This window comes from Derxia lacustris (assembly GCF_002105195.1).
Taxonomy (GTDB): Bacteria; Pseudomonadota; Gammaproteobacteria; order Burkholderiales; family Burkholderiaceae_E; genus Derxia; species Derxia lacustris.
This window is the reverse complement of record NZ_MUHU01000024.1, coordinates 1-56,546: the sequence shown is the minus strand read 5'-3', so window position 1 is coordinate 56,546 and position 56,546 is coordinate 1. Positions and strand designations below refer to the sequence as shown.

The 56,546-nt window shown below is 68.1% G+C and carries 51 protein-coding genes and 3 tRNA genes (1 of these 54 running past the window's edge); 6 read left to right on the top strand and 48 right to left on the bottom strand.

What is annotated here, in order from left to right; translation table 11 throughout:
• Together astB and B9P64_RS16055 are read right to left on the bottom strand one after the other, a co-directional pair.
• Window positions 1-359 carry the start of an N-succinylarginine dihydrolase gene (gene astB, locus B9P64_RS16060; RefSeq protein ID WP_085315064.1) on the bottom strand. It extends 976 nt beyond the left edge of the window, so only the first 359 of its 1,335 coding nucleotides appear in the window; the start codon lies at window positions 357-359; the stop codon falls past the left edge of the window.
• A 4-nt stretch (window positions 360-363) separates the two neighbouring features.
• The gene (locus B9P64_RS16055) at window positions 364-1,452 is read right to left on the bottom strand and encodes an arginine N-succinyltransferase (protein ID WP_085315103.1); all 1,089 of its coding nucleotides are present in this window, start codon (window positions 1,450-1,452) and stop codon (window positions 364-366) included.
• Between the two features lie 42 nt (window positions 1,453-1,494).
• On the opposite strand from B9P64_RS16055, the gene B9P64_RS16050 reads away from it, so the two are divergent.
• Entirely contained in the window at window positions 1,495-2,106 is a 612-nt protein-coding gene (locus B9P64_RS16050) for a hypothetical protein (protein ID WP_139826144.1), read from the top strand.
• Here B9P64_RS16050 and B9P64_RS16045 read toward each other — a convergent pair.
• The 4 genes from B9P64_RS16045 to rnr form a co-directional block, all read right to left on the bottom strand.
• Window positions 2,043-3,032, bottom strand: coding sequence for a DMT family transporter (locus B9P64_RS16045; protein ID WP_235839889.1), 990 nt, complete (start codon window positions 3,030-3,032; stop codon window positions 2,043-2,045). The genes B9P64_RS16050 and B9P64_RS16045 overlap by 64 nt on opposite strands.
• A gap of 3 nt (window positions 3,033-3,035) precedes the next feature.
• A complete protein-coding gene (locus tag B9P64_RS16040; RefSeq protein WP_085315062.1) occupies window positions 3,036-3,695 on the bottom strand; it encodes an energy transducer TonB family protein in 660 nt (219 codons plus the stop codon).
• A 44-nt stretch (window positions 3,696-3,739) separates the two neighbouring features.
• A complete protein-coding gene (gene rlmB / locus B9P64_RS16035) occupies window positions 3,740-4,492 on the bottom strand; it encodes a 23S rRNA (guanosine(2251)-2'-O)-methyltransferase RlmB (RefSeq protein WP_085315061.1) in 753 nt (250 codons plus the stop codon).
• 111 nt (window positions 4,493-4,603) lie between these two features.
• A complete protein-coding gene (rnr, locus tag B9P64_RS16030; RefSeq protein ID WP_085315060.1) occupies window positions 4,604-7,126 on the bottom strand; it encodes a ribonuclease R in 2,523 nt (840 codons plus the stop codon).
• A 96-nt stretch (window positions 7,127-7,222) separates the two neighbouring features.
• Between rnr and B9P64_RS16025 the strand changes: the two genes are divergently transcribed.
• Window positions 7,223-7,307, top strand: a tRNA-Leu gene (locus B9P64_RS16025).
• Between the two features lie 327 nt (window positions 7,308-7,634).
• Here the strand turns inward: B9P64_RS16025 and B9P64_RS16020 are convergent.
• From B9P64_RS16020 to ndk, 16 genes are all read right to left on the bottom strand, one after another.
• Window positions 7,635-8,171 (bottom strand): phosphoribosyltransferase, encoded by a 537-nt coding sequence (locus tag B9P64_RS16020; protein ID WP_085315059.1) that lies wholly within the window; start codon window positions 8,169-8,171, stop codon window positions 7,635-7,637.
• A gap of 14 nt (window positions 8,172-8,185) precedes the next feature.
• A complete protein-coding gene (locus B9P64_RS16015) occupies window positions 8,186-9,490 on the bottom strand; it encodes an adenylosuccinate synthase (RefSeq protein WP_085315058.1) in 1,305 nt (434 codons plus the stop codon).
• Between the two features lie 5 nt (window positions 9,491-9,495).
• The gene (locus B9P64_RS16010; protein ID WP_085315057.1) at window positions 9,496-10,659 is read right to left on the bottom strand and encodes an ATP phosphoribosyltransferase regulatory subunit; all 1,164 of its coding nucleotides are present in this window, start codon (window positions 10,657-10,659) and stop codon (window positions 9,496-9,498) included.
• 64 nt (window positions 10,660-10,723) lie between these two features.
• Window positions 10,724-11,611, bottom strand: a complete 888-nt coding sequence (gene hflC / locus B9P64_RS16005; protein ID WP_085315056.1) for a protease modulator HflC — start codon at window positions 11,609-11,611, stop codon at window positions 10,724-10,726.
• A gap of 25 nt (window positions 11,612-11,636) precedes the next feature.
• Window positions 11,637-12,866 (bottom strand): FtsH protease activity modulator HflK, encoded by a 1,230-nt coding sequence (gene hflK, locus B9P64_RS16000; protein ID WP_085315055.1) that lies wholly within the window; start codon window positions 12,864-12,866, stop codon window positions 11,637-11,639.
• A complete protein-coding gene (gene hflX, locus B9P64_RS15995) occupies window positions 12,863-13,993 on the bottom strand; it encodes a GTPase HflX (RefSeq protein ID WP_235839891.1) in 1,131 nt (376 codons plus the stop codon). The genes hflK and hflX overlap by 4 nt, the downstream gene beginning before the upstream one ends.
• Before the next feature lie 116 nt (window positions 13,994-14,109).
• Window positions 14,110-14,346, bottom strand: coding sequence for an RNA chaperone Hfq (hfq, locus tag B9P64_RS15990; protein ID WP_085315054.1), 237 nt, complete (start codon window positions 14,344-14,346; stop codon window positions 14,110-14,112).
• A 148-nt stretch (window positions 14,347-14,494) separates the two neighbouring features.
• Window positions 14,495-15,844, bottom strand: coding sequence for a ribosome biogenesis GTPase Der (gene der, locus B9P64_RS15985; RefSeq protein WP_085315053.1), 1,350 nt, complete (start codon window positions 15,842-15,844; stop codon window positions 14,495-14,497).
• A gap of 10 nt (window positions 15,845-15,854) precedes the next feature.
• Window positions 15,855-16,991 carry an outer membrane protein assembly factor BamB gene (gene bamB, locus B9P64_RS15980; RefSeq protein ID WP_176256719.1) on the bottom strand — a complete coding sequence of 379 codons (1,137 nt, stop codon included), beginning with the start codon at window positions 16,989-16,991 and terminating at the stop codon, window positions 15,855-15,857.
• 1 nt (window position 16,992) lies between these two features.
• Entirely contained in the window at window positions 16,993-17,634 is a 642-nt protein-coding gene (locus B9P64_RS15975) for a YfgM family protein (protein ID WP_085315051.1), read from the bottom strand.
• Window positions 17,635-17,701: 67 nt separating this feature from the next.
• Window positions 17,702-19,021 (bottom strand): histidine--tRNA ligase, encoded by a 1,320-nt coding sequence (hisS, locus tag B9P64_RS15970; protein ID WP_407919675.1) that lies wholly within the window; start codon window positions 19,019-19,021, stop codon window positions 17,702-17,704.
• A gap of 48 nt (window positions 19,022-19,069) precedes the next feature.
• Complete coding sequence (ispG, locus tag B9P64_RS15965) at window positions 19,070-20,356, bottom strand: flavodoxin-dependent (E)-4-hydroxy-3-methylbut-2-enyl-diphosphate synthase (RefSeq protein ID WP_085315050.1); 1,287 nt, start codon at window positions 20,354-20,356, stop codon at window positions 19,070-19,072.
• Window positions 20,353-21,573, bottom strand: coding sequence for a RodZ domain-containing protein (locus B9P64_RS24525; RefSeq protein WP_176256718.1), 1,221 nt, complete (start codon window positions 21,571-21,573; stop codon window positions 20,353-20,355). Before B9P64_RS24525 ends, ispG begins: the two co-directional genes overlap by 4 nt.
• The gene (gene pilW, locus B9P64_RS15945; protein WP_085315047.1) at window positions 21,566-22,369 is read right to left on the bottom strand and encodes a type IV pilus biogenesis/stability protein PilW; all 804 of its coding nucleotides are present in this window, start codon (window positions 22,367-22,369) and stop codon (window positions 21,566-21,568) included. Before pilW ends, B9P64_RS24525 begins: the two co-directional genes overlap by 8 nt.
• A 12-nt stretch (window positions 22,370-22,381) precedes the next feature.
• A complete protein-coding gene (gene rlmN / locus B9P64_RS15940; RefSeq protein ID WP_085315046.1) occupies window positions 22,382-23,533 on the bottom strand; it encodes a 23S rRNA (adenine(2503)-C(2))-methyltransferase RlmN in 1,152 nt (383 codons plus the stop codon).
• Window positions 23,534-23,556: 23 nt separating this feature from the next.
• The gene (ndk, locus tag B9P64_RS15935; protein ID WP_085315045.1) at window positions 23,557-23,982 is read right to left on the bottom strand and encodes a nucleoside-diphosphate kinase; all 426 of its coding nucleotides are present in this window, start codon (window positions 23,980-23,982) and stop codon (window positions 23,557-23,559) included.
• Between the two features lie 265 nt (window positions 23,983-24,247).
• Between ndk and B9P64_RS15930 the strand changes: the two genes are divergently transcribed.
• Window positions 24,248-24,964, top strand: a complete 717-nt coding sequence (locus B9P64_RS15930) for a Bax inhibitor-1/YccA family protein (protein WP_085315044.1) — start codon at window positions 24,248-24,250, stop codon at window positions 24,962-24,964.
• A 6-nt stretch (window positions 24,965-24,970) separates the two neighbouring features.
• On the opposite strand, the gene rlmD is transcribed toward B9P64_RS15930, so the two are convergent.
• The 16 genes from rlmD to B9P64_RS15850 all read right to left on the bottom strand — a co-directional run bounded on the left by rlmD (window position 24,971) and on the right by B9P64_RS15850 (window position 40,744).
• Window positions 24,971-26,455: a 23S rRNA (uracil(1939)-C(5))-methyltransferase RlmD gene (gene rlmD / locus B9P64_RS15925; protein WP_085315043.1), complete on the bottom strand. Its 1,485-nt coding sequence runs from the start codon at window positions 26,453-26,455 to the stop codon at window positions 24,971-24,973.
• Complete coding sequence (locus tag B9P64_RS15920) at window positions 26,446-27,237, bottom strand: 3'-5' exonuclease (protein ID WP_085315042.1); 792 nt, start codon at window positions 27,235-27,237, stop codon at window positions 26,446-26,448. Before B9P64_RS15920 ends, rlmD begins: the two co-directional genes overlap by 10 nt.
• 34 nt (window positions 27,238-27,271) lie before the next feature.
• Entirely contained in the window at window positions 27,272-28,222 is a 951-nt protein-coding gene (locus tag B9P64_RS15915) for a peptidoglycan DD-metalloendopeptidase family protein (protein WP_085315041.1), read from the bottom strand.
• Between the two features lie 4 nt (window positions 28,223-28,226).
• Window positions 28,227-29,183: a protein-L-isoaspartate(D-aspartate) O-methyltransferase gene (locus B9P64_RS15910; protein WP_085315040.1), complete on the bottom strand. Its 957-nt coding sequence runs from the start codon at window positions 29,181-29,183 to the stop codon at window positions 28,227-28,229.
• Complete coding sequence (surE, locus tag B9P64_RS15905; protein WP_176256717.1) at window positions 29,180-29,920, bottom strand: 5'/3'-nucleotidase SurE; 741 nt, start codon at window positions 29,918-29,920, stop codon at window positions 29,180-29,182. Before surE ends, B9P64_RS15910 begins: the two co-directional genes overlap by 4 nt.
• 190 nt (window positions 29,921-30,110) lie before the next feature.
• Window positions 30,111-30,187: transfer RNA gene (locus B9P64_RS15900), tRNA-Pro, on the bottom strand.
• 39 nt (window positions 30,188-30,226) lie between these two features.
• Window positions 30,227-30,625 carry a MerR family transcriptional regulator gene (locus tag B9P64_RS15895; RefSeq protein ID WP_235839888.1) on the bottom strand — a complete coding sequence of 133 codons (399 nt, stop codon included), beginning with the start codon at window positions 30,623-30,625 and terminating at the stop codon, window positions 30,227-30,229.
• A gap of 56 nt (window positions 30,626-30,681) precedes the next feature.
• Window positions 30,682-31,134 carry an integration host factor subunit alpha gene (locus tag B9P64_RS28110; RefSeq protein WP_235839887.1) on the bottom strand — a complete coding sequence of 151 codons (453 nt, stop codon included), beginning with the start codon at window positions 31,132-31,134 and terminating at the stop codon, window positions 30,682-30,684.
• 63 nt (window positions 31,135-31,197) lie between these two features.
• Entirely contained in the window at window positions 31,198-33,627 is a 2,430-nt protein-coding gene (gene pheT, locus B9P64_RS15885) for a phenylalanine--tRNA ligase subunit beta (protein ID WP_085315036.1), read from the bottom strand.
• Window positions 33,628-33,666: 39 nt separating this feature from the next.
• Entirely contained in the window at window positions 33,667-34,719 is a 1,053-nt protein-coding gene (pheS, locus tag B9P64_RS15880) for a phenylalanine--tRNA ligase subunit alpha (RefSeq protein WP_085315035.1), read from the bottom strand.
• A 145-nt stretch (window positions 34,720-34,864) separates the two neighbouring features.
• Window positions 34,865-35,221, bottom strand: a complete 357-nt coding sequence (rplT, locus tag B9P64_RS15875; protein ID WP_085315034.1) for a 50S ribosomal protein L20 — start codon at window positions 35,219-35,221, stop codon at window positions 34,865-34,867.
• A gap of 32 nt (window positions 35,222-35,253) precedes the next feature.
• Entirely contained in the window at window positions 35,254-35,451 is a 198-nt protein-coding gene (gene rpmI, locus B9P64_RS15870) for a 50S ribosomal protein L35 (RefSeq protein WP_085315033.1), read from the bottom strand.
• A gap of 137 nt (window positions 35,452-35,588) precedes the next feature.
• On the bottom strand, window positions 35,589-36,119 hold the full coding sequence (gene infC, locus B9P64_RS15865; RefSeq protein ID WP_085315032.1) for a translation initiation factor IF-3: 531 nt from the start codon (window positions 36,117-36,119) through the stop codon (window positions 35,589-35,591).
• A gap of 93 nt (window positions 36,120-36,212) precedes the next feature.
• Window positions 36,213-38,120, bottom strand: coding sequence for a threonine--tRNA ligase (gene thrS / locus B9P64_RS15860; protein ID WP_085315031.1), 1,908 nt, complete (start codon window positions 38,118-38,120; stop codon window positions 36,213-36,215).
• A 218-nt stretch (window positions 38,121-38,338) separates the two neighbouring features.
• A tRNA-Val gene (locus tag B9P64_RS15855) sits at window positions 38,339-38,415 on the bottom strand.
• A gap of 46 nt (window positions 38,416-38,461) precedes the next feature.
• Entirely contained in the window at window positions 38,462-40,744 is a 2,283-nt protein-coding gene (locus tag B9P64_RS15850) for a RelA/SpoT family protein (RefSeq protein WP_085315099.1), read from the bottom strand.
• A 255-nt stretch (window positions 40,745-40,999) separates the two neighbouring features.
• Here B9P64_RS15850 and B9P64_RS15845 point away from each other — a divergent pair, with 255 nt between their 5' ends.
• Window positions 41,000-41,833: a M90 family metallopeptidase gene (locus B9P64_RS15845; RefSeq protein ID WP_085315030.1), complete on the top strand. Its 834-nt coding sequence runs from the start codon at window positions 41,000-41,002 to the stop codon at window positions 41,831-41,833.
• 10 nt (window positions 41,834-41,843) lie between these two features.
• Here the strand turns inward: B9P64_RS15845 and B9P64_RS15840 are convergent, their stop codons facing one another.
• Both B9P64_RS15840 and B9P64_RS15835 read right to left on the bottom strand, forming a co-directional pair.
• On the bottom strand, window positions 41,844-42,197 hold the full coding sequence (locus B9P64_RS15840; protein ID WP_085315029.1) for a RidA family protein: 354 nt from the start codon (window positions 42,195-42,197) through the stop codon (window positions 41,844-41,846).
• Between the two features lie 43 nt (window positions 42,198-42,240).
• Window positions 42,241-43,125: an alpha/beta fold hydrolase gene (locus B9P64_RS15835; RefSeq protein ID WP_085315028.1), complete on the bottom strand. Its 885-nt coding sequence runs from the start codon at window positions 43,123-43,125 to the stop codon at window positions 42,241-42,243.
• 89 nt (window positions 43,126-43,214) lie between these two features.
• Between B9P64_RS15835 and B9P64_RS15830 the strand changes: the two genes are divergently transcribed.
• A complete protein-coding gene (locus B9P64_RS15830) occupies window positions 43,215-44,012 on the top strand; it encodes a 3-hydroxybutyrate dehydrogenase (protein WP_085315027.1) in 798 nt (265 codons plus the stop codon).
• Between the two features lie 18 nt (window positions 44,013-44,030).
• Here the strand turns inward: B9P64_RS15830 and B9P64_RS15825 are convergent, their stop codons facing one another.
• On the bottom strand, window positions 44,031-44,828 hold the full coding sequence (locus B9P64_RS15825; protein ID WP_085315026.1) for a phosphodiesterase: 798 nt from the start codon (window positions 44,826-44,828) through the stop codon (window positions 44,031-44,033).
• A gap of 22 nt (window positions 44,829-44,850) precedes the next feature.
• The gene (locus tag B9P64_RS15820) at window positions 44,851-45,768 is read right to left on the bottom strand and encodes a proteasome-type protease (protein ID WP_139826141.1); all 918 of its coding nucleotides are present in this window, start codon (window positions 45,766-45,768) and stop codon (window positions 44,851-44,853) included.
• A gap of 309 nt (window positions 45,769-46,077) precedes the next feature.
• Here B9P64_RS15820 and B9P64_RS15815 point away from each other — a divergent pair, with 309 nt between their 5' ends.
• A complete protein-coding gene (locus B9P64_RS15815; protein ID WP_085315025.1) occupies window positions 46,078-47,349 on the top strand; it encodes a Glu/Leu/Phe/Val family dehydrogenase in 1,272 nt (423 codons plus the stop codon).
• Window positions 47,350-47,385: 36 nt separating this feature from the next.
• Here the strand turns inward: B9P64_RS15815 and B9P64_RS15810 are convergent, their stop codons facing one another.
• From B9P64_RS15810 to B9P64_RS15785, 6 genes are all read right to left on the bottom strand, one after another.
• Window positions 47,386-48,198 (bottom strand): transglutaminase family protein, encoded by an 813-nt coding sequence (locus B9P64_RS15810; protein WP_085315024.1) that lies wholly within the window; start codon window positions 48,196-48,198, stop codon window positions 47,386-47,388.
• A 25-nt stretch (window positions 48,199-48,223) separates the two neighbouring features.
• Entirely contained in the window at window positions 48,224-49,213 is a 990-nt protein-coding gene (locus tag B9P64_RS15805) for an alpha-E domain-containing protein (protein ID WP_085315023.1), read from the bottom strand.
• 32 nt (window positions 49,214-49,245) lie between these two features.
• Entirely contained in the window at window positions 49,246-50,670 is a 1,425-nt protein-coding gene (locus B9P64_RS15800) for a circularly permuted type 2 ATP-grasp protein (protein ID WP_085315022.1), read from the bottom strand.
• Between the two features lie 99 nt (window positions 50,671-50,769).
• Complete coding sequence (locus B9P64_RS15795; RefSeq protein ID WP_085315098.1) at window positions 50,770-51,705, bottom strand: transglutaminase family protein; 936 nt, start codon at window positions 51,703-51,705, stop codon at window positions 50,770-50,772.
• Window positions 51,706-51,713: 8 nt separating this feature from the next.
• Window positions 51,714-54,266 carry a circularly permuted type 2 ATP-grasp protein gene (locus tag B9P64_RS15790; protein ID WP_085315021.1) on the bottom strand — a complete coding sequence of 851 codons (2,553 nt, stop codon included), beginning with the start codon at window positions 54,264-54,266 and terminating at the stop codon, window positions 51,714-51,716.
• A gap of 92 nt (window positions 54,267-54,358) precedes the next feature.
• A partial coding sequence (locus B9P64_RS15785) for a transglutaminase family protein (protein WP_176256854.1) occupies window positions 54,359-56,546 on the bottom strand: 2,188 nt, incomplete at its 5' end.

Here is a 56,546-nt window from a genome sequence, read left to right as displayed (position 1 = left end):
CAGTCGGCCGAGGGGCTGACGCTGGCGGCATTGGCGGTCCACATCGCGGCGGCCGACCAGGCGGCGGCCAGCAGCGCCGGTGCCTCGCGGCCGGCGCGGTCGAGCGTGGCGGCATCGCGGCCGGCAAAGCCCACGGCGGCGAGCAGGTTCCAGTCGGGCCGGGGCTGGGGCGGCAGCAGCGCCTGGGCATGGCCGCGATCGGCCAGCGCGCGCATCTTGGCCAGCCCTTGCAGCGCGGCCGCGCGCGGATTGGACACTGCGGCGCGATGCTCCTGTGACGCGAGGTTGCCGCGCGACAGGCCGGCGTGATGATGGGTCGGGCCGACGAGGCCGTCGAAGTTGAATTCGCGTGCGGTCATGGATTCACAGACGGTAGATGCGGACCGGATCGGCAGCGCCGACACACAGTAGCGCGAGCGCCTCGGCATCGAGCGGCTGTGGCGCGGCCGCATCGCCAGGCCAGGCAATGGCGCGAAAACCGGCCAGCGCGGTGTTGGCGACGAGCCAGTGCGCGACCGGTCCGGGCGCAGTCGCTGCGGCGCTTGCCGGCGCCGCACTCGCCGCACTCGCCGCACTCGCCGCCGCGCCGCGCGACCGGCTGCGCCGCTGCCCGACCGCGCCGGCCGCGATCCGCCGGCTGTGGCGCAGCACGCGCAGCTCGGCGATGCGCGCCTGCAGCACCGGGCCGGCGTCGAAGATGTCGACATAGCCCTGGTCGCGCAGCCCTTCGGCCTCCAGCAGGCGGCGCGCCGGCAGCGTGGCCGGATGCACGCGGCCGACCGCCTCGCGCGCGGCACGCGGCAGCAGGTCGAGATAGAGCGGGTACTTGGGCATCAGCTCAGCGATGAAGGATTTGCGGCCGCGTGCCGAAAGATCGTCGGCGCGCTCGAAATCCATGCCGAAGAAGCAGCGGCCCAGGCCTTCCCAGAACGGCACGCGGCCGTCCTCGTCCTGGTAGCCGCGCAGCTCGGCGCAGATTTCCTCGCCGAACAGGCTGCGGAACTCGGCGATGAAACCGAGCCGCGCCTTCGATAGCAAGCGCCCCGCCACGCCGCCGCGCCAGTCGCTGCGCAGCAACAGGCTGCACAGCTCGGCCGCGCCGGTGAGGTCGTTGACCAGAAAGAGCGTGGGCATGGCGTTCCAGATGCCCAGCTCGCGGCTCGAATGCACCAGGCTGCCGACGCGGTAGTTGTAGAAGGCCTCGTCGAGGCCGACCGCTGCGCGCACGGCCGACACGCCGCCAAGGCTGCCGTCGGCGCTGTCTTCGAGCACGAACAGGTAGTCGCGCTCGGCCTCGGGCAGCGTCTGCGCGAACGAGCCGGCGACGCGGTCGAGCCGCTCGGCCAGCAGCGCGCGGTCGGGCTTGAGCGTGGTCAGGCCGCTGCCGGCGCCGCGCGCCAGGTCGAGCAGGGCATCGAGATCGTCGGCAACGGCGGGGCGGAGAAAGCGCATGGGCGGCTCGGTGCGGGATTGGGCTGCCGATAAGCTGGCGGCATGAACGGAAATCTTCTTGCAAATCGCGTGCGCCCCGGCCTGCTGGCGCTGGCCCTGCTGGCGCCAGCCGCGCCGCTGCATGCCGAACTCGACCGGCTGATCGTGCCTTGCGGCGCCGCCGTCTGCGTCTGGGATCGGCCCCGGCTGACGCCGCCGCCCGGCTGGGCGGTGGACGAGGAATGGAGCCCGCGCCTGCAGCAGCTGGTGCTGGTGCCGGTCGGCAGCTCGCTGGCCGAGGCGCCGGCGCGCATCGTGGCGCGGGTGGTCGAGGCCGAGGTGGCGCCCGATCTGGAACGGCTGATCGGCCAGGAGCAGGACCGCGCGCTCGGCGGCTCGCTCACGCTGACGGCCACGCGCGGCGCCGATCTGCCGGCCGGCAGCGGGCCCGACTGGCCGACGCTGACCGTCGCCAGCGCAAACGCCGATGCCGGCCGGCAGACGCTGGCCTTTGGCCGCGACGGCGCGGCCTGGGTGGTGCTGCTGCTCGATGCGCGCGATGCCGCCGAACATGAGCGTGCGCTGCCGGCGCTGCGGGCGCTGCTCGCCGGCTATCGGCCGGTGGTGGGCGGCGTGCTGTCGGCGGCGGCCGGCGCGGCACGCCGCGCGAACTGAACGCCGAGCAGGATCGCCACGCCGCCGGCGATCTGCGCCGGCCCGAGCGCCTCGCCAAACAGCGCCCAGCCGGCCAGCGCCGCCACCAGCGGCTGCACCAGCAGCGCCACGCTGGCCAGGGCCACCGGCAGATGCGCCGCCGCCTGCGCGATCAGCGTCTGCCCGGCCACCTGGGTCACGACGGCCAGCGCCAGCAGCACGCCCCAGCCGGCGGCGCTCGCGGGCAGCAGGCGGGCGCCGGTCAGCTGGGCGAATGCCAGCGCCACCGGCAGCAGCAACGCCGCGCTCAGCGCGCTCGACCAGGCCATCAGCCGCAAGGCGTCGTGCCGGGCGCGCGCCTGCTTGATGGCCGCGAGATAGCCGGCATAGAAGACGGCGGTCGCCAGTCCGAGCGCATCGCCGAGCGCGGCATTGGGCAGCGGCGTGGCGCCAGCCGCGGCAGGCCGCGCCACCAGCGCGATCGCGCCGGCCAATGCCAGCGCGCCGCCCAGCACAAAGCGCGCGCCGGGTCGCACACCGGTCAGCCACCAGGCCGCCAGCGTCACGACGATGGGCGCGAAATTGGCCAGCAGCGTCGCATTGGCCACCGTGGTCAAGCCGATGGAGAAGTGCCACACGCCAAGGTCGGCGGCAAAGCAGGCCGCCGAAGCCCAGACCGCGCGGTCGCGCAGCGCGCCGGGGACGGCGCCGGGCCGGCGAGCGGTCAGGCGACCTGCGCCGCGCCCGGCGAGCAGCGCCAGCAGCGGCGCGGCCAGCGCCATGCGCCAGAACGCGCTGGCCACCGGCCCGGTCTCGGCCAGCCGCACGAAGATCGCCGCAAAGCCGATGCAGCTGCCGCCGGCCAGCAGGATGAGGAAGGGAATGAGGGGCGGACGCTGCCCGCCCCGGCCGGTGATGGCGGGCGCCACCACCGCGTCAGGCCGCACCGATCAGCGGCTGGCCGAGGCGCGCGGCGTGGCGGCCGCGCCAGAAGCGGCCACGGCCGTCTTGGGCTTGGCGGCGCGCGTGGCCTTGGCGGGAGCCGCCTCGGCATAGGCCGGCGTCGGCACCGCCGTGGTCAGCGTCTTGGAGATGAGCTGGAAACGGCCGTCGCTGCGATGCAGCCAGGACTCGGAAAAGATGGTGTAGCCGATGCCGAGCGTGGTGTTGGCGGGCGGCGCCGGCAGCGGCTGGGTCGACACCACGCTGGCCAGCGCGAACTGGTCGAGCTTGTCGTCGCCCGACGAACGCACGACCCAGGCGCGGTCGATCTTGCCGTCGCTGTGTACTTGCAGGCCGACCACGGTCACGCCCTTGAGCGCGGTATCGGCCGGACGCGGCGCGTCCTGCTTGAGCGCGGTGCGGGCGGCGCCGGCGATGTGCTCGGCCACCACGCGCTTGTAGGCGTCGACATCGGCCTTGGCCGGTTCGAGCACGATCGGCTCGGGCGCCGGCAGCGGCGCCGGCTGGCCCAGTTCGGTCGCCGAAATGGTTTCAGGCGCGGGCTGGGACGTGGGCGCCTCGTTCTTCGGCTGATTGGCACAGGCGGCCAGCAGCAGCAGCGGCGAGGCAAGCGTCAGCACGCGCGAAACACGATGGAAAACGGTCATGAATGGCTACTCCGTTGGAAGGCAGGACGATTTTATTCCCGCGTTCAGGCCGGTTTCCTGCGCTGACGCAGGGCTTCATACAGGCAGACGCCGCTCGCCACCGAGACGTTCAGGCTCTCGACCGCGCCGGCCATCGGGATGCTGACCAGCTCGTCGCAGGTGTCGCGCGTGAGCCGGCGCATGCCCTCGCCTTCGGCGCCGAGCACCAGGGCGATCGGGCCGCTCAGGTCGGCTTCAAAGATGGTCTTGGGCGCGTCGTCGGTGGTGCCGATGATGCGCAGGCCGGCGTCCTTCATCTCGCGCAGGCTGCGCGCGAGATTGGTCACGACCACGTAGGGCACCGATTCGGCCGCGCCGCTCGCCGCCTTGGCGACCACGCCGCTCAGGCCGGCCGCGCGGTCCTTGGGCGCGACCACGGCATGCGCGCCGGCACCGTCGGCCACGCGCAGGCAGGCGCCCAGGTTGTGCGGATCGGTGATCGAGTCGAGCACCAGCAGCAGCGCATCCTCGCCCTGCGGCAGCAGATCGAGCACGTCGTCGAGCGTGCGGGCGATCTCGATCTCGTCGACCACCGCCACCACGCCCTGATGGCGGTCGTTGCCGGCCACGCCGTTGATGCGCGCCGCATCGACCGGCGTGGGCTTGAGCCCGGCCTCGGTGGCGCGGGCAATGAAATCCTGCATGCGACGGTCGCGCCGGCTCTGCTCGACATAAAGCTGGCGGATGCTGGCCGGCGCGTGGCGCAGCCGCGCGGTGACGGCATGAAAGCCGTGCAGGACCTTGCTGGGTTTGGTCATGAATGCTCTGGAAAAAACGGGCCGCGCATGATGCCGCAGCGGCCGGAATGAAAACCGGCGCACGGCCGGTGAATGACGTTGTCGCGGCGCTCGGGCCGCCTCACGGAGCGATCAGCGCGGCTTGCGCGGACCCTTCTTGCTGGCGCCGCCGGCCGAACCGCCGCCGTTGCCGCGCGCCTTGCGCAGCTCGCCGCGCCGCTGCTTGGCCTGGGCGCCGGCCTTGGACGCCGCCACCTTCTCGGGCGTGCGCTTGGGCGCGCTGCGCTTGGCCGGCGCGGGCTTGGCATCGCCGGGCTCGCCCGATTGCAGGCGCCCTTCGGCCGCCACGACGCGCGCCGCCGCCTTCGACAGCTCTTCATGCGTGGTCGCCTTCACCAGCCGGAAGTCGATCTTTCGCGCTTCGAGGTCGACGCGGCTGACCTGCACATGGATCGCGTCGCCAAGCCGGTAGCGCTGGCCGGTGCGCTCGCCGCGCAGCTCATGGAAGGCCTCGTTGAACTGGAAGTACTCGGCGCCCAGTTCGCTCACATGGCACATGCCCTCGACATAGAGGTTGTCGAGCGTGATGAACACGCCGAACGGCGCAATGCCCGAGATGCGGCCCGAGTACTGCTCGCCCACGCGCTCGCGCATGTAGAAGCACTTGAGCCAGGCCTGCACATCGCGGCTGGCGTCGTCGGCGCGGCGCTCGTTGGCCGAGCACATGGCGCCGAGCTGGCCCCAGCGCTCATGCACCTCGGCCTGGGCCTGCTTGCCGCGCGCGCTGCGGCTGCGCAGATCGGCCTTGACGTGCTCGCCCTCGCCGGCCGGCGTGGCGGCATCCGGCACGTACTGCCGGCCTTCGAGAATCGCCTTGATCGTGCGATGCACCAGCAGATCGGGATAGCGCCGGATCGGGCTGGTGAAGTGCGCATAGGCCGCATACGCCAAGCCGAAGTGGCCCACGTTGTCCGGCGAGTAGATCGCCTGCTGCATCGAGCGCAGCAGCACCGTTTGCAGCAGCGGCGCATCGGAGCGCTGCTTGATGAGCTCCATCAGCGCGGCGTAATCGCCCGGCGTGGGCTCGTCGCCGCCGCCCAGGTGCATGCCGATGGTCTTGAGCAGCGTGCGCAGATTGGCCAGCTTCTCGGGCGTCGGCCCTTCGTGAATGCGGAACAGCGACGGATGCTTGCTGCGCAGGATGAAGTCGGCCGCGCTCACATTGGCCGCGAGCATGCATTCCTCGATCAGCCGGTGCGCATCGTTGCGGGTGCGCGGAATGATCTGCTCGATCTTGCCCACGGCATTGCAGACGATGTAGGTCTCGGTCGTCTCGAACTCGATCGCGCCGCGCTTCTGGCGCCCGGCCAGCAGCGTCTTGAACAGGTCGTAGGCGTCCTGCAAGTGCGGCACCAGCGCCGCCCGCCTGGTCGGCAGCTGCGACGCGAACTCGGGGTTGGACAGGATGTTCCAGACCTCGGTGTAGGTGAAGCGCGCCTGGCTGTGCATGACCGCCGGGTAGAACTGGTAGGCCACGATGTCGCCAGCGGTGTCGATCACCATGTCGGCCACCAGGCACAGACGGTCCACGTCGGGGTTCAGCGAACACAGGCCGTTGCTCAGCTTCTCCGGCAGCATCGGGATCACGCGGCGCGGGAAGTAGACCGAGGTACTGCGTTCCACCGCGTCGGCGTCGAGCGCATCGCCGGGCGTCACGTAGTGGCTCACGTCGGCGATCGCCACCAGCAGCCGGAACAGGTCCTTCTTGGTCCGGCCGCGCCCGGTGCTGAAGCGCTCGACATAGATCGCGTCGTCGAAGTCGCGCGCGTCCTCGCCGTCGATGGTCACGAGCGGCACATCGCGCAGATCGACGCGCGCCTTCAGATCCTTGGCGCGCACCTCGTCGGGCAGCTTGGCGGCCAGCGCCTTGGCCTCGTCCGAGAACACATGCGGCACATCGAACTTGCGCACCGCGATCTCGATCTCCATGCCCGGATCGTCGATCTCGCCCAGCACCTCGATCACGCGGCCGATCGGCTGCGAATAGCGCGACGGCTGCTCGATGATCTGCGCCACCACCACCTGGCCCGGCTGGGCGGCACGCTGCTCGCCCGGCGGAATCAGGATGTCGTGCTTGATGCGCTGATCCTCGGGCACCACCACGAACACGCCGCGCTCGCTGATGAAGCGGCCGACGAGCTTGTCGGTACGCCGCTCGGTTACCTCGACGATGCTGCCTTCCGAGCGGCCATTGCGGCCCATGCCCGAAATGCGCACCAGCACGCGGTCGCCGTGCAGCACCTTCAGCATCTCCTTCGGCGGCAGGTAGATGTCCGGCGCGCCGTCATCCGGATGCAGAAAGCCGAAGCCGTCGCGATGGCCGATCACGCGACCGGCGATGAAATCGAGCTTGGTGGCGAGCAGCAGCACGCCCTTGCGGTTCGGCAGCAGCTGGCCATCGCGCTCCATCGCACCGATGCGGCGCGAGAAGCCTTCCATTTCGCGCTCGGTCACGCCGAGCTGCGCGGCCAGCTGAATGGGGGTGAGCAATTCCGGCGAGGAGGCACGCAGAACACGAAGAATGTCTTCGCGGCTCGGGATGGGATACGGATGGGAGTCGGACTCTTGCGACACGTTGGACACTGGGCTTTGCATTTTTCGTTTGAATACTCTATAGTCGCAGTCTTTCGCAGTTCACGAAACAAGCAGTCAGCAGCAACGACAGCGACGTGATTTGCGGGAAATCCACCTGCCCAGGTGGCGGAATTGGTAGACGCACTAGTTTCAGGTACTAGCGGGTAACTCCGTGGAGGTTCGAGTCCTCTCCTGGGCACCAAACTCTCGGTGACGCTTTTGCAGCGTTCATCGGTTGCCACAAAGCCGGATGCAGCAAGCTTTAACGCTGCATCCGGCTGGCATAAATCCCCGAAATTCAAAGACGACTTCGACAATCGAACTGGATTGGTCGGAGTTTTTTCGTTTGTGCGCCGGCTCTTGACCGCGCAGCCGATTACATCGACTTTCTTGATCGCCTCGAGCTCATCTTGGGTTGACGCTGGATTGCAACACTTCAGCGCCAACCCTCTCCGACCATCCCACCGCTCGGCCATCGATCCGCCTGGATCAACTGTCGCAAGGCTGGCACATCGGCTGGGACATGCGGTCAAGACTGTGCGCCGTCCTCGCTGCGCCGCTGGGCTGCACGCCTCAGCAAGGTGTCGATGCGCATGTGGTCGTACAGCTCGAAGGGCTGATGAATCCACGGGTTGTCGGTGAGGAACTTGACCGCGTAGTCGGGCTTGTAGACCGAGTGCGCCTTGTGCCAGAGCACGGCGGTACGCACTTCCTCGATCTGCGGGTACTTGGCGCGCAAGTGGTCGATGACCTGGATGATCGTCTTGCCCGAATCGGCCAGATCGTCGATGAGCAGCACACGCCGGCCCAGTTCGGGCACGACCGACGTGAAATGCGGCGCAATCAGCAGCGTGCTCTGCTTGGTGCCCGAATCCTCGCGATAGGAACTGGTCGTGAGGATGGCGTAAGGCTTGTCGAACAGCCGCGAGAACACGTCGCCGATCCGCGTGCCGCCACGCGCGAGGCAAACGATCTGGTCGTACTCCCAGGCCGACTCGTGCACCAGCACCGCGAGATCCTCGACAAGGTCGTGGTACTGCTCCCAGGTCACGAAGAGATCGTTCATGCGGAAAGCTCCGGTCAGGCCTTGAACGGGTGGCGCTGGATGATGGTCTGGGCGCGGTCGGGGCCGGTCGAGATGATGTCGATCGGCACGCCGCACACCTCGCTCAGCCGCTCCAGATAGCGGCGCGCGTTGGCCGGCAGCTTGTCGTACTCGGTCACGCCGAAGGTGGATTCGGTCCAGCCCTCGAATTCCTCGTAGACCGGTTCGCAGCCCTCGACGCTCTCGGCGCCGAACGGCAGCAGGCCGACTTCCTTGCCGTTGACGCGATAGCCGACACCGAGACGGATTACCTCGAAGCCGTCGAGCACGTCGAGCTTGGTCACGCACAGACCCGAGATGCCGTTGAGCTGGGCCGAGCGGCGCAAAGCTGCGGCGTCGAACCAGCCGCAGCGACGCGGCCGGCCGGTGACCGAACCGAATTCCTTGCCCACCTCGGCGATCTTGCGGCCGACGTCGTCGAACAGCTCGGTCGGGAACGGGCCCGAGCCGACGCGCGTGGTGTAGGCCTTGGTGATGCCGAGCACGTATTGCAGCCGCTGCGGACCGACGCCGGCGCCGGCACAGGCCGCGCCCGCCACGCAGTTGGAGCTGGTGACATAGGGATAGGTGCCGTGGTCGATGTCGAGCAGCGAGCCCTGCGCGCCCTCGAACAGCAGGTTCTCGCCGCGCTCGTTGACTTCGTAGAGCAGCGCCGAGACGTCGCCGACCATCGGTCGCAGGCGCTCGGCATGGGCCAGCGCCTCGTCGCGCGTGCGCTCGAAATCGACCGCCGGCGCGCCGAGATAGTTGACCAGCATGAAGTTGTGGAAATCGAGCACCTCGCGCAGGCGGGTCTCGAAGGTTTCCGGGCGCAGCAGATCCTGCAGGCGGATCGCGCGGCGCGCGACCTTGTCTTCATAGGCCGGGCCGATGCCGCGACCGGTGGTGCCGATCTTGGCGTCGCCGCGCTTGGCTTCGCGCGCCTGGTCGATGGCGATGTGGTACGGCAGGATCAGCGGGCAGGCTTCGGAAATGCGCAGACGGCTGCGCACGTCGAGGCCAGCGGCTTCGAGTTCCTCGATTTCCTTGAACAGCGCCTCGGGCGACAGCACCACGCCGTTGCCGATGTAGCAGACCACGTCGGGCCGCATGATCCCCGACGGAATCAGCCGCAGGATGGTCTTGCGCCCTTCGATGATGAGGGTGTGGCCGGCGTTGTGGCCGCCCTGGAACCGGACGACGCCACGGGCGTGATCGGTGAGCAGGTCGACGACCTTGCCCTTGCCTTCATCGCCCCATTGGGTACCGATGACGACGATGTTGCGGAAAGCAGCGTTCATGGTGTTCAGGCCCGTGCAGGCTGTTCGAGCGAGCGCACCTGCCAGCCTTCGGCGGTGCGGACGATGTTGCGGTCGCAACTGAATTCATCGGGATCGTGCTCGTGACCCGGGAAGTCCTGGATCACGATTTCGCCCTCGGCGCGCAATGCGCGCACCAGGGCATGCAGCGCGGCGTCGTCGGACCACGGCGCGCGGATCGCGAACCGTGGTGCCGGATCGGGCAGCAGCGTGGCCAGCTCGCGCAGGTCGAGCGAGAAGCCGGTGGCGGGCCGGGCGCGACCGAAGGCGCGACCGACTTCGTCGTACCGGCCACCGCGCAGGATGGCGGCGGGCCAGTCAGCGCAGTACACGGCAAAGGTGAGGCCCGTGTGGTACTGGAAACCGTGCGGATCGGCGAGATCGACAGTCACGCGTGCCGTCGGCAGCGAGGCCGCGAGCGTGGCGAGATCGTCGAGCGCGCGGCCGACGGTGGCGTCGGCCGGCAGCGCGTTGCGGGCCCGCTCGATGACCGAGGCATCGCCGTAGAGGCCGCACAGCGCCTCGAAGGCGGAGCGCGCATCTACGTCGAGCGCGCTGCTCGCGCGGATCGCGGCCACGTCCTTGCGTCGCACTGCCGCGACCACCTCGGCAGCCGCATCGCCGGCAATGCCGGCGCTTGCCAGCAAGGCCCGCACGATGCCGACATGCGACAGATCGATGCGCACCGAACCGGCACCGGCCTGCGCCAGGGCGCCAAGCGCCATCTCGCAGATCTCGATATCGGCCTCGATGCCGGCATGACCGTAGATCTCGGCACCGATGAGGATGGGCTCGCGCGACGCATGCAGGCCGCGCGGGCGCGCATGCAGCACGCTGCCGCAGTAGCAAAGTCGGGCGATGCCGCTGCGGTTGAGCAGGTGGGCGTCGATGCGTGTGACCTGAGGCGTGATGTCGGCACGCAAGCCCATTGTCCGACCCGAAAGCTGGTCGACGAGCTTGAGCGTGCGCAGGTCGAGATCGCTGCCGGTGCCGGTGAGGAGTGACTCGATGTACTCCAGCATCGGCGGCATCACGAGCTCGTAGCCGTATCCGCGGAAAAGGTCCAGCAGCGAACGGCGCAACTCTTCGAGAATGCGCGCGTCGGCCGGCAGAAGATCAGAGATATGTTCGGGGAGCAGCCACTTGGGCATGGCCGTGCGCGCCTCGCGGCGCGAAAAAGCAAAACGTCGATTGTAGCCCCAGGCCGCACCCGCCTCAGCGACGCGGTGCGGACGAGCTCCCGGACTGCCTGAAATAGCGGAAAAAATCCGACGAAGGATCGACGACCATCACATTGCCGCCCTTGCCAAAACTGGATTTGTAGGCTTCGAGGCTGCGATAGAAGGCCGCGAATTCCGGATTCTGGCCAAAGGCTTCGGCGTAGATGGCGCCGGCCTTGGCATCGCCCTCGCCCTTCACCGTCTGCGCTTCGCTGTAGGCCTGCGCCAGGATGATTTCGCGCTGGCGATCGGCATCGGCGCGGATCTTCTCGCCCTCGGCCGAGCCGATGGAGCGCTGCTCGTTGGCCACGCGCTTGCGCTCGGCCTCCATGCGGCGGAACACCGATTCGGAAATCTCGGGCACGAAGTCGACGCGCTTGAGGCGCACGTCGATGATCTCGACGCCCAGGCCGCGCACCCGCTCGGCGACCGCCTGCGTCACCTCCGCCATGATCGCGTCGCGCTGCGACGAGCTCACATCGTTGACGGTGCGGCGCGTGACGGCGTTTTGCAGCGCCTCGCGCACGATGATGCTCATGCGGTCCTGCGCGCCGCGCTCGCTGCCCTGGAAGCTCACGAAGAACAGCCGCGGATCGGCGATGCGCCACTTCACGTAGGTGTCGACGAGCAGATTCTTCTTCTCGGACGTCTGCACGCGGTCGGCGTCAGGCGTGTCGATGGTGAGGATGCGGCGGTCGAAGTAGGCCACGTTCTGGAACGGCGGCGGCAGCTTGAAGTACAGGCCCGGCTCGCGGATGTCGCGCTTGAATTCGCCGAGCGTGAAGACGATCGCGTACTGGCGCTGGTCGACGACGAAGACGCTGCTGCCAAACAGCAGCAGGCCGGCGATCAGCACTGCAATCGAGAGGAAACGCTTGTTCATTGCCATGGGGACGCGTGTGGGCCGGTCAGCGTGAGTCGCGCTCGCGCGCGCGCAGGAGATCGCGCGAACGCGAATCGCCCGAGGTGGAGTCGTGCTGCGGCGCTGACGCACCGGCAGGCGAGCTGCCCGAGGCTGCGGCACGCGCCGGATCGGACTGGGTCTGGCGCATCAGCTGCTCGAGCGGCAGGTAGAGCAGCGGGCTGCTGCCACGCGTGTCGACCAGCAGCTTGGAGGTGTTCTGGTAGATCTGCTGCATCGCGTCGATGTACATGCGGTCGCGCATGACGGTGGGCGCGCGGTTGTACTCGGCCAGGATGGACTTGAAGCGCGCCGCATCGCCGGTGGCCGTCTCGACGACGCGCTGGCGATAGCCCTCGGCCTCCTGCGTGAGCCGCGACGCCGCACCGCGCGCCTTCGGGATCACGTCGTTGGCATAGGCCTGACCTTCATTGATCTGGCGCTCGCGGTCCTGGCCCGCCTTCACTGCGTCGTCGAAGGCCGACTGCACCTGTTCGGGCGGCTGGGCCTGCTGGATCGCCACGCTCTGCACAAGGATGCCGGTCTTGTAGCGGTCGAGGATGCCCTGCATCACCGAGCGCACTTCCTCGGCCACGTCGGCACGGCCCTCGTACAGCACCGAGTCCATCTTCTGGCGGCCGACCACGGCGCGCATCGAGGTTTCGGCGGCCTGCTTCACCGCGTCTTCGGGGCCGCGGTTCTGGAACACGAAGTCGGCCGCGCCATCCTCGCGGATGCGGTACTGAACGGCGAACTGGATGTCGATGATGTTCTCGTCATCGGTCAGCATCAGTGCCTCGGGCAGGATCTTGGTGCGCGCGCCGCCGCGATAGCCGACCTCGACCGTGCGCAGCTCGGCCACGTTCACCAGCTCATGCGCCTGGATCGGATACGGCAGCCGCCATTGCAGACCGGCCCGGCTCGACGTCGACGAGTACTCGCCGAAGGTGGTCGTGACCGACTGCTGACCTTCGGGAACGATGTAGAAACCGCTCGCCAGCCAGATCAGCGCCGCAGCGCCCACCGCCAGCCCGATGCCGACATTGCCGCCGACACCCGACGGGCCCGGCTGCGCCGACGGCGGTTCCGCGCCCGGCTTGCCGAACAGCGCCGAGATGCGGCGATTGACATTGCGCCAGAGCTCTTCCAGGTCGGGCGGACCGTCATCGGGGCGGCGGCCGCCCGGATCGGAGTTGTCCTGGAGGGCCAGCGAGGGCTTGCGCGAAGCGCCGGTCATAGTGAGTCGTCGGGAAGAGGTGAGGAATCGGCATCGTCGGGCAGGGCCGGATCGACGAGCCCGGAGGGACGGCTGGCATTCGCGCGCTCGGCGATGGCGGCGCGCAGCAGATCGATGCCGGCACCGGTGCGCGCGCTGAGCACGATGCGATCAACGCTGCCGGCCTCGTTGCGCGAGGCTTCGGGATCAAGCCCGGCCGCATCGGCCTTGTTGAACACGATCATCTGCGGGATGTCGGCCGCGCCGATCTCGCCGAGCACCGCGTTCACCGCCGCGATCTGCGCATGGCGCGACGGACTCGACGCATCGACCACATGCAGCAGCAGATCGGCATGCACGGTTTCTTCGAGCGTGGCCTTGAAGGCTTCGACCAGCTGGTGCGGCAGCTCGCGGATGAAGCCGACCGTGTCGGACAACACCACCTGCCCCACGCCATCGATCCAGATGCGGCGCGTGGTCGTGTCGAGCGTGGCAAACAGCTGGTCGGCGGCGTAGGCCTTGGCGCGCGTCAGCGTGTTGAACAGCGTCGACTTGCCGGCATTGGTGTAACCGATGAGCGAGACACTAAAGGTGCCGCGACGTTCACGCGCACGGCGTTGCGTGTCGCGCTGGGCCTGGAGCTTGCCGAGCTTGATGCGCAGCTGCTTGACGCGCTCGCCGATGAGTCGGCGGTCGGTTTCTAGCTGGGTTTCGCCCGGGCCGCGCAAGCCGATGCCGCCCTTTTGCCGTTCCAGGTGAGTCCAGCCGCGCACGAGACGCGTGGCCAGATGCTGGAGCTGGGCCAGCTCGACCTGGATCTTGCCTTCGTGCGACTGGGCGCGCTGGGCAAAGATGTCGAGGATGAGGCTGGTGCGGTCGATGACGCGCAGGCCGATCACCTGTTCCAGGTTGCGCTGCTGCGCCGGCGAAAGCGCATGGTTGAACATGACCAGATCGCAGTCGTCGGCGCTGGCCGCGAGACGGATCTCGTCAGCCTTGCCCGAACCCACGAAATGCTTGGGGTCGGGCGTGGAACGCTTGCCGCTGACGCGGCCGACCACCTGAGCACCAGCCGAACCGGCCAGCAGTTCGAGTTCATCGAAGGAGTCGGCGAAGTCGCTGTCGCCGAAATCGACGCCGACGATCAGGGCGCGGGCCCGGTCATCCTGCGTCGACTTGCCGGAGCGCGCGCTGCGGACCCCAAACTCGCCGATGCCGCCGGCGAGACCTTCTGCGGGAGTGATGCGTGACAACGCGTGTGCCGTCACTCGGCTTGCGGCTCGACCTGGAAGTGCACCGCGCGGGCGGGAACGACCGTGGAGATTGCGTGCTTGTAGACCATCTGGGTCACCGTGTTGCGGAGCAGCACGACGTACTGGTCGAAGGACTCGATCTGACCCTGGAGCTTGATGCCGTTCACCAGGTAGATGGCGACCGGAACGTGCTCCTTGCGCAGGGTGTTGAGGAAAGGATCTTGTAGCAGCTGGCCCTTGTTGCTCATGTGAGCTCCGATCGAGGAAATGTTGTTGTGATGTTCGCCCTCGCGTCAGGGCGCCCGGCGCACCTTACCCCAAGCGAAAGCTTCGGGGCAACTTGGGCTCCCGGGCATTCAGTGACAAGTCGTCACGATGGCGGGAAGCCCCTGATGCTCAGTCGCGCTCGCGCGAATCGAAGGGGTTGGCGGTGCTGCGGTACTCGATGCGCAGCGGCGTTCCCTCGAGCGAAAACTGCTTGCGGAAGCGCCCTTCGAGGTAACGCGTGTAGTGCGCCGGAATGTTGCCGAGCCCGGTGCCGTGCACCACCACGATGGGCGGATTCATGCCGCCCTGGTGCGCATAGCGCGGCTTGGGCCGCGACAGCCCGTGCCGCGGCGGCGCCTGATGCGCGACCGCATCCTGCAAGGCGCGCGTGAGCTTGGGCGTCGACAGCTTGCGGAACGCCGCATCGCAGGCGCCGGCGACCGACTTCATCAGTGCGCCGACGCCGCGGTTGTGCAGCGCCGAGATGAAATGCAGCTTGGCGAAGCCCATGAACTGCATCTTGCGGGCCAGCTCGCGCTTGACCCACTCGCGCTTGTCTTCGTCGAGGCCGTCCCACTTGTTGACCGCCAGCACCACCGCCCGGCCCTGCTCGATGACGAAGCCGGCGATGTGCGCATCCTGGTCCGAGATTTCCTGCTGCGCGTCGAGCATGAGCACGACCACGTTGGTGTCGGCGATGGCTTGCAGCGTCTTGACGACCGAGAACTTCTCGACCGCCTCGAACACCTTGCCGCGCCGGCGCAGGCCGGCGGTGTCGATCAGCGTGTAGGGCCGGTCGGCATGGTCGAACTCAACCTCGATCGCGTCGCGCGTGGTGCCCGGCATGTCGAAGGCGATCACGCGCTCCTCGCCGACCAGCGTGTTGATGAGCGTGCTCTTGCCGACGTTGGGCCGGCCGACGATGGCGATCTTGGTGCGACGCGGCCGCTCGGACTCGTCGACTTCCTCGTCTTCGGGGAAGGCTTCGAGCACCAGCTCGATCAGCTCGTTCACGCCATCGCCATGCGCCGACGAGATCACGCAGGGGTCGCCGAGGCCGAGCTGATGGAAATCGGCCGACAGCATGGCCGAGCGGTTGTCGCCGGTCATGCCTTCGGCCTTGTTGACCGCGACGGTGCAGCGCACGCCGCTCTTGCGCAGCCGCTCGGCGATCAGCTGGTCCTGCGGCGCGAGGCCGGCGCGGCCGTCGACGACGAACACGACCGCATCGGCCTCGGCGATGGCTTGCAGCGTCTGCTGGGCCATGGCGTGGAGGATGCCGTCCTTGGCGACCGGCTCGAAGCCGCCGGTGTCGATGACGAGATAGGGCCGCTCACCGGTGCGACCTTCACCGTAATGGCGGTCGCGGGTGAGGCCCGGCAGATCGGCGACGAGGGCGTCGCGGCTGCGCGTGAGCCGGTTGAACAGCGTTGACTTGCCGACATTGGGTCGGCCGACGATGGCGATTACAGGTTTCATTCAGCTCGGTTCATTCGGTCGCGACGGCCACCACGGCGCCGTCGGCGGTCTGCACGACGAAGCCGCGCGCGGCCGGTTCGAGCGACACGGGCGCGCTGCGGATCGCGCTGCCGTCGGTGGAAAGGCGGCCGATGAGCGTGCCCTGCTCGCGGTCGAAGAAATGCAGATAGCCGCGATAGTCGCCGGCCACCAGGCTGCGGCCCCAGGACAGCGGTGCCGCAAGGTCGCGGAACTTGAGCTTGTCGTTGGTCCACAGCAGCGTGCCGTTGTCGCGCGCAAAGGCTTGCACGACCGACTGCTCGCTCACGCCGTACACGCGGCGCACATCGGCGGCCGGGCCGGCACCGGCCGAGAAATCGCGCGCCCAGATGGTCTGGCCGTTGGCGCCGTTGAGGCAGCCGATGCGGCCCTGATAGGTGGCGCCGCAGACTTCACTGCCCTCGACCACCGGCGCGCCGACCACGTCGACCACGCGCTCCAGCTCGGTCGTGCCCTTGGCCTGCGCGATGGCCACGTCGAACACCACCTGGCCGCTGGCGATCTTGACGCCGAGCAGCCGGCCACCCGGGAAGGCGGCGAGCAGCGTGTCGCCGGCCAGCGTGATGCCCGACGGCACGCGCAGCGTCAGCGCCGGCACCGGGCGGATCAGCACCCACTTGCGCTCGCCGGTGGCGAGGTCGAGGCCGTAAAGCCGTGAATCGGACGAGCGCACGACGGCGATGCCGCCGCCGAGCACCGGCGTGCCAAGCAGCTCGGCCGGCACCGTCGCGCGCCAGCGCTGCTTGCCGGTATCGAGCGCGAAAGCGGCGACCTGCCCGTCGGGGCCGCCGACGACCACCGTGCCGTCGGCCACGCCCACGCCGGCCGAGATGCGGAAGCCCGCATCGACGCGCCAGCGCTCACGACCGCCGACCGCATCGATGCGCACCAGCCGGCCGCCGGTGGACGCGGCCACGACCGTGCCGTCGACCACCGCCGGCACCAGCGGCCAGTTGCCGTCCGAGCCGAGCTTGTCGGTCCAGAGCGTGCGCGCCGGCACGCTCGATTGAATCGCGGTCAGCTCGGCCGGCACGCGTTGCGGCGTGGAGCCGCAGGCGGCCAGACCGGCAACGAGGGCGATTGCGCAAAGACGGGAGAAGCGCGTCATCTCAAGCCTCCCCGAGCGCGTCGCGCTTGATTTCGATGATCTGGCGCAGGCCCTGGTTCTCGCGCTTGAGCGCGAGCTTTTCGAGCGCCTCGACATAGGCCTTGCGCGCCTCGGCCTTGTTGCCCTGGGCCTGATAGATGTCGCCGCGCCGGTCGGCCGCCAGCGCCTCGAACGACGCCGGAATTCCGCTCGCGATGGCCTTGAGCGCGCCGTCGTAGTCCTGCTGATCGGTCAGCACGGCCGCGAGCCGCAAGCGCGCCATCGCCGCGAATTCCTCGACCTTGGCATTGGCCACGACCCATTCGTAATGCGCCTGCGCGGCCTTGAAATCCTTGGCCGTGGCTTCGGCCTTGCCGGCCACCAGCGCGCCCATCGAGGCATAGGGCGAGCGCTTGAAGTCGGCCGTCAGGCTGCCCGACAGGCGCTTGACGTCGTCGAGCTTGCCGGCTTCGCTGGCTTGCAGCAGCTCGTCATAGACCAGCGAAGCGGCGAGCGCCTGCTGATGCTGCCAGCGCTGCCAGCCGATCCAGCCGCCGAAGGCGACCGCCGCCAGCAGGATGCCTGCGGCAATCGACTTGCCCCAGGTTTGAAACCAGGCCTTCAGCGCGTCGAGCTGTTCCTGTTCTTGGTGGTCGTATGCCATTCGAATTCGTGGGATGGATTGGAAGAAGGCGGGCGCCGGGCCCGCCGCGCGGAGCGCGAGTCTGCGCTCAGTCGTCGCGGTCGCCCGCGTTGCCGAAGCCGAACACCTCCAGCATGCGCAGCGGCAGGTGCGATACCGGCATGCGCTCCTGGCTGCCGGCGCCCTCGCCGGTCTCGTCGCGCATGTGCTTGAGCGTGACCTCGTTCTTGGCCACCTCGTCCTCGCCGAGGATGACGGCGAAGGCCGCGCCGGCAGCATCGGCCTTCTTCATCTGCGACTTGAAGCTGCCTTCGCCGGCATGCACCAGCACCTCGATGCCCTGGTCGCGCAGCAGTTCGGCCACCTGCACGCCGAGCTGCTGGGCGCCCTCGCCCGAATGCACCACATAGACGTCGACGCCTTCCTTCGCCTCGACATTGCCGTCGCGCAGCAATTCGAGGATGCGCTCGACGCCCATCGCGAAGCCGCAGGCCGGCGTCGGCTTGCCGCCGAGCAGCTCGATCAGGCCGTCATAGCGGCCGCCGCCGCAGATCGTGCCCTGGGCGCCAAGCCGCGTGGTCACCCACTCGAACACGGTGAGGTTGTAGTAGTCGAGCCCGCGCACCAGCTTGGGATTCACCTCGAACTGGATGCCGCGCATCTTGAGCAGCCGCTTGAGCTGGTCGAAATGCAGCCTGGATTCGGCGCCAAGGTAGTCGAGCAGCTTGGGCGCGGCATTGGCCACTTCCTGCACCGCCGGGTTCTTGGAGTCGAGCACGCGCAGCGGATTGCTGTGCAGGCGGCGCTTGCTTTCCTCGTCCAGCACCTCGGCATGCGCCTCAAGGTAGGCGATGAGATCGGCGCGGTGCCGCGCGCGCTCCTCGGCATTGCCGAGCGAATTGATCTGCAATTGCACGTCGCGGATGTCGAGCTCTTCCCACAGCCGCGCGCACATGTAGATGAGTTCGGCGTCCACGTCGGGGCCGCCAAAGCCGAGCGCCTCGGCGCCCACTTGGTGGAACTGGCGGTAGCGCCCGCGCTGCGGCCGCTCGTGGCGGAACATCGGGCCGGTGTACCAGAGCCGCTTGCCGCCGTCATACGTCAGGTTGTGCTCGATGGCGGCGCGGCAGGCCGAAGCCGTGCCTTCGGGGCGCAGCGACAGCGGTTCGCCGTTGAGCGAGTCGGTGAAGCTGTACATCTCCTTCTCGACGATGTCGGTGTGCTCACCGACGCCACGCTTGAACAGCGGCGTGTACTCGACGATGGGCGTGCGCAGCTGGCGGTAGCCGTAGGCGCGCATCAGGCCGCGCACCGTGTCCTCGAAGTAGTCCCACAGCGGCGCATCCTTCGGGAGGATGTCGTTCATCCCCTTGACCGCGCCGAGCTTTTCGATTTTTGACATGAGCATTCTTTCGTGAACGGCCCGCGCGCCGTTCACGGCCGCAGGCACGGAGCGTCAGGCGTGGTGGCCGGGCGCCGCATAGCGCCGCGCCACATAGGTTTCGACCAGGGCCTGGAAGTCTTCGGCGATGCGCTCGCCCTTGAGCGTGACATCGCGCTGGCCGTCGATGAACACCGGCGCGACCGGGTCCTCGCCCGAGCCCGGCAGCGAGATGCCGATGTCGGCGTGCTTGCTTTCGCCCGGCCCGTTGACGACGCAGCCCATCACGGCCACATGCATGTTTTCCACGCCCGGATGGCGCAGCTTCCACACCGGCATCTGGTCGCGCAGATAGCGCTGGATCTTGTCGGCCAGCTCCTGGAAAAAGGTGCTGGTGGTGCGGCCACAGCCCGGGCAGGCGATGACCAGCGGCGCGAAAGCGCGCAGGCCCATCGTCTGGAGCAGCTCCTGCGCGACCACCACTTCCTTCGTGCGGTCGCCGCCCGGCTCGGGCGTGAGCGAGATGCGGATCGTGTCGCCGATGCCTTCCTGCAGCAGCACGCCGATCGCCGCGCTCGACGCGACGATGCCCTTGCTGCCCATGCCGGCCTCGGTCAGGCCCAGGTGCAGCGGATAGTCGCAGCGCGCCGCAAGCATGCGGTACACGGTGATGAGGTCCTGCACGCCCGAGACCTTGGCGCTCAGCACGATGCGGTCGCGACCGAGCCCGATTTCCTCGGCGCGCTCGGCATTCTCGATGGCCGAGGTGACCAGCGCCTCATGCATCACCGATTGCGCGCTCCACGGCTCGGCGCGGCGCGAGTTCTCGTCCATCAGCCGCGCCATCACTTCCTGGTCGAGCGAGCCCCAGTTGACGCCGATGCGCACCGGCTTGTCGTGCCGGCAGGCGGCTTCGATCATCGCCACGAAGCGCTCGTCGCGGCGCTCGCCGCGGCCGACGTTGCCGGGGTTGATGCGGTACTTGGACAGCGCCTCGGCGCAGGCCGGGTAGTCGGTGAGCAGCTTGTGGCCGTTGAAGTGGAAATCGCCCACCAGCGGCACATCGATGCCCATGCGGTCGAGCTGCTCGCGGATCGCCGGCACGGCGGCGGCGGCCTCGGGCGAGTTGACCGTGATGCGCACTACCTCGGAGCCGGCCTGGGCCAGCGCCTTGATCTGGATCGCGGTGCCGATGGCGTCGGCGGTGTCGGTGTTGGTCATCGACTGCACCATCACCGGCGCACCGCCGCCCACCGCCACCACGCGCTCGCCCCAGCGCACTTCCACGCGCCGCGAGGCACGCCGCGCGGCCGGGCCGTGATGCAAGGGAACGGAGCCGAAAGCGGGATCGCGCTGGTTCATTGCCTTGCCTCCGGAGGATAGGTGAAGCGGGCGACATTGCCGCTGCTGAACGGTGCGAGATCGACATTGCGGCCATCGACCGCGAAGCGCGTGCCCGGCACGTTGCCGATGATGATCTTGAACGGCGGCCTGCCTTCGGCGTTGACGCTGGCGCCAGCCGCGCTCACGCCGGTGGAGACGATCTTGCCGCTGGCGTCGCGGATTTCGATCCAGGTCTCGCGCTCGAAGTCGAGCTTGAGGCGGGAGGCGCCGGCGGCAGCGGACGCAGCTGCGACAGGCGTGGCTTGCGGCGCAGCGGACGGCGGTGCGCTGGCCGGCGCGGGCGAAACGGTCGGTGCCGGCGAAACGGCCGGCGGCGTGGCCGGCGCCGCGACGACAGGCGCCGCCGCAGCGGGCGCCGGGCCGGCCACAGACTGCGGCGCCACGCCGGTCGACGCACCCGAAGGCGTCGCGCCCGGCGCAGTTGCAGACGAAGCCGCCGGCGCGACCGGCACCGATTGCAGCGGCACCGGCGCCGTCAGCTGACCCGGCACGACCGGCGCCGTCGGCACGGAAGCCGCGCCCGTTGCCGGCGCAGCATCCGCGTCGGCGGTGGCCGGCGCCGCTTCCGGCGCCGGCTCCGCCGCAGACGGAGTGGCGCCCGACGGCGGATCGGCCGCCGGCTGCGCCGCCAGCCCGTTGGCCGCCTCGCGCGCCGAAATCCAGCCAGCGAGATTGGTCTTGGGCAAGGCAATGGCCAGCGCCACCAGCAGCGCCGCCACCAGTCCCCAGGTCAGCCACCAGCCCAGGCCGTTGAGCCCGCGCCGACCCAGGCCGACCGGCCGCCCGACGCTCGCCACGCCCGTGAGCTGGCCCGGCGACACCTCGATGCGCGGCAGTTCGGCCAGCAGCGGCGCGCTGTCGATGTCGACCGCCTTGGCATAGGCCCGCACAAAGCCGCGCAGGATGGCCGGCGTGTGAAAGCTGGCCCAGTTCCCGGCCTCGATCGCCTCGACCTGGCGCGCCGACACCTTGATGCGCTGCGCCAGCTGCTCGACCGTGAGCTGGCGCGCCGCCCGTGCCCGCGCCAGCACGGTGCCGGCATGGCTCGCGGTCGGCGTGGCGCTGGCGGCCGTTGCCGCGTCCGCTTCGGCAGGTGCCGGATCGGTCGTGCCGGGGCGGGTCGCCACATCGAGCGCACGCTCGTCGGCGGGCAGGGCTCCGGATGGCTCATTCATTGAAATCGCCTCGCTGAAAGGCCGCGTACTCGGGCGAATCGGGGAACTGGCGGCGCAATTGCGACAGCACCAGCGCCTCGGAATCGCGGTCGTGGCGCGCATGCTCGATGCGCACTTCGAGCCACAGCGATTCGGCGGTCGGCGTGATCTGCCGGTTCAGCCGCTGGGCATAGAAGCGGGCGCGATCAAGATCGCCAAGCCGCAAATAGGTACGCGACAGATGGAACATGGTCGTGGCATTGCCCGGCTCGGCGTCGAACGAGCGTTGCAGGTAGCTGCGCGCGAGCGGGTAGTCGGCCAGACGGTAGGCGCAGATGCCGGCACTGCGGGCCGGCACCGACGGCGTCGGGTAGAGCGGGTTCTTGAGCGCCGCGTCGAAATAGGCGAAGGACTGCTTCTCGCGCCCGCCGCGGCACAGGAACCAGCCGTAGTTGTTGTTGATCGCCGAGTCGTTGGGCGCGATGCGCAGCGCGCGCGCGAAGTTTTCCTCGGCCTTTTCGCGCTCGCCGATGTTCATGTAGACCAGGCCGTACAGGCTGTAGGTCTCGGCATAGGTCGGATCGGCGGCGGCGGCGTTCTTCAGCTCGGCCAGCGCCACTTCGAGCTTGCCTTCGGCGTAGTAGTTGGCGGCCAGCTCCACGCGGATTTGCGCGCGCTTGCGGGCATCGGCCGGCTTGCCGGCACCGACGATTTCGGTGCTGTCGCTGTCCGAGGTCACATCGGTGGGCGCGGACCGCTGGGTCACGCAGGCGGAAAGCAGGAACAGCAGGGCTAGCGCAGCGCCGGCATAGCGCATGGACGATTCCTGTCAGGAGCGACCCGGCCGTGCCGGCGCGGACCGCGCCGCCGACCGGACCACGTCGATCGGCACGAAGGCGCCGCGCTCGGCGAGCCGGGTGCGGTCGCGCACGTCGCCGGCCAGCTGGCCACAGGCGGCATCGATGTCGTCGCCGCGCGTCTTGCGGATGGTGGTGACGATGCCGGCCTCGATGAGCACGCCGGCAAACGCCTTGATGCGCTCCATCGGCGTGCGGCCGAGGCCGGATTCGGGAAACGGATTGAACGGGATCAGGTTGAACTTGCACGACACGTCATGCGCGCGCACCAGCGCCAGCAGCTCGCGGGCGTGCTCCACGCGGTCGTTCACGCCGTCGAGCATCACGTACTCGAAGGTGATGAAGTCGCGCGGCGCATGCGCCAGATAGCGATGGCAGGCGGCCATCAGTTCGGCCAGCGGGTACTTGACATTGAGCGGCACCAGCACGTCGCGCAGCTTGTCGTTGCTGGCGTGCAGCGAGACGGCCAGCGCCACCGGCAGATCGGTGCCGAGCCGGTCGATGAAGGGCACGACGCCCGACGTGGACAGCGTGACGCGGCGCCGGCTGAGGCCGTAGGCGTCGTCGTCGAGCATCAGCCGCATCGCGGCGACCGAGGCCTCGTAATTGAGCAGCGGCTCGCCCATGCCCATCAGCACCACATTGCTGATGACGCGCTCGCCTTCGGGCCGGCCGAGCGACCGGCGCAGCTCGCGCTCGGCAAACCAGAGCTGGCCGATGATCTCGCCCGTGCTCAGGTTGCGGCTGAAGCCCTGCTTGCCGGTGGAACAAAAGCGGCAGTTGACCGCGCAACCGGCCTGGGTGCTGACGCAGAGCGTGCCGCGATCGTCCTCGGGGATGAACACCGATTCGACCGCATCGCCGTTGCCCACGTCGAACAGCCACTTGCGCGTGCCGTCGGCCGATTCGTGATCGCGGATCGGCTGCGGCGCGCGGATTTCGGCGAGCTCGGGCAGCTTGGCCCGGAAGCTCTTGGCCAGATCGGTCATCGCGTCGAAATCGGCGGCACCGCTGCGATGGATCCAGCGCTGCAACTGGCGCGCACGGAAAGGCTTCTCGCCGAGGCTGGCGACGAAGCTTTCAAGCCCAGCCCGATCGAGATCGAGCAGATTGATGCGGCTCATTCCGTGTGCGCTCTGGTTGCGGTTCAGCGCGAGTAGACGTTGAGCGCCGGGAAGTAGTAGGCGATCTCGACGGCAGCCGTTTCGGGCGCGTCCGAGCCGTGCACGGCGTTCGCGTCGATGCTTTCGGCGAAGTCGGCGCGGATGGTGCCAGGGGCAGCCTTCTTCGGATCGGTCGCGCCCATCAGGTCGCGGTTCTTGAGGATGGCGCCTTCGCCTTCGAGCACTTGCACGAACACCGGGCCCGAGATCATGAAATCGACCAGGTCCTTGAAGAAGGGACGTTCCTTGTGCACGGCGTAGAAGCCTTCGGCTTCGGCGCGCGACAGTTGCGTGAGGCGGGCAGCGACGACCTTCAGGCCGGCTTCTTCGAAGCGGGAGACGATCTTGCCGATCACGTTCTTGGCAACGGCGTCGGGTTTGATGATCGAGAGGGTGCGTTCAATCGCCATTTGCAGGGCTCCGGGGACGTACGGGAGTACGGTGGTTGAATGATTTTGAATGCATTGCGCGACCGCAACGCGAAGTCCGCGATTCTAACATGCGGATTTTGAAAGGATTTTCCGTCCGGCAAGACAGTTTCGAGGCGCGGGGGTTTCAACCGTCACCGGCCGATACCGGTGCGCACATGCACGTCACGCTGGCCGCGCAGCCACTGATGCAAAATCCGTGTAACGCGGTTCCTGTCTTGCCGCTTTCACTTTCAGGAGTTCGACCATGATCCGTGGTTCCGACCGACCCATCTTCGGCGACGACGCCATCGATGCGCGCTGGGCCGCCCCCAGCGCCGACCAGCGCCAGCGCGTGCTGCGCAATACCTATGCCCTGCTCGCGCTGTCGATGCTGCCGACGATCGCCGGCGCCTTCATCGGCCTTCAGTTCAATCTGGGCGGGCTGTTCCGCGGCTGGGCCGGCGCGCTGGTGTTCATGGCGGTCGCCTTCGGCTTCTTTTTCGCCATCGAGAAGTTCAAGAACTCGGGCATCGGCGTGGCGCTGCTGCTCGGCTTCACCGGCTTCATGGGCGTGATGCTGAGCGGCCTGCTGTCGGTGGCGCTGCGGTTTTCCAACGGCCCGCAGATGATCGGCATGACGGCCGGCGGCACCGCGATCCTGTTCTTCCTGCTTGCGGGCTATGCCACCACCACCAAGCGCGACCTGTCGAACATGGGCAAGTTCCTGTTCGTGGGGCTGGTGATGCTGATCGTGGCGATGCTGGCCAACCTGTTCTTCCAGCTGCCGGCGCTGCAACTCGCGCTCGTCACCATCTCGTTCGCGATCTTTGCCGGCTTTCTGGTGTTCGACCTGAACCGCATCGTGAGCGGCGGCGAGACCAACTACGTCACCGCCACCCTCGCCGTCTACCTCGACCTGTACAACATGTTCACCAGCCTGCTTCAGCTGGTGATGGCCTTCACCGGTCAGCGCGACGAGTAAGCCGCTTCAAGCCGATGGCGGGATGAACACCGCCATCGACTCCACATGCGAGGTGTGCGGGAACATGTTGACCACGCCCGCCGCCTCCAGCTTGAACCCGCCTTCGTGCACCAGCACCGCCGCGTCGCGCGCGAGCGTGGACGGGTTGCAGCTCACATAGACGATCCGCTTCGGCAGCAGGGCATGGTCGCCACGCTGGGCCAGCGCCGCGAGCGCCTGCGACACGGCCAATGCGCCTTCGCGCGGCGGGTCGATGAGCCAGCGGTCGAAATGGCCCCAGCTCGCCACTTCGTCGGGCGTCACTTCAAACAGGTTGCGCGCCGCGAACGTGGCATTGCCGATGCCGTTGAAGACGGCGTTCTGGCCGGCTCGCGCCACCAGCGTCTCGCTACCCTCGATGCCATGCACCGCGCCACCGCGCCGCGCCAGCGGCAGCGTGAAATTGCCGATGCCGCAGAACAGATCGAGCAGCCGCTCGCCCGGTTGCGGCGCCAGCAGCGCCAGCGCCTGGCTCACCAGCACGCGGTTGATGCGGTGGTTCACCTGGGTGAAATCGGTCGGGCGGAACGGCATGACCACGCCGAACTCGGGCAGCGCATAGGTGAGCGCCGGCGCCACGTCCTGCGGCGGATGGAAGGGCTGGACCGTGTCCGGCCCCTTGGGCTGAAGCCAGATCTGCACGCCGTGCTCGTCGGCGAAGGCGCGCAGCAGCTGTTCGTCGGCCGGCGTGAGCTGCTCCAGGACGCGGAACACCAGCACGGTCACATCGGCGCCCTGGGCGTACTCGATCTGCGGCATGCGGTCTGGCCGCGACAGGCCGTCGACCAGCGCGCGCAGCGGCAGCAGCAGCGCCGACACATGCGGCGGCAGCACATGGCATTCGCCCATGTCGACCACGAAGCTCGACTTGCGCTCGCGGAAACCCACCAGCACGCCGCCCTTCTTGGCCACATGGCGCACCGACAGCCGCGCGCGGAAGCGATAGCCCCAGTCCGGCCCCTGGATCGGCCGCAGCACCAGCTCGGGCCGCAGCTTGCCGATGTGCGCGAAGTTGTCTTCGAGCACCCGCTGCTTGATGGCGAGCTGGGCCGCCGGATCGAGATGCTGCATCGAGCAGCCACCGCAATCGCCGAAATGCGGGCAGCGCGGCTTGACCCGCGACGCGCTGGCGCGCAGCACCTCGGTGGTGTTGGCGAATTCATAGCTGCGCCGGCGCCGGTAGCTGTGATAGCGCACGCGCTCGCCGGGCAAGGCGCCGTCGACGAAGATGACCTTGCCGCCCGACGTGCCGTTCTCGCTCGGCAGCCGGCCCACGCCGCGCGCGTCGATGTCGATCGATTCGATGTCGAGGATGCCGGGCGGCAGGCTCGGTGCCGGGCTGGTGGCGAGCGGCGCGCTCAGCGCATCGGTCGGCTCGGCGCCGCTGCCCTCGGGACCGGATTCAACGTGGCCCTGCGGCGCGCCGTCGGTCGAGAAATCAGTCACTTCCATGCTTCCAGATATTCCTTCCAGTGCTCGTTGCCGTCCTTCGGCGCCAGCGCGGCGAGGGTGTCGCGGGCCAGCGCGATTTCGGCGTCATAGGCGTCGCGGTTCAGCTCGCCGCGCATCAGGCGGAAGCGGCAGTACACGAGCCAGGTGTTCATCACATCGGTTTCGCAATAGGCGCGGATGCCGGGCAGGCCGCCGGCGCTGTAGCTGTCCCAGACCTTGCCGCCGTCCATGCCGAGCTTGCCGGGGAAGCCGCAGAGCTTGGCCAGATCGTCGAGCGGCGCATTGGCGCGGCCGCCGAACATCGCGAGCACATCCATCAGGTCGAGATGGCGCGTGTGATAGCGGCTCAGGTAGTTGTTCCACTTGAACTCGCGGTCGTCGTCGCCCCAGTCCCAGTAGCGCGGCGCGGCGATGCCGTGCACCAGCGCGCGGTAATGCAGTACCGGCAGGTCGAAGCCGCCGCCATTCCAGCTCACGAGTTGGGGCGTGGAGCGCTCGATGATGTCGAAGAACTCTGCGACGAGGCTGGCTTCGTCGCTGTCGACGCTGCCGAGCGAACGCACGCGCAGGCTCTTGTCGGTGCGCAGCACGCAGCTGATGGCGCAGATGCGGTGCAGGTGATGGCGCAGAAAGTCGCTGCCGTTCTTCTCGCGCTGCTCGGCGAAGGCGCGTTCGGCGATGGCGGCATCGTCGCCGTCCCAGCCTTCCTCGCCGGCATGCAGGCGGCGCAGGCCTTCGCAGTCGGGGATGGTCTCGATGTCGAAGACGAGTATCGGCGTCATGCCCTCTCCCCTGCCTTGGCCGTGAATCCCGCGCTCAGCGCGCGGGCAGGAACCTGGTCGGATCGACCGGCTTGCCCTGACGGCGGATTTCGAAATGCAGCTTGGGGCGGTCGCTGTCGGAGTTGCCCAGCTCGGCGATCTTCTGGCCGCGCTTCACGCTGTCGCCGTACTGGGCGATGAGCTTGCTGTTGTGCGCGTAGGCCGAGAGGTAGTTGTCGTTGTGCTTGACGATGAGCAGCTGGCCATAGCCGCGCAGACCGTTGCCGGCATAGACGACCTTGCCGTCGCTGGCCGCGAGCACCGGATCGCCGATGGCGCCGCCGAGGTCGAGCCCCTTGTTGCGCGCCTCGTCGAAGCCTTCGATGACGCGGCCGCCGGTCGGCCAGGCCCAGGTGATCGGGCCGTCGTCGCTGGCGGCGGGCTTGGGTGCGTCGGTGGCGGGCGCGGGCTTGGCGGCTTCGGGCGGCTTGGCGGTGTCGGCCGGCTTGGCTGGCGCGGCGTCGGCAGGCGGCCTGGTCGCGGGCTTGGCGGCGTCGCCGAGCGGCCGGTTTTCGAGCGGCGCGCCAATGACGACCGGCGTCGCCACGGCCGGCACGCCTGCGGCCGGGCTCGCGCCCTCGGCCGGATCGATGCGCAGCGTCTGGCCGACGATGATGCGATCCGGGCTTTCGAGCTGGTTGAGCGCGGCGATGTCGCGGTAGTCCTTGCCGTGCTCGACCGCGATCTTGTAGAGCGTGTCGCCCTTGCGCACCACATAGCTGCGCGGCGCGCCGGTATAGCCGGCTGCGCCACCGGCGCTGACGATCGGCGCCGAACCCGAACTGGCGGTCGCGGCAGCGCCGGCAGATGCGGAAGCGGACGAGCGATCGACGATGGGCGCCTGGCGCTGCGGGCTGGAACAGGCGGCCAGCAGGCCGAGCAGGAGTGCCGTGAACGACAGGCGGAGACGGGACTTCGGGGGCAGGCTGAGGAGGGATTTGGGCATCGTTCTAGGTCGTGCCGGATCGAAGCGGCACGAAGTGTACGTCATCGGCTTCGGCCCTCTGCCACTCGTTCCGGGCGGTCCGGTCGATGACGACGAGGCGCTGGCGACCGTCGCCGCGCGCCACCGGCGCCACCAGTCGACCGCCCAGGCGCAGCTGGTCGAGCAGGGCCTGCGGGAGTTCAAAACCGGCCGCCGCGATGACGATGCCGTCGAACGGCCCCTCATGCGGCAGACCGACACGGCCATCGCCGAAATGCAGCCGCACATTGGCCAGCCGCAGCGGCCGCAGCCGGGTGCGCGCCAGTTCGTGCAGCGCACGGATGCGCTCGATGGAAAACACCATCTCGGCCAGCTGCCCGAGCACCGCCGCCTGATAGCCGCAGCCGGTACCCACCTCCAGCACCCGCTCCAGCCGCTGCGCCGGCGCGCGGCCGTTGCGCATCAGCTCCAGCATGCGGCCGACAGTGAAGGGTTGGGAGATGGTCTGCTCATGGCCGATCGGCAACGCGCTGTCGTCATAGGCACGGCTGGCCAGCGCGGCATCGACGAAGGCATCGCGCGGAATGCTGCGCAGCGCGCCGAGCACGGCGGCGTCCTGCAGGCCACGCGCGGCCAGATCGCGCACCAGTCGTTCGCGGCGCGCCTGCATCGAATCGCCGGTGCCGCGCGGCCCGGTCGGGCGCTGGGCCGCCAACGGCGGCGCCATGCCCACGGCAGACGCCTGGGCGATCGGATGGCCGGCCGGCCGCGTGGGCGGCGCCGGACGCGCGGGCGGCGCGATGCCGGGACGCACCGGCGCCGGCGCGGGAGCCCGGCTCGCCGGCTCGGCCGCTGCGCGGGTCGACGGCTTCTCGCTCTTGTCGATCAGCTTTTGCGCGATGCCGTAGCGCGGCGCCACACCGTCGAGGTGATGACCGGGCGGCAGCGGCGCAATCCACTTGGGCGGCTTGCGATCGCTCATGCGCCCAGCCAGTCGCGCAGGCCGTCGAGCCGGGCCGTGTGCGTAAGGTCGTGATGCAGCGGCGTGATCGACACGCTGCCCTGCGCCACCGCATGAAAGTCGGTGCCCGGCCCGGCCTCGCGCTCACCGCCCACCGCGCCGATGCGAAACATGATCCGGCCGTCCACATCGCGCTCGCGCAGCACCGGCTCGGATGAATGGCGCTTGCCAAGCCGGGTCACCTCGCAACGGGCCAGATCGGCCGCGAGCGGGAAATTCACGCTGAGCAGAAACGGTGCGGCCAGCGGCTGGCGCAACTGGCGCCGAACGAGCTGGGCCGCCACCTCGGCCGCGCGGTCGAGCCCGGCCCAATCCCGGGTGCAGAGCGAGAAGGCGATCGCCGGCAGACCGAACAGATAAGCCTCCATCGCCGCCGCTACCGTGCCGGAATACATCGTGTCGTCGCCCAGATTGGCGCCGTTGTTGATGCCCGAAACCACCAGATCGGGCGGCGCATCGAGCAGTCCGCCGGTCAGCGCCACATGCACGCAGTCGGTCGGCGTGCCGTCGACGTGATGCACGCGCGCCGAGGTTTCGGTCAGCCGCAGCGGCCGATCAAGCGTGAGCGAATGCGACGCGCCACTGCGATTGCGATCAGGCGCCACGACGATGACATCGGCAAACGCCCCGAGCGCCGCCGCGAGCGCCTCGATACCCGGCGCCGAGTAACCGTCATCGTTGCTGACGAGGATGCGCATGAGGCAGATCCGATGGCATGCGGCCAAGCCGCTCTTGGTTGGGACTAACGACGGCGCGGCGCAATCAGGCCGCCGATCGGCTCGCAGAGCTGCGAGCCGCACAAACAAAAACGGCCGGGCTGCTTTCGCAACCCGGCCATCTTGCCCGGTCTTGATGAATGTCGGCGAGCCGGACTTCATCGAATATTTCTGGTCGGGGTGGCGGGATTCGAACTCGCGACCCCTTGCACCCCATGCAAGTGCGCTACCAGGCTGCGCTACACCCCGAACAGCCCGCTATATTAGCAGCGAAATCCGTCTTGTCACTCACTTCTTGCCAATTTCGAGCAAGTCGCGGATTGCCGACAGTTCCGCGCGCAACGCCGCCACATCCAGCACCTCGGCGATGGCAGCCGATTCTTCATCGGCCGGAACGCTGTCGTTGGCATGCTGCGCATCGAGCTGGTTGCGCGCGCCGACGATGGTGAAGCCCTGTTCGTACAGCAATTCGCGGATGCGCCGGATGAGCATCACCTCGTGATGCTGGTAGTAGCGCCGGTTGCCGCGTCGCTTGACCGGCTTGAGCTGGGTGAACTCCTGCTCCCAGTAGCGCAGCACATGCGGCTTGACGCCGCACAGCTCGCTCACTTCGCCGATCGTGAAATAGCGCTTGGCCGGAATGGACGGCAGCAGCGTCTGTTCGATCGATTTCGGACGGCGATCCAAGACACCCTCCCGCTGCGACGGCGGCCGGTGTGCATCGCGCGCACCGGCGTCGGCCGTCATCCGTTGTCGACGAGTTGCTTGAGCTTCTGGCTGGCGTGGAAGGTGACGACCCGCCGCGCCGTGATGGGGATTTCCTCGCCGGTCTTGGGATTGCGTCCGGGCCGCTGCGGCTTGTCGCGCAGCTGGAAATTGCCGAAGCCCGACAGCTTGACGACCTCGCCCGCTTCGAGCGCACGGGCGATTTCCTCGAAGAAGATCTCGACCATGTCCTTGGCTTCGCGCTTGTTGAGGCCGACGCGCTCGAACAGCAACTCGGCGAGCTCGGCCTTGGTCAGCGTGATCGACTCGGGCTCGACCGGCGCGGGCGGCGCCAGCTTGAAGCCGGCCGACGCCGGCGGCAGCCGCCCGCCCGTTGCCAGCCCCGACTGCGGCTTGGTCCGGCCATCGAGCGCCGCAAGACGACCGAAGGGGATGACCTCGTCGTTCATGGCGTCCTGATCATCTTTCATGGCGTGGGAATCTGCTGGAGTCGGGGGCTGCGGAAGGGAGTGGCGCCAGGGCTGCTTGCGCTGTCAGGCCCGTCGCCGGGCGCCGATGCCGGCTTCGAGGCCAGCCACGATGCGAGCCACCACCGACTCGATTCGCTCATCGCGCAAAGTTTCGGAATTGTCTTGCAACACCACCTTGAAGGCAAGACTTTTCTCGTTTAATAACAAGCCCTTACCGCGATATTCGTCGAACAGCGCCAGCTCTCGGACGACCTCAGAGAAGCCCTCGGACGCGACGGTTTTGCGCATGCAATCGAGCGCGGCGGACGCACTTACCGCCTGATCGACGACCACCGCGATGTCGCGCCGGACCGGCGGGAAACGCGGCGGCAGCGCAGCCTTCGGCAGCGGCTGGCTGCGCAGCGCGGCCACGTCCAGCTCGAAGACCACGGGCGCGGCCGGCAGTTCGTAGGCCTGCTGAAGCCTGGGATGCAGCTCGCCGATCCAGCCGATGACGACGCCATCGAGCAGCACGCGCGCGCCGCGCCCCGGATGCAGCGCCACATGCTCGGCGCGCTCGAAAGCCACCGCGCCGGCGCCGGCGCATAGCGCCTCGACATCGGCCTTGATGTCGAAGAAGTCGACCGGCCGTTGCGCGACACCCCATTGCTCGGGCGCCGACGCGCCGTACACCAGCCCGCCGATGCGCAGCGGCTGGGCGATGCCCGCCACCGACGTGAGGCTGTCGGCCACGCCCGCATCGCGCGCAAACACCCGGCCCAGTTCGAACACCGCCACCCGCTCGGCGCGCCGGTTGAGGTTGTAGCGCAGCACACCCACGAGGCTGCCGAGCAGCGTCGAGCGCATCACCGACATCTGGCTGGCGATGGGATTGAGCAGCCGGATCGGCTCGGCATTGCCGGCGAAATCGCGCTCCCAGGCTTCCTCGACGAAGGCGTAGTTCACCGTCTCGACATAGCCGAGCCCGGCCAGCGCACGGCGCAGCGCATGCGCCGGACGCAGCGCCTCGGGCTGGGCACGCATGCGCTGGGCCGCGACCGGCGGCCGCACCGGAATGCTCTCGTAGCCGACGATGCGCGCCACTTCCTCGATCAGGTCTTCCTCGATCTCGATGTCGAAGCGCGCGCCGGGCGGCGTGACTTCGAACACGCCGTCGCTCTCGGTGAAGGTGAAGCCGAGCTGCGCGAACACCTGGGCGCAACGCTCGGCCGGCACTGCCACGCCGAGGATGCGGGCGGCGCGCGCGACGCGCATGCGCACCGGCTTGCGCTCGGGCAGCGCGATCTGGTGATCGTCGACCGGGCCGATGCGGGTGGCGTCGGTGCCGCAGATGTCGAGCAGCAATTGCGTCAGCCGCTCAAGGTGCTCGACGGTGGTCGTCGCATCGACGCCGCGCTCGAAGCGATGGCCGGCGTCGGTCGAGAAGTTGTAGCGGCGCGCGCGGCCGCGAATGCTGTCGGGCCACCAGAACGCGCATTCCACATACACGTCGGCGGTGTCGAGCGAGACCGCCGTGGCGTCGCCGCCCATGATGCCGGCGAGCGATTCGACCGCATGCGCGTCGGCGATCACGCCCACGCTCTCGTCGAGCGACACGGTGTTCCCGTTGAGCAGCTTCAGCTCCTCGCCGGCATGGGCCCAGCGCACCACCAGACCGCCGGAAATCTTGCCGAGGTCGAACACATGCGACGGCCGCCCCAGCTCCAGCATCACGTAGTTGGAGATGTCGACCAGCGCCGAAATGCTGCGCTGACCGGCGCGCTCCAGCCGCGACTTCATCCAGGCCGGCGTCGGCGCCCTGGCATCGAGCCCGCGGATCACGCGACCCGAGAAGCGCCCGCACAGATCGCCCGCCTCGACGCGCACATGCAGCTTCTCGTCGAAGCTGGCCGGCACCGCAGCGATGGCCGGCAGCGTCAGCGGCGCGCCGGTGATGGCGGCCACTTCGCGCGCCACGCCCAGCACCGACAGGCAATGGCCCTTGTCGGGCGTGAGCTTGATGACGAACACCGTGTCGTCGAGATCGAGGTAGGCGCGGATGTCCTCGCCCACCGGCGCATCGCCGGCCAGCTCAAGCAAGCCCGCGTGGTCCTGCGACAGCCCCAGCTCGCGCGCCGAGCACAACATGCCGTGCGACTCGACGCCGCGCAGCTTGCCGAGCTTGATGCGGAACGGCTTGCCGTCCTCGCCGGGCGGCAGTTCGGCGCCCACGAGCGCGACCGGCACGCGCAGGCCGGCGGCCGCATTCGGCGCGCCGCACACGATCTGCAACAGCGCGCCGGTGCCGGCGTCCACCTGGCAGATGCGCAGCTTGTCGGCATCGGGATGCTTCTCGATGGTCTTGATTTCGCCCACGACGATCTTGCTGAACGGCGGCGCCGCGCGGCGCTCTTCCTCGACCTCGAGGCCGGCCATCGTGAGCAGGTGCGACAGCTCGGCCGTCGTCACCGACGGGTTCACGAAACTGCGCAACCAGGATTCGGAAAACTGCATGTCTTGCCTCGCTGAATTGTTCTGATGGACGGCCGCGGGTCAGCGGAACTGTTCGAGGAAGCGCAGATCGCCCTCGAAGAACAGCCGCAGATCCTCGACGCCATAGCGCAGCATCGTCAGCCGCTCCAGGCCGCTGCCGAAGGCGAAGCCGACGTACTGCTCGGGGTCGAGCCCGTAGTTGCGCACCACCGTCGGATGCACCTGGCCCGAGCCGGCGATCTCCAGCCAGCGGCCCTTGAGCGGCCCGTCCTCGAACATCATGTCCACTTCGGCCGAGGGCTCGGTGAACGGGAAATAGCTGGGCCTGAAGCGCACGACGATGTCGTCGCGCTCGAAGAAGGCGTGCAGGAAGGCGGTGTAGACGCTCTTCAGGTCGGCAAAGCTCACGTCGCGACCGATCCACAGGCCCTCGAACTGGTGAAACATCGGCGAGTGGGTCGCGTCGCTGTCCACGCGGTAGGTGCGGCCCGGCACGATCACGCGAATCTCGGGCATGTCGCCCGACGCCACCTGGGCTGCGTGCTTTGCCACATGGGCGCGGGCATAGCGCACCTGCATCGGCGAGGTGTGCGTGCGCAGGCAAAGCAGCCTTCCGTCGGCATCTTTCATGTCGACATAGAAGGTGTCCTGCATCGACCGCGCCGGATGATTCTCGGGATTGTTGAGCGCGCTGAAGTTGTACCAGTCGGTCTCGATCTCCGGGCCGTCGCCCACGTCGAAGCCGATCGACGCAAAGATCTCCTCGATGCGCATCCAGCTGCGCATCACCGGATGGATCACGCCCGCGCCGCGCGCCCGGCCCGGCAGCGTCACGTCGATGGCTTCCGACGCGAGTCGCGCCGCGAGCTGGGCATCGGCCAGCGCCTGGCGTCGCGCATTCAGCGCCGCCTCGATGCCCTGCTTGGCCGCGTTGATCTTCGCGCCCGCCTCGCGCTTCTGCTCCGGCGGCAGCGCGGCCAGCGACTTCATCAGTTCGGTGATGCGACCGCTCTTGCCGAGGTATCGCGCCTTCGCGTCTTCGAGCGACGCCGGATCGGCGGCAGCGGCGAAATCCGCCGTCGCGCCCGCCACGAGGCTGTCCAGATTGTCCATGTGCAGGGTCGTCCGCGTCGCAATGCGCGGTCTTCGAATTGGGGGAATCGGGATGCGCGCCGCGCCATGCGCGAGCACAAAAGCAAACGGGACAGCAGGCGTCAGCCTGTGCCCCGTCGATGACGCCCGAAAGGCCGGACGGCGATCAGGCCAGAACGGCCTTCACCTGGCCCACCAGCGCGGCGAAGCCGGGCTTGTCGGTGATGGCCATGTCGGACAGGACCTTGCGGTCGAGTGCGATGCCGGTCTTGTTCAGACCGTTGATGAACACGCTATAGGTCACGCCATGCTCACGAACCGCAGCGTTGATACGCGCGATCCACAGCGCGCGGAACACGCGCTTCTTGTTGCGGCGATCGCGATAGGCGTATTGCCCGGCGCGCATGACCGCCTGCTTGGCGATGCGATAGACATTCTTGCGACGGCCACGGTAACCCTTGGCTGCATCGATAACCTTCTTGTGACGCGCACGAGCGGTCACACCACGTTTGACGCGAGGCATTGTTTAACTCCTGACTTCGAATTCCGGGACGATCAAGCGAACGGCATCATTGCGTGGACCGACTTGAGGTTCGTGTCGTGCACGGCCTCGGTCCCACGCAGATGGCGTTTGTTCTTGGTGGTCTTCTTGGTCAGGATGTGGCGCTTGAAGGCTTGGCCACGCTTGACCGTGCCGCCCGGGCGCACCACAAAGCGCTTCGCAGCGCTTTTCTTGGTCTTCATCTTCGGCATTTACAGCTCCTGGATTGCTGCGATCGGTGGCTTCTGACGAAGCGCTTGATACCCATTCGCAGCTTGTTGCGGACGGCGATTGCCAAATCGCCAGTCACGAAAAACATGGGGCGGACCAGCCGCCGACCCTTGCGGGCTTACTTCTTCTTCTTGGGACCCAGAATCATGATCATCTGGCGTCCTTCGAGCTTGGGCATCTGTTCGACCTGAGCGACTGCCTCGAGGTCGTTGCGCAGCTTTTCGAGCATGCGCATGCCGATGTCTTGGTGGGCCATTTCACGACCACGGAAACGCAACGTGACCTTGGCCTTGTCGCCTTCTTCAAGGAAGCGCTGAAGGTTGCGCAGCTTGACGCCATAGTCGCCGTCATCGGTACCCGGCCGGAACTTGACTTCCTTGACCTGGATGATGTGCTGCTTGAGCTTGGCCTCATGCGCCTTCTTCTGCTCCTGGTACTTGAACTTGCCGTAGTCCATGAGGCGGCACACCGGCGGCTGCGCGGTGGGGGCGATCTCGACGAGATCGACGTCCAGTTCCTCTGCCTTCGCCAACGCGTCGGGCAAGCGAACAATGCCCAGCGGTTCACTATCGACACCGACCAGACGGACCTCAGGCGCCGTGATCTCGCGATTCAGGCGGTGAGAGTTCTTGTTGTCGCGTTGCGGCAGTTCACGCGAGTAGCGGGAGCCAAACGAAGTAGCGATGGGTACTTCCTTTCAGAAAAGCAAAAAACCGCGCGGGATGCGCATGTGGTCGAAGAATCAGGCCTTGGCGGCAATTTCAGCCGCAAGACGCTCCGCAATCGCGGAAACCGGCATTACACCGAGATCCTTGCCACCGCGCGCACGCACGGCTACGGCGTCCGATTCCTTCTCTTTGTCACCAACGACGAGCAGATAGGGAATCTTCTGCAAAGAGCGATCGCGGATTTTATAGTTGATCTTTTCGCCACGCAAATCGGCCTCGACTCTAAAGCCTTGTTTTTGCAGTGTTTGTGCCACGGCCTTGGCGTAATCGGCCTGAGCCTCGGAAATATTCATCACGCAGACCTGCACCGGAGCCAGCCAGACGGGCATCGCACCGGCGTGGTTTTCGATGAGGATGCCGATGAAACGCTCCAGTGAACCGACGATGGCGCGGTGCAGCATCACCGGCAGCTTGCGCGTGTTGTCCTCGGCGACGTACTCGGCGCCAAGCCGCTCGGGCATGAAGAAGTCGACCTGGATCGTCCCGCACTGCCAGTGCCGACCGATCGCATCCTTGAGCGTGAACTCGATCTTCGGGCCGTAGAAGGCGCCCTCGCCCGGCGCGACTTCAAACGCGTGGCCCGAGCGCCGCAGCGATTCCATCAGCGCCGCCTCAGCCTTGTCCCACAGCTCGTCGGCGCCGATGCGCTTCTCGGGGCGGGTCGCGATCTTGAAGATGATGTCGCTGAAGCCGAAGTCGGCATACACCTTCTGCAGCAGCGTCGTGAAGGCCACGCATTCGTCGAGGATCTGGTCCTCGGTGCAGAAAATGTGGCCATCGTCCTGCGTGAAGCCGCGCACCCGCATGATCCCGTGCAGGCCGCCGCTGGGCTCGTTGCGATGGCACTGGCCGAACTCGCCGTAGCGCAGCGGCAGGTCGCGGTAGGAATGCAGGCTGCTCTTGTAGATCTGGATGTGACCCGGGCAGTTCATCGGCTTGAGCGCGTAGTCGCGGCTCTCGCTCTCGGTCGTGAACATGTTCTCGCGGTACTTGTCCCAGTGACCGGTCTTTTCCCAGAGCGACTTGTCGAGGATTTGCGGCGCCTTGACTTCCTGGTAGCCATTGTCGCGATAGACCGCGCGCATGTACTGCTCGACCTGCTGCCACAGCGTCCAGCCCTTGGGATGCCAGAACACGAGGCCCGGCGCCTCTTCCTGCATGTGGAAGAGATCGAGCTCGCGGCCGAGGCGACGGTGATCGCGCTTCTCGGCCTCTTCGAGCATGTGCAGGTAGGCGGCCTGATCTTCCTTCTTGGCCCAGGCCGTGCCGTAGATGCGCTGGAGCATCTCGTTCTTGCTGTCGCCACGCCAGTAGGCGCCGGCCACCTTCATCAGCTTGAAGACCTTGAGCTTGCCGGTGCTCGGCACATGCGGGCCGCGACACAGGTCGGTGAAACCGCCTTCGGTGTAAAGCGACACGTCCTGATCGGCCGGAATGCTCTCGATGATCTCGGCCTTGTAGGCCTCGCCGATGCCCTTGAAGTACGCAACAGCCTCATCCCGCGGCAGCACGCGGCGCGTGACCGGCTCGTCCTTGCGCACGAGTTCGGCCATGCGCGCCTCGATGGCGGCGAGGTCTTCGGGCGTAAAGGGGCGCTTGTACGAGAAGTCGTAATAGAAGCCGTTGTCGATCACCGGGCCGATCGTGACCTGGGCGTCGGGATACAGCTCCTTCACGGCATAGGCCAGCAGGTGGGCCGTGCTGTGACGGATGACTTCGAGACCGTCGGCGTCCTTGTCGGTGACGATCGCGAGCTGCGCATCGGCGTCGATCAGATGGCTGGTGTCGACGAGCTTGCCATCGACACGACCGGCGAGCGCCGCCTTGGCGAGCCCGGTGCCGATCGACTGCGCAACCTGCGCGACCGTGACCGGACCTTCGAATTCGCGACGGGAACCGTCGGGGAGCGTGATTGCGACCATGTGCAGACCTCTGGGTGAGGACCTGGCCGCGCCGACGATGTTCTGCTGCGAGCAGACAAGAAAAAAGCGCGGACCAGGCCGCGCTTTATCTTTGATGCAGTGAAAGCTTCAGACCTGACGGGAAATCTTGGAGCTGAAAGTTCGCGGTGTCATAACCCGTGCTGCCTTTCTCGTCCTTGATTGCTCGCCGGCCTTGGGCCGTTTGATGCTTGTTCGGGTGGTGGGCGCTACTGGATTCGAACCAGTGACCCCTACCATGTCAAGGTAGTACTCTAACCAACTGAGCTAAGCGCCCGAAGCCGTGCATCATAGCGTGTTTTTCAGATTTGCCAAGCGCTGTGTCATTTCCGTCGCGCTTCCATCACACCCGGCACATCGCGAATCAGATTCAGCGCCTTGGTGAGCGCGGCTGAATCGGCGATTTCTGCGGTGAATTGCATGCGCGCATGCTCGCGCGCGCTCTGCGTGTTCACGCCGATCACGTTGATGCGCTCGCGCGCGAACACATCCGAAATGTCGCGCAGCAGGCCCTGGCGGTCGTTGGCCAGCACGAACACATCGACCGGGAACACGGTGTTGCTCGGCCCCGTCCCCCATTGCGTCTCGATCACGCGCTCGGGATGACGCTCGGCCATCGCGAGGAAGTTGAGGCAGTCGTCGCGGTGGATCGACACGCCCTTGCCGCGCGTGACGAAGCCCATGATCGCGTCGGGCGGCGCCGGCTTGCAGCACTTGGCCAGCTGCGTGAGCAGCTTGTCGATGCCGACGACGAGCACGCCGCTCTTGGTCACATCGGCCTTGCCGCGACCGATGCGCGCCGGATGCAGCTCGGGCTCGTCCTGCGGCTCCTCGAACAGCGCCTCGATCTGGCGCAGATTGAAATCGTCGCGCGCGGCGGCAGTGAACAGATCGTCCGGCTTGCCGTAGCCCAGACCGCTCGCCACTTCGTCGAGCGACACCGCCGTGCGCCCGAGCCGCTGCAACTCGCGCTCGATGCGGGCGCGACCGGCCAGCATCGTCGTTTCCTGCTCGACCGAGTTGAACCATGCCCGCACCTTGGTGCGCGCGCGGCTGCTGGCCAGATAGCCCAGATTGGGATTGAGCCAGTCGCGCGACGGCCCGGCGCCGATGTTCTTGCCGGCGATGATCTCGACCGTCTGCCCGGTGCGCAGCGCGGTGTTGAGCGGCACCATCGCGCCGTCCACGCGCGCGCCACGGCAGCGATGGCCCAGGTCGGAATGCAGGTGGTAGGCGAAGTCGATCGGCGTGGAACCGGCCGGTAGATCGATCACGCGCGCCTGCGGCGTGAGCACGTAGATGCGGTCGTCGACCGCGCCCGACTTGAGCCGATCAGCCCATTCCTCGGCGTCGAAGCGCTTCTCGACCGCCTCCTCACCGCCCTCGCGCGCAACCTCGTTCTTCCACGCGAACAGTTGGCGGATCCAGGCGATCTTCTGGTCGTAGGCGCTGCCGGCGGTCTCGCTGCGGTTGCCGGCTTCCTTGTAGCGCCAGTGCGCGGCGACACCGTACTCGGCGAACTGATGCATCTCGCGCGTGCGGATCTGCACCTCGAAGGGCTTGCCGTCGTCGGCCACCACCACGGTGTGCAGCGACTGGTAGCCGTTGGCCTTGGGCCGCGAGATGTAGTCGTCGAACTCCTTGGGAATCGGCTGCCACAGGTTGTGCACGATGCCGAGCACCGTGTAGCAATCCTTGATGTCGTCGGTGATGACGCGAAACGCGCGCACGTCGTAGAGCCCGCCGAAGTCGAGCCCCTTGCCACGCATCTTGTTCCAGATGCTGTAGATGTGTTTCGGCCGGCCGCTCACCTCGGCGACGATGCCCGACGCCTTCATCTCGCTGCGCAGCCGCGCGATGGCGCTGGTGATGAAGGCCTCGCGCTCGACGCGCTTTTCCTCCAGTTCCTTGGCGATGCGCTTGTAGATCTCGGGCTCGATGAAGCGGAACGCGAGGTCTTCCATCTCCCACTTGAGCTGCCAGATGCCGAGCCGGTTGGCGAGCGGCGCATACAGCTCCATCGTCTCCTCGGCATACAGGCGGCGCTGCTCGGGCGTGCCGCAATCGGCGCGATCCTTGTTGTCGGCGAAGAAGCGCAGCGTGCGCAGCCGCGACGCCAGCCGCACCAGCACCACGCGCAGGTCGCCGACCATCGCCAGCAGCATCTTGCGCAGCGCCTCGGCCTGGCGGTTGTGCTCCAGCTCGCGGTCGCGCTTGTTGGCCTCGGCGCCTTCGCGCAGCGCGGTCATGTCGCGCGCCAGCTCGGTCACGCGCATGAGCTGCACGATTCCGCGCACCATGCCCAGCACATCGCTGCCGAAACGCGCCGCGATGCTGTCCTCGGGCAGCGGATGCTCGGCACGGTCGGCGTCGGTGGTGCCGTAGAGCACCGCCGCAAGCTGGGTGGCGCGGTCGGTGCGCAGCCCGGCGAGGATGCTCGACAGCTCGCGCGCATGGTCGGCCACGCGCTCGCCGGTCGGCGCATGACGCTCGCCGTAGGCGCGCTCGGCGCAGGCCAGCGCCTCGGCGATCAATGCCTGATCGGCCGCATCGTTCGCCGCCTCGCCGCTGAGTGCGGCCGGCCGGCTTTGCGCCACATACACCATCTTCATCTCCCGGCCGCGTCACCCTGGGGCGACTGCCGACCGCCACGCCCCACGACCGGGGCGCCACTGCGCTTGCTGCAAGCGAAACACGGACCAAGGTCCGCAATTCCCGGGCTGTTTACGTGCCTTTGACCGGGCGCGCGATCCGTATCGGCCCGCGCCAGCCACCGTCCAGCCGCAGTCCGTGACCGACGCCGATGCGCGGCCCGCGGTCACGGCGATACTCGGACGTCCCAGCACTCGCCTCGAACCGACATGTTCAACTGGTGGCCCCGAGCCCGCCGCGAACCGACCACCCTGCCCGCCGGCCTGCGCGATGCGGTCGTCGCGGCCTTTCCCTTCCTGGCCCTGCCCGACCGCGCCGACGCCGACCAGCTGGCGCGACTTGCGGCCGACTTCCTCGAAGACAAGGCCATCACCCCGGTACACGACCTGGCGCTCGACGACTTCGCGCGCGCGGCCATCGCCATGCAGGCCGCGCTGCCGGTGCTGCATCTGGGACCGCAGGCCTATGACGAGTTCAGCGAAATCGTCGTCTATCCGGGCGAATTCCTGGTGCGGCGCGAAGTGGCCGACGAATTCGGCCTGGTGCATGACGACAGCGGCGCGCGCGCCGGCGAAACCATGGCCGGCGGTCCGGTCGTGCTCGGCTGGGCCGAGGTGGAACGCGGCGCCGGCCGCAGCGACGGCCCAGCCTACGCGCCGGTCATCCATGAATTCGCGCACAAGCTCGACCTGCGCAACGGCGGCATCGCCGACGGCGTGCCGGCCTTCGATCCGGCGCTGCATGCCGGCATCGATCCCGACGACTGGATCGGCGAACTCGACGCCGCGCATGAAGCCTTCTGCTGGGCGCTCGACGATCTGGAACAGCGCTTTCCGCGCGACATCGACCCCGAAAGCGACGCCGGCCGCGCGATCTACGAGCGCGAACTGCCGCTCGACGCCTATGCCGCCGACAGCCCGGCCGAATTCTTTGCCGTGGCCACCGAGGCCTACTTCGTGACGCCGGCGCGGCTGCGCGACGCCTTCCCGCATCTGGCCGCGCTGTTCGACGCCTATTTCAGGCCCGGCTGCGCAGCCAGCTGACGGCCGCCGCTCAGTTGACGGCGGCGGTGCAGACGATTTCCACCCGCCATTCGGGCTTGGCCAGTTCGGCCTTGACGGTGGCGCGCGGCGGCGTGCTGCCCGGCACGATCCAGCCGTCCCACACCGCATTCAGCGCCGGGAAGTCGGCCAGATCCTTGAGGTAGATGACGACTTGCAGCAGCCGCGACTTGTCGGTGCCGGCTTCGGCCAGCAGCGCGTCGATGGCGGCCAGCACCTGCGTGGCCTGACCGGTGATGTCCTGGCTGCCATCGGCGGCGACCTGGCCGGCCAGATAGGCGACGCCGTTGTAGACGGTCATTTCCGACAGGCGTGCGCCGACGTGAAAGCGCTTGAGTTCGCTCATGCTGTGTTCCCCCCGGGGAGTGAAAAGGGGCGGGATTGTCGCATCAGTCAGCCAGCAGAAAGCCGCGCACCGCCGCGATCTGGTCGGCGTGCATCAAGGTCGGCGCATGGCCGATGCCGGCAAATTCCACGGTGCGGGCGCGCGGGCCGCGCTCGGCCATGGCGGCGCAGGTGGCGGCCGAGAGCAGGTCGGAGTCGGCGCCGCGCAGCACGAGCGTCGGGCAGCGGATGGCGTCGTACACGGCCCAGAGCGGCAGCTCGGTCGCCTCGCCCTCGGACGCGATCTGGCGGAAGGCCTCGCCGATGCGCGGGTCGTAGTGCAGGCGCCATTGCTCGCCGTCGCGCGCCAGCACATTGCCGCCCAGCTCGCGCCATTCGTCGTCGCTGTGCGGGCCGAAGGGCGCGGCCACGCTGCGCACATAGGCCACGCCCTCGTCGAAGCTGGCAAAGCGCAGCGGCAGGCCCACGTAGTTGCCGATGCGGCGCAGCGCATCGAGCGGCAGCACCGCGCCGACGTCGTTGAGCACCAGGCGCGCGATGGGATTGCCGGGCAGCGCCGCGAGCGCCATGCCGATCAGCCCGCCCATGCTGGTGCCGACCCAATGCACGGTCTGCGCATCGAGGCGCGCCAGCAGCGAGATGCAGTCGGCGACGTATTGCGGCACGGCGTAGTGCTGGGCCGCGCCGGGCGCCTCGGCCAGCCAGCCGCTGGCGCCGCGCCCGACGATGTCGGGGCAGACCACGCGGTAGTCGGCCGCCAGCGCCCGGGCCAGCCGGTCGAAGTCGCGCCCGACGCGGGTGAGACCGTGCACGCACAGCGCCACGCGCGGATTGGCCGCGTCGCCCCATTCGGTCCAGGCCATGCGATGCAGGCCCACTGGGGAAAGACATTGAACCGAATTGAAACGCGGTTGTTCGATGGCGGTCATGGGTCTGCCTAGAATCGGATGGTTGACTTCGCAGGCGAGCTTCGCTTGCGCGAGATCGATCCACTGTAAGACTTCAGGAGAAGGCGGCAATGGCTTTGAACACTAGCCTCAAGGGCAAGGTTGCACTGGTCACGGGTTCCACGTCGGGCATCGGCCTGGGCATTGCGCATTCGCTGGCGGCCGAGGGCGCGGACATCGTCTTCAACGGCTTCGGCGATCCGGCCGCGATCGAGGCGCTGCGCCGCGAAACCGCCGAGAAGTTCGGCGTGCGCACCGAGTTCCACGGCGCCGACATCAGCAAGCCGGCCGAGATCGCGGCGCTGGTCAAGCATGCGCAGGACAAGCTCGGCAGCCTCGACATCGTGGTGAACAACGCCGGCATCCAGCATGTGGCGCCGGTCGACGAGTTTCCGGACGAGAAGTGGGACGCGATCATCGCGATCAACCTGTCGTCCAACTTCCACGCCATCAAGGCGGCGCTGCCGGGCATGAAGGCGCGCGGCTGGGGCCGCATCATCAACATCGCGTCGGCGCACGGGCTGGTGGGCAGCGCGCAGAAGTCGGCCTATGTGGCGGCCAAGCATGGCGTGATCGGCCTGACCAAGGTGGTGGCGCTCGAAACCGCCCAGCTGCCGATCACCTGCAACGCGATCTGCCCGGGCTGGGTGCTGACGCCGCTGGTGCAAAAGCAGATCGATGCGCGCGCCGCCGCCGAAGGCAAGACGATCGAGCAGGCCAAGCGCGATCTGCTCGGCGAGAAGCAGCCGTCGCTCGAATTCGTGACGCCGGAGCAGCTCGGCGGGCTGGCGGTGTTCCTGTGCAGCGATGCGGCGGCGCAGATTCGCGGCGTGGCCTACAACGTCGATGGCGGCTGGGTCGCGCAGTAAGCCGCGCGACGGGGCCGGTCAGGCGTAATCGATCGGCCCGGCGCTGCGCTCCACCGGCAGCACTGCCGTCTGGAGCGTGGCGCCATCCCAGCGATGCAGCAGCCAGCCGGGCGGCTCAAGCACAAAGGCTTCGCGCGCACCGGCGGCCGGATCGAAGGGAATCTGCTGGGCGGTGGACGGCGCCGTCATGCCGATGCGCCCGGCCCAGCCCACGGCGATGGCGCGATGCACATGGCCGCAGATCACGCGCAGCACCTGCGGATGGCGCGCCACGATGGCCTGGAGCGCCGCCGCGCCGTCGCGGAGCCCGAGCCGGTCCATGAAGCCGATGCCGGTGGCAAACGGCGGATGGTGCAGCGCGACGATGGCCGGTCGCGCCGGCGTGGCGGCCAGCGTGGCATCGAGCCAGTCGAGCGTGGCGGCATCGAGCGCGCCGTGGCCGCTGCCCTCCACCAGACTGTCGAGCGCAATCAGCGCCACGCCGCCCAGGTCCACGCAATAGTCGAGGCGCCCGGTCGCCGGCAGATAGCCGTGCCGGCCGAACACCGCGCGCAACGGTGCCCGCGCATCGTGGTTGCCGGGCAGCAGATAGACCGCCATGCGCGCCTCCAGCGGCGCGATCAGCTCGGCCAGCAGCCGATAGCTCGCGACATCGCCGGCATCGACCAGATCGCCGGTGAGCACGCAGGCGGTGGGCTGAGCCTCGGCGCGCAGCACGGCGGCGACGGCGGCACGCGCCAGCGCCGCACTGTCGACCACGCCCTGCAAGGGCCGCGCGGCCACATGCAGATCGGACAGCTGGGCGAGGCAGACCATGACGCCCACCGCCTCGGCCGGCCTACTGCGCCTGACGCGGCAGGCCGCCGGCCGCCACGGTCTGGATGCGCTCCTCGGCCAGCACTGCCGCCTCTTCGGCGAGGGCGGCCGGCAGCGGCGCGCGCGGCGGCTGATGCTGGGGCTCGCGGTCGGCATGGCCGTCCGCATGTTTCTGCCCGAGCCGGTAGTCGGGATGGGCGAAGCGCGAGCCGGTCTCGCCCCAGGTCGGATCCGGAATCTCGCCAAACACCTGCTGGAGCCGCTTGCCCCAGGTGTTGTGGATCATCTGGAAGTAGTGGTTGTCGTTGTCGATCTGGACGAAGCGGGTCACGCGCAGCGCGTTGGCCTCGTAGACCAGCAGATCGAGCGGCAGGCCGACCGAGATGTTCGAGCGCAGCGTCGAGTCCATCGAGATCAGTGCGCACTTGGCGGCCTCGTCGAGCGGCGTGGACGGATTGATGATGCGGTCGATGATCGGCTTGCCGTACTTGGCCTCGCCGATCTGGAAATACGGGTTCTCGGGCGTTGCCTCGATGAAGTTGCCGGCGGCATAAATCTGGAACAGTCGCGGCGGCTCGCCCTTGATCTGGCCGCCGAAGATGAAGGCGCAATTGAAGTCCACGCCGAACTTCTTCAGCTGATCGGCATCGCGCTCATGAACGGCACGCACCGCATCGCCCACCACGCGCACCGCGTCGAACATGGTCCTGGCGGTCCAGACCGTGAGGCCGTCCTCGGTGCTGCGCTCTTGCAGCCACTGGCGCACGGCCTGGCTGATGGCGAGATTGCCGGCCGTCATCACGACCATGGTGCGATCGCCGGGGCGCTCGAACACGGTCATCTTGCGGAAGGTGGAGACGTGGTCCACGCCCGCATTGGTGCGGGAGTCGGACAGAAAAACGATGCCTTCGTCGAGGCGCATGGCGACGCAATAAGTCATGTGGGTCCCGAAGGCGGAAAAGGGTTTGAGTTTAACCACCGGTCTCTACGGCGCGGCATCGGTGTACTTGCGGGGCGTCACGCGCCGGCGGATTGCCGCAAGCGCAAATACGGCCGAATCCGGTGCCTTTTCGGTGCAACCGCAGCGCCGCTGCCGGCGCATCCTGAATCCCAGTTTGATGCCTTCCTGATGCGATCCCGGCCGCAAGGCCCAAGGATCGTTCGCGCCCGGTTCGCTCTTTTGCGTCCGGGCGCTTTTTTTTTGCCGTCGCCGGAACGACGGCAGCTTGCAGGTCCAGAGGAGTCAGTCATGTCCAACCTGTCCTTCGTGCCGCCGGGCGAAACCAGCGCCTGGCATACCTATCTGGCGCAAGTCGACCGCGTGCTGCCCTATCTGGGGCCGCTGGCGCGCTGGTCCGAGACCCTGCGCCGACCCAAGCGCTGCCTGATCGTCGACGTGGCGATCGAACTCGACGACGGGACCATTGCGCATTACGAGGGCTACCGCGTGCAGCACAACCTGTCGCGCGGACCGGGCAAGGGCGGCGTGCGCTATCACCCGCAGGTCTGCCTCGACGAGGTGATGGCGCTGGCCGGCTGGATGACGATCAAGAACGCGGCGGTCGCCCTGCCCTATGGCGGCGCCAAGGGCGGCGTGCGGGTCGATCCCAAGACGCTGTCGCGCAAGGAGCTGGAGCGGCTGACGCGCCGCTACACCAGCGAGATCGGCCTGGTGATCGGGCCGGACAAGGACATTCCGGCGCCGGACGTGAACACCAATGCCCAGATCATGGCCTGGATGATGGACACCTATTCCATGAACGTCGGCGCCACGGTGACCGGCGTGGTCACCGGCAAGCCGCTCACGCTCGGCGGCTCGCTCGGCCGCGTGAAGGCGACCGGGCGCGGCGTGTTCGTGGTGGGCCGCGAGGCGCTGCGCCGGCTCGGCATGGAGCTGAACGGCGTGCGGGTGGCGGTGCAGGGCTTCGGCAATGTGGGCTCGGCGGCGGCGGAGATGTTTGCCGGCAACGGCGCCAGGATCGTCGCGGTGCAGGACCACACCGGCACCGTCTATCACCCGGGCGGGCTCGACATCGCCGGGCTGATGCAGGAGCTGCGCGAGAAAGGCGGCATCGGCGGCTTTGCCGGCGGCGAGCGCATCGCCGACGACGCCTTCTGGGAGGTGGAAAGCGATGTGCTGATCCCGGCCGCGCTCGAAAGCCAGCTCACGGCGGCACGCGCCCAGCGGCTGCCGACCAAGGTGGTGATCGAGGGCGCCAACGGCCCGACCACGCCCGAGGCCGATCTCATCCTCGGCGAGCGCGGCATCACCGTGGTGCCCGACGTGATCGCCAATGCGGGCGGCGTGACCGTGTCCTACTTCGAGTGGGTGCAGGACTTCAGCTCGTTCTTCTGGACCGAGGACGAGATCAATCTGCGGCTCGACAAGATCCTGGCCGGCGCCTTCCGGCAGATCTGGGAGACGGCCGAGCACCATCGCATTCCGCTGCGCACGGCGGCCTTCGTGGTGGCTTGCACGCGGGTGTTGCAGGCGCGCGAGGAGCGCGGGCTCTATCCCTGAGCGCATCGCCGGCTGGCAGAAGCAGCCGGCGCGCCGTCAGCGCGGCGTGATGTGGACCAGCACGCGCATGCGCTCGGCGCCGCCGCCGCTGCGCATGCCGCGGATCGGCGCGGCCGATTCGTAGTCGCGGCCGATGGCGAGCCGCACATGGCGCTCGCCGGCAAAACCGGCATGGGTCACGTCGATGCCGGTCCAGCTGCCGCCGCCGGGCAGCAGCGGGTCTTCGACCCAGGCTTCGGCCCAGGCGTGGCTGGCCTCGCCGGGCGCGCCTTCGGGGCAGAAATAGCCCGACACGTAACGGCAGGGCACGCCGCGCGCGCGGCAGGCGGCGGCAAACACATGCGCATGGTCCTGGCACACGCCGCGCCCCTGCGCCAGCGCCTGGGCGGCGGTCACGCCCACATGCGTGGAGCCGGTCTCGTACTGCACTGCATCGCGCACCAGCTGGGCGAAATCGAGCAGCGCCGCCGGACCGGGCCGGTCGCGCAAGGCGGCGGCAAAGTCGAGCAGGCGCTCGTCGGGCTGGGTGAAGTGGGTGGCGGAAACGAAGTGATGCGGCGAGTCGCCGCGGCCGGGCTTCTCGTCCACGCGGCCGTCATGCGGCGGCGTGGTCTCGACCAGCCCGCGTGCGCTCACATGGATCTTCGAACCGTGGTTCGTGATCGACAGCGTGTGCATCGGGTTGTCGAAGGGATCGGGCGTGGCGCTGAGCGGCACGGGGCCGGTCAGCTGCCATTCGACCACCGACCGGTTGGCGCAGGGCCGCGGCGTGAGCCGCAGCTGCTGGATGGAATAGTGGAACGGCGCGGTGTAGCTGTACGTCGTTTCATGGAGGACCGAAAGGCGCATCTCTCCCGGCCCTCCGTGATGAACGTCAGCCGACCAGCGGCACGAGGAAATCCCGCGAGATGCGGTTGCCCAGATCGCCGACCTTTTCGAGGAAGCTCGTCAGGTAGGCATGCAGACCGGTGTGGAACACGTCGTCGATGCGGCCGTAATGCAGCTCGGCCACCAGCAGGCCGGCGCGGCGTTCGGTCTCGGCGCTCTGCGCATTGGTGATGCTGCCCAGATTGCTCAGCACCTCGTTCATGCAGTTGGCCAGCGAACGCGGCATGGCGCCGTTGAGGATGAGCAGCTCGGCCACGCGCTCGGGCGTGATCACGTCGCGATAGACCTTGCGATACACCTCGAACGCCGACACCGAGCGCAGCACCGCCGCCCAGTGATAGAAGTCGCGCTGCGCGTCGGTCTGGTCGAGCGCGCGCATGCGATTGGGGTTGGCGTAGTCGAGCTGGAGCAGGTCTTCGGCGCCGTGAAACTTGACGTCGAGAATCCGCGCGGTGTTGTCGGCGCGCTCGAGGTGGGTGCCCAGGCGGATGAAGTAGAACGCCTCGTCCTTGAGCATGGTGCCCAGCGTCACGCCGCGCGACAGGTGCGACCGGAACTTCACCCACTCGAAGAAATTGCTCGGGTCGGTGTCGAGCACCTTGCTCTTGATGATGCGTTGCAGCTCAAGCCAAGTGTCGTTCTGCGTTTCCCACACTTCGGTCGTGAGCGTGCCGCGCACGGCACGCGCGTTTTCGCGCGCGGCTTGCAGGCAGGATAGGATCGAGCTGGGGTTTTCGGGGTCGCGGACCATGAAGTCCAGCACCTGACGCGCATGCAGCACGGTGCCGAAGCGCGCCTCGTAGCGGCTCAGCAGCTCGGAAATGCCGAGCATGCTGCGCCAGCCGCGGTCGGCGTCGACATTCGACAGCGGCAGCAGCGAGGTCTGCACGTTCACGTCGAGCATGCGGGCGGTGTTCTCGGCACGCTCGGTGTAACGGGCCATCCAGAAAAGGTGATCGGCGGTGCGGCTCAGCATCTTGTGTTCTCTAGCTTGGTGGATGGCGCTGTTCAGGATTCGAGGACCCAGGTGTCCTTGGTGCCGCCGCCCTGCGACGAATTGACGACGAGCGACCCTTCCCGCAGGGCCACCCGCGTCAATCCACCGGGGCACATGGCCACGTTCTTGCCCGACAGCACGAAGGGCCGCAGGTCGATGTGGCGCGGCGCGACGCCGGCTTCCACGAAGGTCGGACAGGCCGACAGCGCCAGCGTGGGCTGGGCGATGTAGTTCTCGGGCTTGGCCTTGATCTTGACGCGGAAGTCCTCGATCTCGGCCGTGGTGGAGGCCGGACCGACCAGCATCCCGTAGCCGCCGGCGTTGTGGATCTCCTTCACCACCAGATCCTTGAGGTTGGCCAGCACGTAGCTCAGATCGAGCTCCTTGCGGCACTGATAGGTGGGCACGTTGGAGATGATCGGGTCCTCGTCGAGGTAGAACTTGATCATGTCCGGCACGAAGCAGTAGGTGCTCTTGTCGTCGGCGACGCCGGTGCCGATGGCATTGGCCAGCGTCACATTGCCGGCGCGGTACACGCTCAGCAGCCCGGGCACGCCGAGCGACGAATCGGGCCGGAACGCGAGCGGATCGAGGAAGTCGTCGTCGACGCGGCGGTAGATCACGTCGACCCGCTGCGGGCCGCGCGTGGTGCGCATGAACACATAGCCCTTGTCGACGAACAGATCCTGCCCCTCGACCAGCTCGACGCCCATCTGCTGCGCCAGGAAGGCGTGCTCGAAATAGGCCGAGTTGTACATGCCCGGCGTCATGACCACGACCGTCGGATCGCTGATGCCCTGCGGCGCACAGCTGCGCAGGTTCTCCAGCAGCATGTCGGGATAGTGGGCCACCGGCGCCACGCGATGCTTGGCGAACAGCTCGGGGAAGAGCCGCATCATCATCTTGCGGTCCTCGAGCATGTAGCTCACGCCCGAGGGCACGCGCAGGTTGTCTTCGAGCACGTAGTACTCGCCGGCACCGGCACGCACCACATCGACGCCCGCGATGTGGGCATAGATGTTCTGCGGCACGTCGATGCCCTGCATTTCGGCGCGGAACTGGCCGTTGCGCAGGATCTGCTCGGGCGGCACGACGCCGGCCTTGATGATCTTCTGGTCGTGATAGATGTCGTGCAGAAACATGTTCAGCGCGGTCACGCGCTGACGCAGGCCGGCTTCCATCGTCTTCCATTCGGCCGCCGGAATGATGCGGGGAATGATGTCGAACGGAATCAGGCGCTCGGTGCCCGATTCATCGCCATACACGGCGAAGGTGATGCCCACGCGCCGGAAGATGAGATCGGCTTCGGCACGCTTGGCGGCGATGACATCGGTGGGCTGTTCTCTCAGCCACTGGTCGAAGTGGTCGTAGTGCGGGCGGACCTGCCGGTTCGCAGCGTCGGAATACATCTCGTCGAAAAAGCGCTGGACAGCCATGGTGTCTTGTTGTCTCCGATGGGCAGGTGTTTGCAGGGGGAGCTTCGTACCTTGAATACAGCGCCTTCAAGTTCCGTGCCATTGCACGGCAGCGGCGCGTCAGACCTCTTCCTCCATCGGCATCACGGTGACCGCCACCTCGAGCGTGTGCGCGCCGCCCCCCTGGAGCACGCCTCGCAACGGGGTGACATCACCGTAATCGCGACCATACGCGACGGTCACATGCTTGGATCCGACGATCACGTCGTTGGTGGGATCGAGCTCAAGCCAGCCGCCATCTCCGCCCGAATCCGCACCGCAATAGACGCTGACCCAGGCATGGGACGCATCCGCACCGATCAGGCGCGGCTGGCCCGGCGGCGGATTGGTGAGCAGATAGCCGCTCACGTAGCGCGCCGCGAGACCGATGGCGCGCAACGCGCCGATCATGACGTGGGCGTAGTCCTGGCACACGCCGTGGGCCAGCTTGAAGGCATCGAGCGCCGAGGTTTCCACGTCGGTGCCGGCCGGATCGAAGGTGAAGTGCTCATGCACGCGGCGCATCAGATCGAGCACGCCCTCGATCACGTCGCGACCGGGCGGAAAGCTCGGCGCGGCGAAGGCGGCCAGCTCGGGATGCAGCGCCACCCAGGGCGACGGCAGCGCGAATTCGGCCGCCGCGTCATAGGGCACGCCGACGCGGAAATGCAGGCCGTCGCGCAGCCGCTCCCAGGGCTGGCCGCGCGTCGGCACGCCGGGCACGGCGCGCTCGACGATGCCGGCCGAGCACACGCCCAGCACCGCATGCGAGCCGGTGATGGAAAAGAAGTCGCGCGCATTGCCGTAGCCGTCGGTCCAGCGGCCGTGGCTGGCCGGCAGCGGCGCGATCATCAGCTCCTGCTGCTCGATGCGCTGGCAGGGCAGGCGCGCGAGCCGCAGCGCCGCAAGATGGTGCGCGACATCCACCGGCGCCGCGTAGTGGTACGTGGTTTGGTGAATGACCTTGAGACGCTGCACTTCAATGGCGCGCGGCGCGGGAATGACGGCTGTGTTCATGGTGCTCATCAGGACATGACCGGGCGGACCCAGCCTTCGGCCAGACTGAAATAGCGCCGGCTGAGGTCGTCCGACAGCACGCGCGACACGGCGCAGAGCGCACGCACCAGCGCGGTGAGCGCGCGCGGCACGCCGGCGGCATCGGCGCGGCAGAGTGCCGCGAGCTGCCAGGAATCGGGCTCGGGCACGCTCAGCGCCGTGCCCTGGCCGCCGCCCGGCAGCCGCGAGATGTCGCGGATGAGGCGCGAATACACATAGGCCAGCGAGCGCGGATTGCTGCGGTCGAGCACCAGCAGATCGGCGACCGCCGGCAGTTCGACGCTGCGCTGGTAGATCGAGCGATAGGTGATGGTGCTGTCGTAGAGCGCGAGCAGCAGTTCGAGCCCGGCCGAATAGTTGCCGGCGCCCGACTCGAGCACCGTGAGCATGCTGCCGGCGAGCGACGACAGCCGTTCGAGCTGGCGTCCGGCCGACAGCAGCCGCCAGCCGTCGTCGCGCGTCATGCGGTCGGCCTGGGCGCCGGTGATGGCGGAGAGGTCGTCGGCCAACTCGCTGAGCACGCGCTGGGCATGGGCGATGGTGCCGCCGTGCAGCCGGCCGCGCGCCAGCCGCCGGTCGAGGTCGACGCGCGCCGCGACGATGAGTCGCCAGTGATCGGGCGCGAGCCGGTCGCGGATGTGGCCGGCCGAGCGTTCGAGCGAGGCCAGATTGAACGCGAGGCTGCCGAGCGCCGCCGGATCGCCGAGCTTGGCGATCAGCGCGCGCTCGAATTCGGCGCGCGAGGCGCTGATGGCCGGCGTGCCGGGCGGCACCAGCCCGAAGTTGCGGCTGAGCTGGCCGAGCACGTCGAGCACGGCGCGCGGCGGCTCGTCGTCGGCGCTGATCGCGGCCAGCACCGCGCGCGACAGCCGCACGCCGAATTCGGCGCGCTCGGTATAGCGGCCGAGCCAGAACAGGTTCTCGGCCGAGCGGCTCGACACCACGCGGCGCCGGCCGGCGATCTGCTCGGGCCGCATGCGGCCGGGCATGAGCGAAAACTCGTCGACCGTGCCGTCGGTCATCACCCAGGCGTCGGCACTGCTGCCGCCGCTCTGCATCGACACCACCAGCTGGTCGGAATGCGCGGTGCGCACCAGACCGCCGGGCAGCACGCGCCAGCCGCCCTCGGCATCGCGGATGACGAAGGCACGCAGCATCGCGGCGCGCGGCACGATGCGGCCGTCGCTCCAGGTCGGCAGCTGCGACAGCGGCAGGAATTCTTGCAGCGTGTAGTCGGCCGGATTGGCGCGGATGCGCTTTTCGAGCGCGGCGATCTCGTTGTCGGTGGCATGCGCGCCGATGCGCGCCGTGAAGCGCTTGCCCCAGGTGCTCTTGACCACCAGTTGCGACAGATGCGGCAGCGCGTCTTCGAGCGCCGCCTCCTCGCCGCACCACCAGGTGGGCAGCGAGGTGAGCTTGAGTTCCTCGCCCATCAGGTTGCGGCAGACCGCCGGCAGAAAACCCTGCACCGCCGCCGACTCCAGAAAGCCCGAGCCGAGCGAATTGGCCAGCAGCACATGGCCGGCGCGCACCGCCTGCATCAGGCCCGGCACGCCGAGCGCCGAGTCGGAGCGCAGTTCGAGCGGATCGCAGAAATCGTCGTCGAGCCGGCGCAGGATCGCGTCGACCTGCTCCAGTCCGTGCAGCGTCTTGAGGAAGACGCGCTGGTCGCGCACCGTCAGATCGCCGCCCTCGACCAGCGGAATGCCGAGGTAGCGCGCCAGATAGGCCTGCTCGAAATAGGTTTCGTTGAACGGCCCCGGCGTGAGCAGCACCACCTTGCCGGCAGTGCCGCGCGGGCAATGCGCCAGCAGCGAATCGAGCAGCGCCCGATACGTCGACGCCAGATGCTGCACCTTGAGCTGACGGAACGGCCCCGGAAACAGCTTGCTGATCGTCACCCGGTTTTCGAGCGCATAGCCCAGGCCCGACGGCGCCTGGGTGCGCTCGGACACCACGCGCCATTCGCCTTCCGGACCGCGCGCCAGGTCGAACGCGGCGATGTGCAGGAACACGCCGCCGGCCGGCACGACCCAGCGCATCGGCCGCACATAGCTCGGATGGCCAACGGTGATGGCCGCCGGCAGCAGGTTGTCGTGCAGCAGGCGCTGCTCGCCGTACAGGTCGTGCAGGATGCGTTCGAGCAGTTCGGCGCGCTGTGCGAGTCCGGCTTCGAGCCCGGCCCATTCCTTGGCGCTGACGACCCACGGCAGCAGGTCGAGCGACCACGGCCGCGACGCGCCGTTGGGATCGGCATAGACGTTGTAGGTGATGCCGTTTTCGCGGATCTGCTGCTCGACGGTCTGAGCCGCGTCGTCGAGCTGGCCAAGGCCCGGCAGGCCGAGCACGTTGAAGAACTGCTCCCAGCCGGGCGCGAGCTTTTCCTTGCGCGCGTCGCAGCTGGAACAGCCGCGCAACTCGTCGAAATGGCCGGTACGCGCCGGCACGGCAATGCGGGCCGCGCGCGCCGCCGCATCGGAGGCGGAGACGGCGGGTTCGACGCCAGAGAAGAGGGATTCCACGGTGATGCTTTTACCGTTCGTGACCCGCCGCCAACGGCGGTCAGGACGGCCCGGCCGGCACGCTCGCGCGCGCTGGCCGGGGACTGAAAACCTCAGCGCCGCAGGTCGAGGGTGAACGGCATTTCGAGGCTCGCCTTGTCGCGGCCTCGGCCGACCGGCTCGACCACCATGCGGCCCGGGGTGTGACCGATGGTACTGAAGCGCGCGAGCCGGCGGCTCTCGGCTTCATAGGCATTGACCGGGAAGGTCACGTAGTTGCGGCCACCCGGATGGGCGACGTGATAGCGGCAGCCGCCGAGCGACTTCTCCATCCAGGTATCGACGATGTCGAAGGTGAGCGGCGCATGCACGCCGATCGTGGGATGGAGCGCCGACGGCGGCGCCCAGGCGCGGTAGCGCACGCCAGCCACGAACTCGCCCACGCGCCCGGTCGGCTGGAGCGGAATCGGCCGGCCGTTGCAGGTGACGATGTGGCGCTGGTCGTTGAGGCCGGTGACCTTGACTTCCACGCGCTCCAGCGACGAATCCACATAGCGCACCGTGCCGGCCGCCGCGCCCTCCTCGCCCATGACGTGCCAGGGTTCGAGCGCGTTGTGCAGATTGAGTTCGATGCCGCGCGCGGCGACCTTGCCCACCAGCGGGAAGCGGAACTCGAAGTGCGGCGCGAACCAGGCCGGATCGAAGTCGAAGCCGCCGTCGCGCAGGTCGTGCAGCACGTCCTCGAAATCCATCTGCACGAAGGTCCGCATCATGAAACGGTCGTGCAGCTCGGTATTCCAGCGCGTCAGCGGCTGCGAGTAGGCCTTGTTCCAGAACGTGGCGATGAGGGCGCGCAGCAGCAGCTGCTGCACGATGCTCATGCGCGCATGCGGCGGCATTTCGAACGCGCGCAGTTCCAGCAGGCCGAGCCGCGTGCCGCCGAAATCGGGCGGGTACATCTTGTCGATGCAGAACTCGCTGCGATGGGTGTTGCCCGTCACGTCGATGAGGATGTTGCGCAGCGTGCGGTCGATGAGCCACGGCGGCATGTAGGCCGTGCCGGGGCCGCCGTTGGCCTTGAGCAGGCGGTCGATTTCCTGGCGCGCGATCTCGAATTCGAGCACCTGGTCGTTGCGCGCCTCGTCGATGCGCGGCGCCTGGCTGGTCGGGCCGATGAACAGGCCCGAGAACAGATAGCTCAGCGACGGATGGTTGTTCCAGAACGCGATCAGGCTGGCCAGCAGGTCGGGCCGGCGCAGGAAGGGGCTGTCGGCCGGCGTGGCCGCGCCCATCACGAAATGGTTGCCGCCGCCGGTGCCCGTGTGGCGGCCGTCGAGCATGAATTTCTCGGTCGACAGGCGGGTGTAGTGCGCCGCCTCGTAGAGGAATTCGGTGTGCTCGACCACCTCGTCCCAGTTGGCGGCCGGGTGAATGTTGACCTCGATGACGCCCGGATCGGGCGTGACCTGCAGGATTTGCAGACGCGGATCGCGCGGCGGCTGATAGCCCTCGAGGATGATCTTGATGTCGAGGTCGGCCGCCGTGGCTTCGATCGCCACCAGCAGCTCGAGGTAGTCCTCGAGCTGTTGCAGCGGCGGCATGAACAGGTAGAGATGCCCGCCGCGCGTCTCGATGCACATCGCGGTGCGGGTGATCCAGTGCGCCGACTCGAACCGGCTGGGATAGCGCGTGTCGGTGGTGCTGGACACGGTCTGGAAGCTGGCGGCGCTGGCGCGGTCGGCGCCCGGGCCCTTGCCGTCGCCGCTGGCATCGCCGGCCAGCGCCGAAGCGATGGCACGGCCGTCCGCGTCGAGCGCGCCGTCGGCGGCACCGTGGCGGCCGGTGCCGTCCGGGCCTTCCACGCCGCTGCCATAGGCGCCGGCGCCGTAACCCGCCGCACCGGAGCCGTAGCCGCCATGCGCGCTTTCATCCGAGCCGAACAGCCCGCCCGGGAATTGCGAGCGCAGCGCCGTGTAGCTCGGCAGCGTGTCGCGCGCGGCGAACGGGTCCTGCTCGATCTGGAACGGGTATTCGCCCTTCTTCACCCAGGGCAGCGAGTCGAGCGGCAGGCGGTAGCCCATCGGCGAATCGCCCGGGATGAGGTACATGCGCTCATCGCGGAAGAACCACGGGCCGGTGGTCCAGATCGGGCCGCCGAGCTGCACGTTCCAGTCGCGCTTGAGCGGCAGGACGTAGCCGACCGTCTTTTCGAGGCCCTGATCGAACACCCGGCGCAGGCGCGCGCGCTCCATCTCGTCGTCGAGCCGCGAATCGAACGGATCGACGTTGACCGGCAGCCGG

What these genes read in the sequence shown, in the direction of transcription:
- B9P64_RS16055 (WP_085315103.1), bottom strand. Translation starts at nt 1,452, where the DNA reads ATGCGCTTTCTCCGCCCCGCCGTTGCCGACGATCTCGATGCCCTGCTC.
- B9P64_RS16050 (WP_139826144.1), top strand. Translation starts at nt 1,495, where the DNA reads ATGAACGGAAATCTTCTTGCAAATCGCGTGCGCCCCGGCCTGCTGGCG.
- B9P64_RS16040 (WP_085315062.1), bottom strand. Translation starts at nt 3,695, where the DNA reads ATGACCGTTTTCCATCGTGTTTCGCGCGTGCTGACGCTTGCCTCGCCG.
- rlmB (WP_085315061.1), bottom strand. Translation starts at nt 4,492, where the DNA reads ATGACCAAACCCAGCAAGGTCCTGCACGGCTTTCATGCCGTCACCGCG.
- rnr (WP_085315060.1), bottom strand. Translation starts at nt 7,126, where the DNA reads ATGCAAAGCCCAGTGTCCAACGTGTCGCAAGAGTCCGACTCCCATCCG.
- B9P64_RS16020 (WP_085315059.1), bottom strand. Translation starts at nt 8,171, where the DNA reads ATGAACGATCTCTTCGTGACCTGGGAGCAGTACCACGACCTTGTCGAG.
- B9P64_RS16015 (WP_085315058.1), bottom strand. Translation starts at nt 9,490, where the DNA reads ATGAACGCTGCTTTCCGCAACATCGTCGTCATCGGTACCCAATGGGGC.
- B9P64_RS16010 (WP_085315057.1), bottom strand. Translation starts at nt 10,659, where the DNA reads ATGCCCAAGTGGCTGCTCCCCGAACATATCTCTGATCTTCTGCCGGCC.
- hflC (WP_085315056.1), bottom strand. Translation starts at nt 11,611, where the DNA reads ATGAACAAGCGTTTCCTCTCGATTGCAGTGCTGATCGCCGGCCTGCTG.
- hflK (WP_085315055.1), bottom strand. Translation starts at nt 12,866, where the DNA reads ATGACCGGCGCTTCGCGCAAGCCCTCGCTGGCCCTCCAGGACAACTCC.
- hfq (WP_085315054.1), bottom strand. Translation starts at nt 14,346, where the DNA reads ATGAGCAACAAGGGCCAGCTGCTACAAGATCCTTTCCTCAACACCCTG.
- der (WP_085315053.1), bottom strand. Translation starts at nt 15,844, where the DNA reads ATGAAACCTGTAATCGCCATCGTCGGCCGACCCAATGTCGGCAAGTCA.
- bamB (WP_176256719.1), bottom strand. Translation starts at nt 16,991, where the DNA reads ATGACGCGCTTCTCCCGTCTTTGCGCAATCGCCCTCGTTGCCGGTCTG.
- B9P64_RS15975 (WP_085315051.1), bottom strand. Translation starts at nt 17,634, where the DNA reads ATGGCATACGACCACCAAGAACAGGAACAGCTCGACGCGCTGAAGGCC.
- hisS (WP_407919675.1), bottom strand. Translation starts at nt 19,021, where the DNA reads ATGCTCATGTCAAAAATCGAAAAGCTCGGCGCGGTCAAGGGGATGAAC.
- ispG (WP_085315050.1), bottom strand. Translation starts at nt 20,356, where the DNA reads ATGAACCAGCGCGATCCCGCTTTCGGCTCCGTTCCCTTGCATCACGGC.
- B9P64_RS24525 (WP_176256718.1), bottom strand. Translation starts at nt 21,573, where the DNA reads ATGAATGAGCCATCCGGAGCCCTGCCCGCCGACGAGCGTGCGCTCGAT.
- pilW (WP_085315047.1), bottom strand. Translation starts at nt 22,369, where the DNA reads ATGCGCTATGCCGGCGCTGCGCTAGCCCTGCTGTTCCTGCTTTCCGCC.
- rlmN (WP_085315046.1), bottom strand. Translation starts at nt 23,533, where the DNA reads ATGAGCCGCATCAATCTGCTCGATCTCGATCGGGCTGGGCTTGAAAGC.
- ndk (WP_085315045.1), bottom strand. Translation starts at nt 23,982, where the DNA reads ATGGCGATTGAACGCACCCTCTCGATCATCAAACCCGACGCCGTTGCC.
- B9P64_RS15930 (WP_085315044.1), top strand. Translation starts at nt 24,248, where the DNA reads ATGATCCGTGGTTCCGACCGACCCATCTTCGGCGACGACGCCATCGAT.
- rlmD (WP_085315043.1), bottom strand. Translation starts at nt 26,455, where the DNA reads ATGGAAGTGACTGATTTCTCGACCGACGGCGCGCCGCAGGGCCACGTT.
- B9P64_RS15920 (WP_085315042.1), bottom strand. Translation starts at nt 27,237, where the DNA reads ATGACGCCGATACTCGTCTTCGACATCGAGACCATCCCCGACTGCGAA.
- B9P64_RS15915 (WP_085315041.1), bottom strand. Translation starts at nt 28,222, where the DNA reads ATGCCCAAATCCCTCCTCAGCCTGCCCCCGAAGTCCCGTCTCCGCCTG.
- B9P64_RS15910 (WP_085315040.1), bottom strand. Translation starts at nt 29,183, where the DNA reads ATGAGCGATCGCAAGCCGCCCAAGTGGATTGCGCCGCTGCCGCCCGGT.
- surE (WP_176256717.1), bottom strand. Translation starts at nt 29,920, where the DNA reads ATGCGCATCCTCGTCAGCAACGATGACGGTTACTCGGCGCCGGGTATC.
- B9P64_RS28110 (WP_235839887.1), bottom strand. Translation starts at nt 31,134, where the DNA reads ATGAAAGATGATCAGGACGCCATGAACGACGAGGTCATCCCCTTCGGT.
- pheT (WP_085315036.1), bottom strand. Translation starts at nt 33,627, where the DNA reads ATGCAGTTTTCCGAATCCTGGTTGCGCAGTTTCGTGAACCCGTCGGTG.
- pheS (WP_085315035.1), bottom strand. Translation starts at nt 34,719, where the DNA reads ATGGACAATCTGGACAGCCTCGTGGCGGGCGCGACGGCGGATTTCGCC.
- rplT (WP_085315034.1), bottom strand. Translation starts at nt 35,221, where the DNA reads ATGCCTCGCGTCAAACGTGGTGTGACCGCTCGTGCGCGTCACAAGAAG.
- rpmI (WP_085315033.1), bottom strand. Translation starts at nt 35,451, where the DNA reads ATGCCGAAGATGAAGACCAAGAAAAGCGCTGCGAAGCGCTTTGTGGTG.
- thrS (WP_085315031.1), bottom strand. Translation starts at nt 38,120, where the DNA reads ATGGTCGCAATCACGCTCCCCGACGGTTCCCGTCGCGAATTCGAAGGT.
- B9P64_RS15850 (WP_085315099.1), bottom strand. Translation starts at nt 40,744, where the DNA reads ATGGTGTATGTGGCGCAAAGCCGGCCGGCCGCACTCAGCGGCGAGGCG.
- B9P64_RS15845 (WP_085315030.1), top strand. Translation starts at nt 41,000, where the DNA reads ATGTTCAACTGGTGGCCCCGAGCCCGCCGCGAACCGACCACCCTGCCC.
- B9P64_RS15840 (WP_085315029.1), bottom strand. Translation starts at nt 42,197, where the DNA reads ATGAGCGAACTCAAGCGCTTTCACGTCGGCGCACGCCTGTCGGAAATG.
- B9P64_RS15835 (WP_085315028.1), bottom strand. Translation starts at nt 43,125, where the DNA reads ATGACCGCCATCGAACAACCGCGTTTCAATTCGGTTCAATGTCTTTCC.
- B9P64_RS15830 (WP_085315027.1), top strand. Translation starts at nt 43,215, where the DNA reads ATGGCTTTGAACACTAGCCTCAAGGGCAAGGTTGCACTGGTCACGGGT.
- B9P64_RS15825 (WP_085315026.1), bottom strand. Translation starts at nt 44,828, where the DNA reads ATGGTCTGCCTCGCCCAGCTGTCCGATCTGCATGTGGCCGCGCGGCCC.
- B9P64_RS15820 (WP_139826141.1), bottom strand. Translation starts at nt 45,768, where the DNA reads ATGACTTATTGCGTCGCCATGCGCCTCGACGAAGGCATCGTTTTTCTG.
- B9P64_RS15815 (WP_085315025.1), top strand. Translation starts at nt 46,078, where the DNA reads ATGTCCAACCTGTCCTTCGTGCCGCCGGGCGAAACCAGCGCCTGGCAT.
- B9P64_RS15810 (WP_085315024.1), bottom strand. Translation starts at nt 48,198, where the DNA reads ATGCGCCTTTCGGTCCTCCATGAAACGACGTACAGCTACACCGCGCCG.
- B9P64_RS15805 (WP_085315023.1), bottom strand. Translation starts at nt 49,213, where the DNA reads ATGCTGAGCCGCACCGCCGATCACCTTTTCTGGATGGCCCGTTACACC.
- B9P64_RS15800 (WP_085315022.1), bottom strand. Translation starts at nt 50,670, where the DNA reads ATGGCTGTCCAGCGCTTTTTCGACGAGATGTATTCCGACGCTGCGAAC.
- B9P64_RS15795 (WP_085315098.1), bottom strand. Translation starts at nt 51,705, where the DNA reads ATGAACACAGCCGTCATTCCCGCGCCGCGCGCCATTGAAGTGCAGCGT.